We start from the raw sequence: 56,604 nt of genomic DNA, 5'->3' as shown, positions 1-56,604 counted from the left end.
TCATGGCGCTGCTCGGCCTGATCCCGACCGTCGCGGCAGTCAACCTTGCGTTGAAAAACCGCGTGCTGCGCTATCCGGACAGCGAGTACGTGTGGCTGCGCAATTTCGTCCGGCTCATGTCGGACCGGCGCTTCCTGAATGCGATCGAAGTGTCCGCCGTGTGGGAAATCGTCACGGTGGTCGGCGCGGTTGTCGTCGGCGTGCTGCTCGCGATCTACCTGTTCGAACAGATTCACGGCCGCGCGCGCAGCGTGATCACGCTGTTGCTGATCATGCCGGTGTTGCTGCCGCGCGTGTCGGCGGCGTTCATCTGGAAGTTCATGTATTCGCCGCTGAACGGCGTGTTGAGCTGGCTGCTCGGCACGGTCGGCATCGACAACACCGCGTTCCTGTCCGATCCGCACGCGGCGCTGTACGCGATCGCGCTCGTCGACGTGTGGCAGTGGGGCCTGTTCTTCGCGGTGGTTGTGCTGAAGCTGCTCGAAACGCTGCCGCCCGAACCGCTCGAAGCGGCGCGGCTCGATTACGCGTCGACGTGGCAGGTGTACGCGTACATCGCGCTGCCGATGCTGAAGGTGCCGATCATGAGTCTGGTGTTCATCAAGATGGTCGAGTCGCTGCGTTCGTTCGACCTGATCTACGTAATGACCAAAGGCGGTCCCGGCATCTCGACCGAAACCCTCGACATGTACGCATACGCACAGGGTATCGGCCTGTCGGGCAAGGTGTCGTACGCGTCGAGCATGGCGGTGCTGATGATGATTGCGACCACCGCGATCTTCACGCTGATCTGGAAGCGGGTGAACAAATGGGAAGACTGATTTCGCGCAGCGCGACGATGACGGTCGGCGTGGCGATCGCGATCGTCGCGGTGTTTCCGATCCTGTGGGCCGTGCTGAATTCGCTGAAGAACCTGCTCGACATCGTCACGCCGGTGCCGCGCTTCATTTTCACGCCGACGCTCGACAACTACCGTCAGGTGCTGTCGAGCCCCGAGGTGCTGATCGGGCTCGGCAACAGCGTCGCGATCGTCGGGACGTCAGTGTTGCTGGGTGCGCTGCTCGGCGTGCCGGCCGCGTACGTGATCGCGCGCTTTCACGTGCCGGGCAAACGCGACATCCAGTTCTTCCTGCTGTCGCTGCGTTTTCTGCCGCCGGTCGCGATTGCGATTCCGTTGATCGCGATCTGGGTGGACTTAGGTCTGTACGACACGAAGCTGTCGATGATCGTCACGTACCTGCTCGTCACGCTGTCGACGATCACGTGGCTGTCGATCCCCGTCTTCCAGCGGCTGCCGCGCGAAGTCGAGGAAGCCGCGACGCTCGACGGTTACGGTCCATACGAAGTGTTCTGGCGCATCGCGCTGCCGATCAGTTCGAGCACGCTAATTGGCGGCATCGTCTTCAGCTTCGTGCTGGTATGGAACGAACTGATGATCGCGCTCGCGCTGACGTCGTCGCGCAGCGCAACGTTGCCGGTCGTTGCATCCGCGTTCACGTCGCTCGGGCAGGAAGTGCCGTGGGGCGTGATCAACGCGTCGACGGTATTGCTTGCGCTGCCGCCGCTGATTTTCGTGGGCATTCTGAGTCGTCTGCTGAACTCGATGCTCAAAGGTAAATAAGGAGACTGTGTTGAAAGCCCTGGTACTGGAAGAAGCGCACCGACTCGCGCTGCGCGAAATCGATATTCCGCTCGACGTGGGTCCGCGCGACGTGAAAATCCGCATTCACACGGTCGGCGTGTGCGGTAGCGACGTGCATTACTACACGCATGGCCGCATCGGTCCGTTCAAGGTCGAGCAGCCGATGGTGCTCGGTCACGAAGCGTCGGGTACGGTCGTCGAAATCGGCAGCGACGTCACGCATCTGAGCGTCGGCGACCGCGTGTGCATGGAGCCCGGCGTGCCGCAGTTCGATTCGCCCGCGACGATGCGCGGCCTCTACAACCTCGATCCCGCCGTGCGCTTCTGGGCGACGCCGCCGATCCACGGCTGCCTCACGCCGTACGTCGTGCATCCGGCCGCGTTCACGTTCAGGCTGCCGGACAACGTGTCGTTCGCGGAAGGCGCGATCGTCGAGCCGTTGTCGATCGGCTTGCAGGCCGCGAAGAAAGCGGCGATGACGCCCGGCGATGTCGCCGTCGTGATCGGCGCCGGCACGATCGGCGCGATGACGGCGCTCGCCGCACTCGCGGGCGGCGCATCGCGTGTGATTCTCGCCGACGTGATCAAGGAAAAGCTCGCGCTGTTCGCGAATCATGCGGCGGTGACGACGGTGGATGTACGTGCGCAATCGCTCGTCGACGTGGTGCGCAATGCCACCGACGGCTGGGGCGCCGACGTCGTGTTCGAAGCGAGCGGCAACGGCAAGGTCTACGACACGCTGATCGATCTGCTGTGTCCGGGCGGCTGTGCGGTGCTGGTCGGCATGCCGGTCGATCCGGTGCCGCTCGACGTCGTCGCGTTGCAGGCGAAGGAAGCGCGCATCGAATCGGTGTTCCGCTACGCGAACATCTTTCCGCGTGCGCTCGCATTGATCAGCTCGGGCATGATCGACGTGAAGCCGTTCATCTCGCGCAAGTTCGCGTTCGCCGACGGCGTGCGCGCGTTCGAAGAGGCGGCGGCGGGCCATCCGCACGACGTCAAGATCCAGATCGAAATGGACTGACCATGGCACAGATCGTCTGCAAGGGACTCACGAAGCGCTACGACAGCGGACCGCCGGTACTGCATCCGCTCGACCTCGAGATCCGCGACGGCGAGTTCGTCGTGCTGCTCGGACCGTCGGGTTGCGGTAAGTCGACGATGCTGCGGATGATCGCCGGGCTGGAGGACATCACCGGCGGCGAGCTGTCGATCGGCGACACCGTGGTCAATGAACGGCCCGCCCGCGAGCGCAACGTCGCGATGGTGTTCCAGAACTACGCGCTCTATCCTCACATGACCGTGTACGACAACATCGCGTTCGGGCTGCGCCGGCTGAAGGTGCCCGCAGCGGAGATCGATCGCCGCGTGCGCGAGGTCGCCGCTGCGCTGAGTCTCGACGCGATGCTCGATCGCAAGCCGCGCGCGATGTCGGGCGGTCAGCAGCAGCGCGCCGCCATTGCGCGCGCGATGATCAAGACGCCTGCCGTGTTTCTGTTCGACGAGCCGCTGTCGAATCTCGATGCGAAGCTGCGCGCGCAATTGCGCGGCGACATCAAGCGGCTGCATCAGCGGTTGAAGACGACGACGGTGTACGTCACGCACGACCAGCTCGAAGCGATGACGCTCGCCGATCGCGTGATCCTGATGCGCGGCGGACACATCGAGCAGGCCGGCTCGCCTGCCGATCTTTATCGCTGCCCGCATACTGTGTTCGCAGCAGGCTTTATCGGCACGCCGGCGATGAATTTTCTCGATGCGACAGTGGGCGTGGATGGCGGTACGCGTTACGTGCAGTGCGGTGAATCCCGCTGGCCGCTCGCCTCACGGCGTTTTGCCGCAGCGGACGTGAAACTGCACGAAGGCCAGGCCGTGAAGCTCGCGATCCGGCCGAATTATCTGAAGCTCGTGGCGGCCAGTGAAAGCCCAACCGCACTGCAGATCGCCGGCCGCGTCGAACTCGTCGAATTGCTCGGCGCCGAAGCGCTCGTCACGTTCGATTTCGCGGGTGAACATCTCGCCGCTCTGGTGCCCGCGAACGCGGTGCCGTCGCCCGGCGACATGGTAACGTTCCGGTTCGATGCCGATGACCTGCACGTGTTCGACACGCAGAGCGGCCGCAACGTGACGTTGCCCGACGCACCGCCCGAGACCGCGCGTCGAGTGGATGCGAGCGCGACACCGCAATGGTCGGTGTCGCACCCCTGAGCGCCGTCGTGCGCGGCGAAGGAGCAAGGCGATGAATCCCGATCTGGAAGTCGTGCACACGCGACGCGACGAAACCTTTCGCGCTTGGACTCACGGCTATCCGCACGACGTCGCGAAGTGGCACTTCCACCCGGAGTACGAGATCCACGTGATCCGCTCGTCGACGGGCAAGTTTTTTGTCGGCGATTACATCGGACAATTCCATCCGGGCAATCTCGTCATCACCGGACCGAACCTGCCGCACAACTGGATCAGCGAGATCGGTCCGGGCGAGCACGTGCCGTCGCGCGACATGGTGCTGCAGTTCTCGCGCGATGCCGTGCAGCAGATGGTCGCTGCGTTCACCGAACTGCAACCGGTGCTGACGATGATCGACGATGCATCGCGCGGGCTGCAGTTTCCGGATCGCGTGGGTCTGTCGGTCGCGCCGCTGATGTCCGAACTCGCCGACGCGCACGGCTGCCGCCGCGTCGAACTGCTGATGGCGCTGTTCGACCGGCTCGCGTCGTGTTCCGAACGGCAGGTGCTTGCAGGGCCGTCGTATCACATCGATGCGCAGCGCTACATGTCGTCGACGATCAACCAGGTGCTGTCGTACATCCAGCAGAACCTGCCCGGCACGCTGCGCGAAAGCGACGTCGCGGATCTGGTCGGCATGAGCGTCAGCACGTTCACGCGATTTTTCCGGCGTCATACGGGCTCGACGTTCGTGCAGTACCTGAATCGGCTGCGACTCAATGAAGCATGCGAGCTGCTGATGTGCTCGACGCTGCCGGTGACGGAGATCTGCTATCGCGTCGGGTTCAACAACCTGTCGAACTTCAACCGGCAGTTTCGCGCGATGAAGGAAATGCCGCCGTCGAAATTCCGCTCGCTGCATCAGCTCAATGAACAGATGATCGCCGCCTGACACGCGCCGCACGTCGGGCCCACTCCTCCACTTTCCGATCCAGATACCGCCGTGACCTTTCTTGGAATCGACCTCGGCACGTCCGAAGTCAAAGCCGTCCTGACCGGCGACGACGCCGCCATTCTCGCGACCGCCGGTGCGCCGCTCACCGTCGATCATCCGCATCCGCACTGGTCCGAGCAGAGCCCGCAGGCGTGGTGGCACGCCACTCTGGATGCGATCGCCGCCGTGCGTGCCGCGCATCCGTCGGGCTTCGCCGCGCTGCGCGGTATCGGCCTGTCGGGGCAGATGCACGGCGCGACGCTGCTCGACCGCAGCGACCAGGTGCTGCGTCCCGCGATCCTGTGGAACGACACGCGTGCGTTCGCCGAATGCGTCGAACTCGAAGCGCTCGTGCCCGAATCGCGCGAGATCACCGGCAATCTCGCGATGCCCGGCTTCACCGCGCCGAAGCTGCTGTGGCTCGCGAAATACGAGGCTTCCGTGTTTCGCGCGGTCAACAAGGTGCTGCTGCCGAAGGACTACGTCGCATGGCGGCTGACCGGCGAATTCACGTCCGACATGTCGGATGCGTCGGGCACGCTGTGGCTCGACGTCGCAAAGCGCGACTGGTCGGATCGAATGCTCGCCGCGACCGGACTGTCGCGCGAGCAGATGCCGCGACTCGTCGAAGGCAGCGCGCCGGCGGCACAGTTGCGCGATGGGCTGCGTCGCGAGTGGGGCATCGCCGGACCAGTGACGCTGTGCGGCGGTGCCGGCGACAACGCGGCGAGCGCGATCGGCATGGGTGTCGTCGATGCGGGTAGCGCGTTTCTGTCGCTGGGCACGTCGGGCGTGCTGTTCTCCGGCACCGATCGCTTCGCGCCGAATCCCGCGCAGGGCGTTCACGCGTTCTGCCATTGCCTGCCTGAGCGCTGGCATCAGATGAGCGTGATCCTGTCGGCGGCGGCGAGCCTCGGCTGGCTGTCGCAGGTCGCGCACACCGCCGTCGCGACGCTGCCCGATCTCGCCGCACAGGCCGACCCTGCCGCTGCACCGATTTTTCTGCCCTATCTGAACGGCGAGCGCACGCCGCACAACGATGCGAACGCGCGTGGCGTGTTCTGGGGTTTGACGGCCGCGCACGGCACCGCCGATCTCGCGTACAGCGTGATGGAAGGCGTCGCGTTCGCGATGGCCGACGGCTACGTGGCGCTGCAGGGCGCGGGCACGACGCTCGAGCACGCGTCGTTCATCGGCGGTGGTTCTCGCAGTCCGTTCTGGGCGCAACTCTGCGCGACTGCGATGGGTGTGACGATGCGTCGTCACCGGAGCAGCGATGTCGGCGGTGCGCTCGGCGCCGCGCGGCTCGCCCAGCTTGCAGCGACGAACGATGCGATCGCCGACGTTTGCACGGCACCGCCGGTGATCGAATCGCGCGAACCGGATCCCGCGATGCAGCCGGTGCTTGCGGAACGGCTGGCGCGTTACCGGCGGTTGTACACCGCGTTGAAGCCGGAGTTCGCGGCAGCGGGTTAAAAACCGAACAGCAGTTCGAGCCACGTCGCGGCCCATCGCTGTCGTATGATCGCAGGCAGTACTACGCTCATGCCCGCGAGGTTCGGATGGTTCGCAAGACGCTCATCGCCGCCGTGCTCGCATCTGCGGCGATTGCCGTATCGCTGCTTGCGACCACCTCGACCACGGCGACTGCCGCACAGCCGACGGTGGTCGGCGTGCCGATCGAGCGCACGCCGGTGCCCGCGGTCGAAAGCGGACGCTTCACCGTGACCACGCCGCGCGGCAGTGGCGAGATGCCGATCGAAACGTCGCTCGACTGGTCGATGCCGCAGCCCGACATCACGCGTGCGGTGATCGTGATTCACGGCTGGTCGCGCCGCGACATGCGTTCGGCCCGCAACGCTGCGCGCCGCGCCGGTGACGCAGCCGCGCACACGCTGATCGTCACGCCGCAGTTCCTGATTCCCACCGATATCACCGCGCACGCGCTGCCCGGCAACGTGCTGCGCTGGACCCTCAACGACTGGTCCGACGGACACGACGCAGAAGGCCCCGCGCCACTCAGTTCATTCGACGTCCTCGACGCGATCTTCGCGCGGCTCGCGGACCGTCAGCGTTTTCCGCAGCTACGCGAGGTGGTGCTCGCCGGACATTCGGCGGGCGCGCAGATGGTGCAACGCTATGTCGCGCTCGGCCGAGGCGCCGCGCTACTCGACCGCGAACGCATACACGTGCGCTTCGTCATCGCGAATCCGTCGTCGTATCTGTATTTCGACCGGCGCCGGCCGTCCGCGAACGGCACGTTCGCTGTCGATAAGGACGCGTCGTGTCCGCGCGTCGATCAGTGGAAGTATGGTTTGAGCGGCCCGTTGCCGCGGTACGCCGGCACGTCCGTCAATACGCTGCGGGTCGAGCGGCGCTATCTGGCTAGCGACATCGTCTATCTGCTCGGCACCGCCGACAACGATCCGGCGCATCCCGAACTCGACCGCTCGTGCGCCGCGCGAGCACAAGGCGCGACGCGCTATGCGCGCGGGCTCGCGTACTTCGGCTATCTGCACATGCTCGATCGGCGTGTCGGTCAGCGGTTGCTGGAAGTCGACGGAGTCGGGCACCACAGTTCGGAGATGTTTTCCTCGCCGCCAGGGCTCGCTGCGCTGTTCGGATTTGTCGATGAGGCTCAACCGGCTGCGAAGCGACTCTCGATCCATCCCTAGCGGTCGACGATCTTGCTCAGATTGCGCCGCACCCGCTGAAGCAGCGCGATCAACTGCTTCGCTTCGTCGTCGGTGAAGCCGTCCAGGCCTTCGGCCGAGACCTTGTCGCCGACCTTCCTCGCCTTGTCCAGTGAGCGCTCTGCTTTGCGCGTCATCCGCACGTGCCGCGCGCGGCGGTCGTCGGGATTCGCGTTGCGTTCGATCCAGCCGCCCTCTTCCATCCGGTCGAGTAGTCGTCCCGCCGAAATCGGCGCGATGTCGAGCAGCCCCGCCAGCTGCGCCTGATTTATCACCTCGCCGGACTGCGCCAGGTACGCGAGCACGCGGCATTGCGCGCGCGTGAGATCGAGCGTCGAGCGTGCGAGACCGTCGAAGCGCTGGCCGCACAGCCGGCCGACGTCGGAGATCAAGAAGCCGAAGCGTTCTTCGAAGAGGGGTTCCATGCGCGGATTATACGAAACCCTTTCGATCCGCGACGCGGTCCATCAGCGCGTGCGACATCGCGATTCTCCCTGGTTACCGGGCATGCTTCAGAACCATATAATAAGCATGCTTACTATTAGAGACCAACCGCCCCAATGCCCCACGATTCGCCGCCGGGGAACGCCGCCGCCGCGCCGCTCAACCGGCCGATGATCACGATCTCGATCATGCTCGCGACGCTGATCCAGACGCTCGACAGCACGATCGCGAACGTCGCGCTGCCGCACATGCAGGGCACGCTGTCCGCGTCGCAGGACGAGATCACGTGGGTGCTCACGTCGTACATCGTCGCGGCCGCGATCGCGACGCCGCTGACCGGCTGGCTGTCGGACCGGCTCAGCGTGAAGCGGCTGCTCGCGCTGTCGATTGCAGGCTTCACGATTGCGTCGGCGTTGTGCGGGTTGTCGGAGACGCTGACGCAGATCGTCGCGTCGCGGCTGCTGCAGGGGATTTTCGGTGCGTCGCTGGTGCCGTTGTCGCAGTCGATCCTGCTCGACATCAATCCGCGCGAGAAGCAGGGCCAGGCGATGGCCGTGTGGGGAATGGGCGTGATGGTCGGGCCGATCCTCGGACCGACGCTCGGCGGCTGGCTCACCGACAGCTACAACTGGCGCTGGGTGTTCTTCATCAACGTGCCGATCGGCGCGTTCGCGCTGTTCGGCGTGCTCACGTTCCTGCCTTCGCGCGCGCCGCGTCCCGACGCAAAATTCGATGTGTTCGGCTTCGTCACGCTGAGTCTCGCGATCGGCGCGCTGCAGGCGCTGCTCGATCGCGGCGAACAGCTCGACTGGTTCGGTTCGCACGAGATCGTCATCGAGGCGCTGATCGCGTCGATCAGTTTCGCGTTCTTTCTCGCGCACACGGCGACCGCGGGCAAGCGTTCGTTCTTCAAATACGAGTTGCTGAAGGACCCGAACTTCACAACCGGCGTGTTCTTCATCTTCGTCGTCGGTGCGGTGTTGTATGCGACGCGCGCGCTGTTGCCGCCGATGCTGCAGACACTGATGGGCTATCCGGTCGCAACGACCGGCCTCGTCACCGCACCGAGCGGTGCCGGAACGATGATCGCGATGCTGCTCGCGGGGCGCTTGCTGAAACACATCGACGCGCGGCTGATGCTGTTCGCGGGTTTCGTGATTTCCGCGTTCGCGCTATGGCAGATGATGCAATACACGATCGTGCTGTCCGAGTCGGACATCGTGTGGCCCGGCGTGATTCAGGGCTTCGGACTTGGGCTGATCTTCGTGCCGCTGAGCGCGCTGACGTTCTCGACGCTCACGCCGGAACTGCGCGCGGACGGCACCGCGACGTACAGCCTGATGCGCAATATTGGCAGCAGTATCGGCATTTCGATCGTACAAACGCTGATGACGCGCGGCACGCAGATCGCGCATTCGGATCTCGCTGCGTACGTGACGCCGTTCAATCCGGCGATGCGTCCGTGGCTCGACGGTGGATCGCTCGCCGACATCGCGATACTCGACCGGTCGATCACGCAGCAGGCGTCGATGATCGCGTATCTGAACGACTTCAAGCTGATGTTCGTCGCGACACTGCTGGTGATTCCGCTGCTGTTGCTGATCCGTCCGGCGAAGCATGCACCGGACGAATCGATTGCGCATGCGGCGATGGAGTAATTCCGCCGCGATACGTCTATGCGTCTACGCTTCTGCGAGAGAAAGCTCGCGTACGGCCGCGTGCCGCTCGGAGAAGCGTTCCATGAATGAAGCCAGCACGCGAGCCTCGTGCTCGGTCAGCGCGTTGTACAGCGATGCGCGCACACCGCCGATCGACCGGTGACCGTCCAGCCCATGCAAACCCGCCGCCTGCGCCTCACGCAGAAATTGCGCGGTGAGTTCCGGCGTCCGGCAGGTGAACGCAACGTTCATCGACGAACGCGACTCACGCTCCGCATGCGCGACGTAAATGCCTGAGTCGGCATCGATCACACGATAGAGCAGATCCGCCTTGCGCCGGTTCACCGCATCGAGGTTCTCCAGATTGCCGAATGTCTCGCGAATCCAGCGCGTGACCAGCAGCACGATGTAGAGCGAGAACACCGGCGGCGTGTTGTAGATCGACCGCGCGGCGATGTGGGTCCGGTAATCGAGAATGCTGGCCAGCCCGGTTTGCGCGCGTTCGACCATGTCATCGCGCAGGATCGCAATCGTCACGCCGGCCGGTCCGAGGTTTTTCTGCGCGTGCGCGTAGATCATCGCGTAGCGGGACACGTCGATGGGCCGCGACATGAAATCGGACGACATGTCGCAGAACACGGGGATATCGCCGGCGAACAGACCGTCATGCGTCTGCAAGCCTTCGACCGTTTCGTTCGACACATAATGCAGGTAGCTGCTGCGCGGATCGATGTCGAGTTCCGACGCCTTCGGCATCCGGCGAAAGCCCATCGATTCACCATCCCACACAATCCGCATCTGCGCGCCGACGCCCGAGTCCGACACGCTCTTGCGACTCCAGTACCCCGACGACACATACGACGGCGGCTGTTCGCCGATGCCGCCGAAGTTCATCGCGAGCATCGCGAACTGCAACGTGCTGCCGCCTTGCAGAAACAGCACATGATAGTTGTCGGGCACCTTGAGCAGCTGACGGATATTCGCTTCGGCTTCGTCGAGCGCTGCGCGGAACCAGTCGGAGCGGTGGTTGATGCCAAGAATGGACAGGCCCACTTCCGGGACTTCATGGATCGCCTGTTGCGCCTGCATGAGGACGGGCAGCGGAAGCGCGCCGGGTCCGCCGGAGAAGTTGTACTGAAGGTCCATTTGCGCCTCGTCTGGAAAGTTTTCAGTGGCCGGCTTCAAGCGAAACCGGTAGTGCACACACTGCCGATAACGAAGAGTGAACCCGGCACAGTCCGGCGCGACGCGCGGCACGAAGATGCGTGGCGGCACGCGAACAGGAAAGCGTCGCGTAAGCAACGCGGAATTCGGGACGCGCCTTCGCATTCTTGCGGGTGTGTCGGACCTTCCCTGCCTACCCTGTGTCCAGTGATCGCATTCTCGATCAATCACCGTTGCGGCGATCCGCCGTCATGCCGCCCTTCAAAACCTGACTCCGCGCATCATGACCCTCGACACTCTGCTGCTACAGGCCGCTACACACTCCCAGAACGGGCAGCTCGATCTCGTGGAACCGCTGTTGCGGCAGGTGCTCGCCGGTGAGCCGCGACACGAAATCGCGTGCCTCGAACTTGCGCGGATACAGATTCTCGGCGGCCGTTACGACGAAGCGGTCGATGTGCTCGATCCGCTTGCGAGCACACCGCATGCGAGTGCCGAAGTGCATCGAAGGCTTGCTCTGGCGCACTCGTTCGCGGGCCGGGCCAACGATGCGCTCGTGCATTACCGGCATGCGCTTGTGCTCCAACCGAATGATGGTCAACTGCTGCACAGCATCGCCAATCTCGAGCAGATGCTGGGGCTCGACGACGAGGCCGCAGCAACCTATCGCCGCGCAGTCGAAGCGAAGCCTTTATGGACGATGCCCGCCGCGGTATCGCCGCCGGCATTCCGCGTGTTGTGGATGTTCGCGCCGGGCGCGGGCAACACGCCGCCCGATTATTTCGTGAGCCGCGCGCCGTTCGAAAGCAGCATCTTCACCGTGCTGAAGGACATCGAGTACGACATCGATCTGCTGCGCGGGCATGCGGACGTGATCGTCAACCTGGTCTCCGATGTCGATCAAAGCCGCGCAATTCTGGGTACGGTGGAGACGCTGACCGAGCGTATCGGTCGGCCGGTGATCAATCACCCGCGACTGATCGACGGCACGGACCGCGCGTCGATTTCGACGCGTCTTGCGGGCACCCCGGGTTGCGTCGTTCCGCACACGCGCGCATTGCCCGCAGCGGATCTGCTGCAAACACTCGACGATGGCCGGATCAAAGTTCCGCTGCTGGTTCGACGTGCAGGAACTCACGGCGGCGAAGACTTCGAGAAGATCGACGATCGCGATCAGCTCGTTGCGTTCCTGAGCGATCTGGGCGACGCGCATTGCTACGTCACGCCGTTCGTCGACTACCGGTCCGAAGACGGTTTTTTCCGCAAGTACCGGTTTATCTTCGTCGGCGATGACGTTCTGCCGTACCACCTCGCGATCGACGACAAGTGGAAGATCCATCACGTGACGACACCGATGGCGGACTGCCCGTGGATGCAGGACGAAGAACGGGCCTTCCTCGACGACCCATGGCGCGTGTTCGGCACACAGCAGCTGTCCGCGTTGCGCGCGATCCGCGACGCGATCGGTCTCGACTACTTCGGGATCGACTGCGCGCTGACGCCGTCAGGCGAAGTCGTCGTGTTCGAGGTCAACGCGACGATGCTGGTGCATGGCAAGAACGAGAGTTTTCCGTACAAGGACGAAGCCGTCGGCCGGATCAGGCAGCGGTTCCATGCGTTGCTCGAACGGACGGTGCAGCGGGCGCTGAGCGCCGCGTAACCTGCGCGCTCACGCTTCGATACTTACCCTTCGATCCGCCCGCGCGTCACGCCAAGCAGCGCGGCCATCGCGCGGCGCGCGCCGTCCGCGTCACGATCGCGGATCGCTTCGAACACCGCCGAGTGTTCCGCCAGCGACGCATTGAACACGTCCGCGCGTTTCGCGTTCAATCGCAACTGCGCTTCGAGCGTGCGCTCGATCAACGTGCCGAGCGGCACGAGCAGTTCGTTGCTGCACGCGGCCAGCACGCTCAGGTGAAAGCGCAGATCCGCGCGCACCCATTCGTCGACGTTGCGTGCGGCGACCATCGCCGAATGCGCGGCATCGAGTGAAGCGAACGTCGCATCCGCATGCGATGCGGCGGCGAGCGCGGCCGCATACGGCTCGATCATCTCGCGCATCTCCTGCAGCTTCAGCGCGAACGCGACCGGCGGCGCGACCTTCGAATACCACTCGAGCAGATCCGCATCGAGCAGATTCCACGCGGCGCGCGGCCGCACGCGCGTGCCGACCCGCGGACGCGACTCGATCAGCCCTTTCGACGTCAGCGTCCGCAGCGCTTCGCGCAACACCGTGCGACTCACGCCGAACGCGTCCATCAGTTCGGCTTCGCGCGGCAGGATCGATTCGGGCGCGTAGTCGCCGCGCAGGATGGCAGTCGCGAGATCGTGTGCGACGCGGCCGTGCAGATCGTGCTGAATGGCGGTTCTCCGTGACGCCTCGCGGCGCGGTCAATGGAAGGCAGACGAAAGGACGATACCCGAACGGGCCCGATTATCGATGATCCTGTGATTATTCCAGCGGTGCCCGGGCGGTAATTTCCCGAATAGTACTATTAATAGTACCAAGCGCCGATTTTGTGTAGTATCTGATTTCTCGAGGTTCGTCGAAACCGAATCCGAACCTGAACCGAACCCCGCAAGGCCGCCACACAAGGAGATGCCGCCATGAAAATCACCCGGATCGAAACCTTCATCGTTCCGCCGCGCTGGTGCTTCGTGAAGATCGAAACCGACGAAGGCATCGTGGGCTGGGGCGAACCGGTCGTCGAAGGCCGTGCGCATACGGTCGCGACCGCCGTCGACGAGCTGTCCGACTATCTGATCGGCAAGGACCCGCTGCTGATCGAAGACCATTGGCAGGTGATGTACCGCGCCGGCTTCTATCGCGGCGGTCCGATTTCGATGAGCGCGATCGCCGGTGTCGACCAGGCGTTATGGGACATCAAGGGCAAGCATCACGGCGTGCCGGTGCATGCGCTGCTCGGCGGCCAGGTGCGCGATCGCATCAAGGTGTATTCGTGGATCGGCGGCGACCGTCCGAGCGATGTCGCGAATAACGCGCGCGCCGTGGTCGAGCGCGGCTTCCAGGCGGTGAAGATGAACGGCTCGGAAGAGCTGCAGATCATCGACACCTTCGACAAGGTCCAGGGCGTCATCAACAACGTCGCGGCAGTGCGCGAAGCGGTCGGGCCGAACGTCGGTATCGGCGTGGACTTCCACGGCCGCGTGCACAAGCCGATGGCGAAGGTGCTCGCGAAGGAACTCGACCCGTACAAGCTGATGTTCATCGAAGAGCCGGTGCTGTCGGAGAACGTCGAGGCGCTGCGCGACATCGTCAACCAGACCAGCACGCCGATCGCGCTCGGCGAGCGTCTTTACTCGCGCTGGGACTTCAAGCACATCCTCGCGGGCGGTTACGTCGACATCATCCAGCCGGACGCGTCGCACGCGGGCGGTATCACCGAGTGCCGCAAGATCGCGTCGATGGCCGAAGCGTACGACGTCGCGGTCGCGCTGCACTGCCCGCTCGGGCCGATCGCGCTCGCAACCTGCCTGCAGATCGACGCGGTCAGCTACAACGCGTTCATCCAGGAACAGAGCCTCGGCATTCACTACAACCAGGGCAACGACCTGCTCGACTACATCAAGAATCCCGAGGTCTTCAAGTACGAAGATGGCATGGTGACGATTCCGCAAGGCCCGGGCCTCGGCATTGAAGTCAACGAGGAGAAGGTTCGCGAGATGGCGAAGGTCGGGCATCGCTGGCGCAATCCGGTGTGGCGTCATGCGGACGGTAGCGTTGCGGAGTGGTGAGCGGGTTTCACCTCATGCTGTGAGACGGCGTGCCACGCGTGTTGAGAACGCGTCGGCACGTCGGGCATGTCACGTGCGGCACGGCACGCACCTCGCGCCGTCGCCGCATGCAGAGAACAAGGAGAACGCTTCCGGTGGAGACAACCCCTATCCGCGCTGACGCTGACGTGCAACCGCGTGCGACCGGCAAGCGGCATCAACTGCTCGCGATGCTGTTCGTCACCGTCGTCATCACGTATCTGGACCGCAGCAACCTGTCGATCGCCGCGACGGCGATCGGCCGCGAACTGCAGTTGTCGCCGGCTCAGCTAGGACTCGTGTTCTCCGCGTTCGGCTGGTCGTATGCGCTGCTGCAGATTCCGGGCGGCATGCTCGTCGATCGCACGCGTCCCCGGCTGATGATGGCGGCGATCGTCGGGCTGTGGTCGCTCGCGACGATCCTGCAAGGATTCGCCAGCGCGTTCGCCGTGCTGCTGTCGCTGCGCGTGCTGCTCGGCGTGCTCGAAGCGCCTGCGTATCCGACGCTGAACCGCATCGTCACCACGTGGTTTCCCGATAGCGAGCGGGCACGCGCGATCGCGATCTACACGTCGGGTCAGTACGTCGGCCTCGCGTTCCTGACGCCGGCACTCGTCCTCACGCAGGAACACTTCGGCTGGCACGGCGTGTTCGTGCTGACGGGCGGCGTGGGCGTGCTGTGGGCGTTCGTCTGGTATGCGCTCTATCGCGAGCCAGGTGCGGCGCGCGGTGTCAACCAGCAGGAACTCGACACGATCCGCGCGGGCGGCGGGCTCGTCGATCTGAGTGAGCCGGGCGGCTCGCTTCGTCAGGAACGCCGCCGCTATACCGCCGCCGACTGGCGCGCGGTGCTCGGCAACCGTCGACTGTGGGGCGTGTATGTCGGCCAGATCGCCGTGACGTCGACGCTGTGGTTTTTTCTCACGTGGTTCCCGACCTACCTCGTCAAATACCGCCACATGGATTTCCTGAAGGCGGGCTTCATGGCGTCGGTGCCGTTTCTCGCGGCGTTCGTCGGGATTCTGTCGTCGGGTCTGCTGTCCGACTGGATGATCCGGCGCGGCGCATCGGCGACGGTCGCGCGCAAGGTGCCGATCGTCGCGGGGCTGCTGCTGTCGACCGCGATCGTCGGCGCGAACTTCGTGAGCACGCCGGCGATGGTGATCGTCTTCATGGCGATCGCGTTTTTCGGCAGCGGGTTTTCGTCGATCACGTGGGTGCTCGTGTCGTCGATGGCGAAGAAGGAACTGCTCGGCCTCACCGGCGGCATGTTCAACCTGATGGGCAACCTGTCGTCGATCTGCGTGCCGATCGTGATCGGCCTGCTCGTGAAAGGCGACGACTTCGCGCCGGCGCTCGTCTTCATGAGCGCGGTCGGGCTGGTGGGCGCGCTGTCGTATCTGTTCGTCGTCGGACGGATCGAGCGGATCGAATAGCTGCGTCTTTGCGCGCTTCGGCGCGTGTTACGGGCAGCGTTCCGGAGCCGCTTCGAGTTACGTAACGTCGACGGCTGGAAAGGTCTTTGCGGCGTTTGTCCGCCCTCTTCTGCTTGCCGTAAAGCCTTGTCCCACAAGGCTTTTCTTTCGGCAACGCCACTCCGCCTTCACGCTTGGCCCACTCCTTGCTCAACTGTCCTCGAACAGTCATAAATATTCGAGAGGCAGGCAATGGGCGAATTTCTTCCCGACTATCTGATCCGCGAACAGGCGGCAGTCGGCACCCTGGTGGTGTTCGCGGTGCTGCGCGTGATCGCTGCGATCGTCGCTTACGAGCGCGGCTGGCGTATCGCGTTCGTCGACAAGTGCTTCATCGGCGCGGTCGCGCTCTACTGTCTGCCGCAGCTCTTCGACGTGCTGACCCATCTGTACGGCGCGCGCGTCGCGGCCGCGGAACTGGAAGGCAAGATCGTCGGCGGCGCGCTCGCGCTGTTCGCCGCGCCGATCGTCGGCCACAAGCTCGGCTACGAGTAGTTCAGTAGCCGCCCGCGATCTCCGACGGATCTCACGCTCATGAACCACGCCACTTTCGACTTCGCTTACCGCGCCGGCGACGTGCTCACGCTGAAATCGGGCGGCCGCCCGATGACCGCCACGTGGGTCGGCCCCGTGCTGTTCGCGCCGGGCACCTGGCTGATCTGCCAGTGGTTCGACGACGACGGCGAACTGCAACAGGAGATGTTTCCGGGCGCAACGCTGGAACGGGTGCACGACGCACTCGTCGCATAACGGGTAGTACCGGGGGCCGGCTCCCCGCCGGGCGACCGTGTGTTTGCGCCGCATGGCTTGCGCTGTGCGGCGTATTTTTGTGCGTGGGGTTGGGTACGCGCCGGGTAGCAGCGCGTCGCGCGTTGCCACCCAAACGTGAACAATGCCTCACCCGCCCAGTGCCGCAAACGCCGGCACGCTGTGCGCCAGCGCAGCAGCCGCGACGAACACACCGATCATCGCGAACGCCTCGAAGTACACGAGATTGACGAACGTGTGCGCGTCCATCGTCGATGCGGTACGGCGCAGACGCGGCAACGCCGACAGACGGTTCAGCGCGCCGAACAGCAGCGCCAGCGCAACCAGTACGAGCTTCAGGATCAACACGTGACCCCACGTGCTGTGCGCGATCGCGTCGAGCGAACCGCCCGAGCCGCGCACAGCGTTGAACGCGCCGGTTGCGATCACGAACACGAATGCCACCAGCGCGGTGCCCGACAGTTGCGTCGCCGTGCGGATCAGCACGCCGCGCGCAGTCGATGCGCCGAGCGCCGGCAAGACCGAGAGTCCGGCCGCCAGCACGAGTCCGCCCCACAGGCCGGTCGCGAGAATGTGCAGCGTCTGCACGCCGATCGCCGGCGACACAACGCCCGCATCGGCCGCGTGACCCAGCGATGCCTTGCCGGCCGCGATCGCGATCGCGGCGAGCCCCAGCACCGCGTTGCGCAACGTGCCGCCCTGCGCGAGCGAGGTCAGCAGCAGCACGACCGCGCCGGCGAACGCGACGCTCCAGCCATGACCGACGTGCGTTTGCGCAAGCACGGTCGGCACGGCGTCGAGCCCGTCGGACAACGCGCTGCCGCTCATCGACGCGCCCTGATACCAGAGCCAGCCGAGATCCGCGAGCACCAGCACGCTGGCTGCGGCCACCATCGAACGTTGTGCGCGCTGCGCAGCCGGACGCGCCGGCGACGCTGGCGTGCGTGCCGCGTCCGCGAGCCACGCGGCGAGAAAAGCCGAACCGAGTGCAAACGCAAACGCGACATTCATGAGCGCGGCCATCGCGACCTGCCCGATCCACAGACCATCCACGCTCATTTGACGGTGAACGCGTAGTCGCCCTGCGTGCGATGGCCGTCGGTGGCCACGGCATTCCAGTGCACCGTGTAGCGGCCCGCCGCAAGTGCAGTCGTGAGCGGCGCGTGCATCGTCTTGCGGTCGTTCGCATCGACCGCCGACGGACCGGCGCCGACCGGCTTGCCGGCCGCATCGTCGACGACGATCTTGCTGAACGCGGGCTCGAGCGGCTCGCTGAAGTGGATCGTCACCTGGGTCGGTGCGGCGACTTCGGTGTCCGGCGCGGGTTCGCGCGACACGGGCAATGCGTGCGCAAAAGCAGTCGACGCGACGGCGAGCGCTGCGGCGCCGGTTGCGAGCGCCCGCACGAACGGGCGAAACGAAGCGAAGGTAGACATGGGGAATCCGGGGAGAACGAAGTTGAAGAGCAGATTAAAAGCAGTCTGAAAGGCGAAACGAAGGAGCGTGCAGGCATCGAGGAACCGGGCGCGAAAGCCCCACTCAACCGCTGCCGGGAATCATCGAGTGTACGCTTCGATGGCTGCGCGGCGCATCGGTTCACTCATCGTGCGCGGGCCGCCGTGGCGCGACGCAGAACGCGGGCCCGGCTCATGTGCGCGAGGTTCTTCGCGTCTCGCGCATCGCGCGATTCACCGCAGCACTGTCCGGCCCGGCGCACGCCCTTCCGCGCGACGCAAAAGTCTCTGCGTCAAACTGTCGCATAGACGCTTGATGACCAAACCGCGTCGGCCTGGGCAAATAGTCACCATCACTCATCGATGATAGAATGCTGCGTCGCCGCAGCGCCGGCTACCTTTTCTCACCGAGCCGCTCGAAGTTCGGTCAGGTCCCCGTTAATGATGGAGTTACGCGTGTCTTCAAGACGCATTTTCCGCCCGCTGCTCGCCCTTCTGTTGATCGGCAGCGCAGGCGTCTATAGCGCTGCGAATGCGCAGACCCAACCCAAGGCCCCCGATACGATGGAAGCGCGCGTGCAAGGCTGCACCGCTTGCCACGGTGTGCATGGGCAGGGGACGGACAACGATTACTTCCCGCGTCTCGCGGGCAAGCCGGCCGACTATCTGTACAACCAGCTGCAGAATTTCCGCGAAGGCCGCCGCAAGTACCCGCCGATGAACTACCTCGTCACGTACCTCTCTGACGACTACCTGCATCAGATCGCGACGTACTTCTCGCAGCAGCGTCCGCCGTACCCGGCGCCGGCCAAGCCGACCGCACCGGCATCGGTCGTCGCGCGCGGTCGCGAGATCGTGCTGAACGGCGACGCGTCGCGGCAGATCCCCGCGTGCGCCGCGTGTCACGGCAAGGCGCTGACCGGTATGCAACCAGCCATTCCGGGCCTCGTCGGTCTGCACGCCGACTACATCAGCGCGCAGCTCGGCGCATGGCGTTCGGGCTCGCGTCACGCAATCGCCCCTGACTGCATGCACGAAATCGCCACGCGCCTCACCGACGACGACGTGAACGCCGTCGCCACGTGGCTGTCGTCGCAGTCGGCGCCGCAAAACCCCGTGCCGGCACCGGCCCGCTCGATGAAGACTCCGCTTGCCTGCGGCAGCGAACCGCAATAAGGCACCGGGAGAGATACTCAAATGAAACGCAAGTCCCTGTTCGCCCTTTCGGCTGTCATCGTTGTTGCAGCCGCCGCGCTCGTCCCCGTCCTGTGGTCGGGTGGCGACAACCTGCACAACGGCTCGGCCGTCGCAGCCACGCCCGCCGACCAGGCCGCGCTGATCAAGAAGGGCGAGTACCTCGCCCGCGCCGGCGACTGTATCGCCTGCCACACGGTTCGCGGCGGCAAGGAATTCGCCGGCGGCCTGCCGATGGCCACGCCGTTCGGCACGATGTTCACGCCGAACATCACGCCTGACGACCAGGACGGCATCGGCAAGTGGAGCCAGGACGACTTCTACCGCGCGATGCACACGGGCCGTTCGAAGGACGGCAGCCTGCTCTATCCGGGCTTCCCGTTCACGAGCTACACGAAGGTCACGCGCGCCGATTCGGACGCGATCTACGCGTACCTGCGTTCGGTTCCGCCGGTGTCGGTGCCGAGCCGTCCGCATGAACTCAAGTTCCCGTTCAACAACCGCAACCTGCTGATCGGCTGGCGTACGCTGTTCTTCCGTGAAGGCGAGTACAAGCCGGATCCGACGAAGTCGGTCGAGTGGAATCGCGGCGCGTATCTGGTCGACGGTCTCGGTCACTGCGCGATGTGCCACACGTCGATCAACCTGATGGGCGGTCCGGTCAATTCGGCAGCGTTTGCCGGCGGCCTGATCCCGCTGCAGAACTGGTACGCACCGTCGCTGACGTCGAACAAGGAAGCCGGCCTCGGCGACTGGGACCTGAAGGACATCTCCGATCTGCTGAAGACCGGCGTGTCGGAACGCGGCGCGGTGTTCGGCCCGATGGCCGAAGTCGTGCACAACAGCTTGCAGTATCTGTCGGACGACGACATCCGTGCGATGGCGACGTATCTGAAGACGATCCCGCAGAAGAGCGAAGCGCCTGAGACCATGCAGTTGCAGACGTCGCCGCAGTTCGGCAACGAGCTGTCGCAGCAAGGCAAGAAGATCTATCTGGACAACTGCGCGAAGTGTCACTCGGCGAACGGTCTCGGCATGCCGCCGAACTTCCCGCCGCTCGCGAACAATCCGTCGATCCAGATGCCGTCGGCTGTGAACCCGATCCGCATGGTACTGAACGGCGGTTACCCGCCGAGCACGGGTGGCAATCCGAAGCCGTACGGGATGCCGCCGTTCGCGCAGTCGCTGTCGAATCAGGAAGTTGCAGCCGTCGTCACGTACATCCGTCAGACGTGGGGCAACCACGGCACGGCGGTGTCGCCGCAGCAGGTGAGCGACCTGCGTTCGGCGCCGCTCGACTAAAAGGCGTTTGACGCTACCGGGGCGCGGCCTGCGACCATCGCGGCCGCGCCCTTCGTTTTTTTGCAGGGCTGCGGCAGTAATGATCGACGCAGCACAACAAGGAGCCTGAGCGTGCATGCTGGAGAGCGTCTGAACAGTATTACCCACCTCGTCGGCGCGGTGCTGTCGGTGGTGGGACTGGCGACGCTCGTCACGATGGGCGCGCTCGACGGCGACGCGTACAAGGTCGTCAGCTTCGCGGTATACGGCGCGATGCTGCTGACGCTGTACGCGATCTCGACGCTCTATCACAGCGTGCGCAACCCGCGCCTGAAAGCGGTTCTCCAGAAGTGCGACCACTCGGCGATCTACCTGCTGATCGCCGGCAGCTATACGCCGTTCACGCTCGTCACGTTGCGCGGACCGTGGGGCTGGTCGCTGTTCGGCGTCAGCTGGGGGCTTGCTGCTCTCGGCATCGTGCAGGAACTCACGCTCGGCCGCCGCACCCGCAGCGTGTCGATGGTGTTGTACGTGTTGATGGGATGGCTCGCGCTCGTCGCCGTCCGCCCGCTGGTCGAAGCGTTGCCGGCCGCGGGAACCGCATGGCTCGTCGCCGGCGGCGTCATCTACAGTGCCGGTATCTACTTCTTCATCAACGATGAGCGCATCCGGCACGGCCATGGCATCTGGCACCTGTTCGTGCTGGCCGGCAGCCTGTGTCAATTCGTCAGCGTCGCGCGCTATGTCGCGTGATGCCCACCGCGGCGAATGCAACTTAACGCCAGTCGACGTGTCTGCATAGCGCGTCGATGCATCCGGTACACGAACCCGCGTACCGCCGATTTTCCCGCGACCGGCCCCACAGCCGAAGCCCTGCGTCTCCGTCAGTCGGAACGTGGAACGCACTTCCCGGCCACGTCGATGCCGGTCGCCCAATTGCATTGCAAAGAGTCCCTATGTCTTTCGATTCCCTCGGCTTGTCCGAACCGCTGGTCCGTGCCGTAAACGAGCTCGGCTACACCACCCCTACCCCGATCCAGCTGCAGGCGATCCCGGCCGTTCTGAACGGCGGCGATCTGCTCGCCGGCGCGCAGACCGGCACCGGCAAGACCGCCGGCTTCACGCTGCCGATCCTCCAGCGCCTCACGATGATGCCCGCGCACTCGTCGGGCAAGCGCGTCGTGCGCGCACTGATCCTCACGCCTACGCGCGAACTCGCCGCGCAGGTCGAAGAAAGCGTGCGGGCATACGGCAAGTATCTGAAGCTGAAGTCGACGGTGATGTTCGGCGGTGTCGGCATCAATCCGCAGATCGGTGCGCTGCGCAGCGGCGTCGATATTGTCGTCGCAACGCCGGGCCGTCTGCTCGATCACATGCAGCAGAAAACCATCGATCTGTCGCAGCTCGAAATCCTCGTGCTCGATGAAGCCGACCGCATGCTCGACATGGGCTTCATTCACGACATCAAGCGCGTGCTCGCGAAGCTGCCGCCGAAGCGGCAGAACCTGCTGTTCTCGGCCACGTTCTCGGACGAGATCAAGACGCTCGCCGACAATCTGCTCAACTCGCCGGCGCTGATCGAAGTCGCGCGTCGCAACACAACCGCCGAACTGGTCGCGCAGAAAATCCATCCGGTCGATCGCGACAAGAAGCGCGAGCTGCTCACGCATCTGATCAAGCAGCACAACTGGTTTCAGGTGCTCGTGTTCACGCGGACCAAGCACGGCGCGAACCGTCTCGCCGAACAGCTGACGAAGGACGGCATCAGCGCGCTCGCGATCCACGGCAACAAGAGCCAGTCGGCGCGCACGCGCGCGCTGTCCGAGTTCAAGGACGCGACACTGCAGGTGCTGGTCGCGACCGACATCGCGGCGCGCGGCATCGACATCGATCAACTGCCGCACGTCGTGAACTACGATTTGCCGAACGTTCCCGAAGACTACGTGCACCGGATCGGCCGCACGGGTCGCGCGGGTGCGACGGGCGAAGCGATCTCGCTCGTCTGCGTCGACGAACTGCAGTTGCTGAAGGACATCGAGAAGCTGATCAAGCGCTCGGTGCCGCAGGAAGTGATCGCGGGCTTCGAGCCGGATCCGAACGCGAAGCCGGAACCGATCCTGCGTCGCGGTCAGGGTGGCGGCGGTGGGCGTGACGCACGTCCGCCGCGTCAGGGTGCGCCGAAGCGTGAGGGTGCTGCGAAGTCGTCGAAGCCTTCGAAGCCGTCGAAGCCGGCATCGCAAGGTGGTCAGCGGCCGGCCGCCGGCGCGCAGCAACCGAAGTCGCATGCGGGTGCCAAGCCTGCTCATGCGCCGAAAGCACCGTCGCAAAATCGCGGCGCACACGATGCAGCCGGCGCTACTCACGCGCCGCGCAAGCCAGCCAAACCGGCGGCGGGCGGCAATCCCGGTGCGCTGCTCGGCGGCCGTTCGCACGGCAACGCGCCGGCTGGGCCGCGTGGTGCTACGCGCAGCGGACAGCGCGGACGCTAACGGTTACGGTTACGGTTGTGGCGGGTGCGACGCATACGCCCCCGTCTAAAAGCGCACACGCCGCCGCACACTACGCGCGGCCGGCGGCGCGCTTCAACTCATCGATCTGCGTCTGCCAGCGTGCAAGCACCGTATCGCGATCGACACCGAGTTCGAACGTGATGCCGCTCGTCAGATGCGCGTAGCCGACGCGCTGCAGTTCACCCCGTTCGAGCGTTCCCGCGAAACACGCGAGCGTCGATCCGTTCGTGGCGGGCAACGGCATCATCCGTAGCCGAAGCTGATAGAAGGCGTCGTCGAGCACGAAGCTCAGCGCCGCGCGACCACCCGCGTCGCCGTGTTCGGCAAACCTGCGCGCCGCACGCGACTGCGGCCACAACGCGACATACAGTGTGCGCGCATCGTCCGCATACAGCTCACCCAGCCCGAGCAGCGAAGTCCGGATGTCGCCGTTCGCATCGACGAACATCAGCGATGCGGTGAAACCCATCTTCTCCGTCAGCGACGTACCGTCGAACAGCGTACGCAGCGACGGCGGCCATGCATCGAAGGTCTGCTGGTCGAGCGCGTGCTTGCGGTCGGCGGCATCGGACATCGTCGGTTCCTTTCGTTCACAGGATCGTGCGTAAAACAGAATGGCCCGCGTTGCGGGCCATTCGTCGTTATGCGACATGCCGGCCTGCTTCGTGTCGGCATGCATGCACATTCACGCTCAGCGGAAGAACACGTGCTGCGTGATCTTCGCCAGCGGATAGTGAACACCGGGCTGAATCTTCGCGGGCAGATCGAGCGGCTTCAGCAGCATCTTCACGCACATGTCCGCGGACAGATTGCGACGCACGAGCGCATTGACCCGCGCGGCACGTTCGCGGTTATACGCGGAGTCGTTCACGCGCTCCGGATAGCGGATCGCAAACACGTGACGCAGCGCGATCTCCGAGTCCTCGTTCTTGATCTCCATCACCCGGCGCATCAACGCACCGAGCACGGCGAAGCGACCGTTGCCCTCGATCTTGTTGTACTTCTTGAAGTACTTGAAAAAGTGCTTGTAGTGACGGACTTCGTCGGTGCGGATGTTGTCGGTGATTTCTTTCAGCACCGGCTCGTCCGAGCACTCGCCGATCGCGCGATAAAGCGTCGCCGTCCCCGTCTCGACGACGCAGCGTGCGACCATCTCAAGCGCACGCGATTTTTCGAAGCCCTCGACCGAGCAGGTCTTCGAATACTCTTCGAAGAAGTTGCGGAATGCGGTGTCCCAATCGAACTCGGGCCACACGTAAGCGATGTAGGTTTTCAGCGCGCGGCCATGCTGGAGTTCTTCCGGCTCCCACTCGCTGTTGAGCCATGCCGACACTTCGGGGTCGTCGTTAAAGAACGTGCTGAGATTGGTCGTGTAGAGATCCGAACCGCTTTCGATGAACGATGCCGCACAGAGCAGCAGCAGCAGGTCCTCGTTCGCGACTGCCCGCTGACGGTTGATGCGGGTCAGGTCGATATCTTCGATACGCCAGGGCATTACGTGTATGGGTCTGGTTTGCATTGTCTGGTGCTCCCAAAGCTATATCGACTCATGGAGCATGCCTAAACGCCTCGTTTCGCCTGGCCGCCCACCGTGTCAGATACAGCGCCTTGAAATCGGTAACCCGTGTGTATCTTGCATCTTAGACGGTGTTACGCAAATGTGCTTATCACTCAGCACAGACCGTGCCGCCCCCCGGCAGTTCCAGGCAGCCCTTGCTGAAATATTTCGGCGCAAGACATCAGGCGAACGATCCATAAAAAACAGGCGGCCCGATCACGGGCCGCCTGTGGATTCTACTGGTATCGCGCGCGCTGCGCGCAAGCCTTGCGTATCGGGATCAGGGCCGGCGACGCATGCGCCACCCGACGACTGCAAGCGACACGCCAGACAGCACCGCCGCCGTCAGCACGTAATAGCTCGGCGCGAGCTTGTCGCCGGTTAAATGGATGAAAGTCTCTACTATGGTCGGCGCGAAGCCACCGAAGATCGTGACGCCGATGCTGTAAGCGATCGAAAGGCCGGTCGAGCGCACTCGCGTCGGGAAGATTTCGGACATCAGCGCGGGCATCGGTCCCGAGTACGCGGCCTTGAAGATGCCGGCCATGCCTTGCAGCAGCAACAGCCAGCCGATGGTCGGATGACGTTCCAGCAACGCAAACATCGGATAGATCAGCACGCCCATCAGCACCGACGTCGTCAGCATGATGCGGATCCGGCCGATGCGGTCGGACAGCGCGCCCATCACCGGCGACAGCAGGAACTGCAGCCCGCCGTTCAACACGACGACACCGAACGACGCAGCCGCGGCCATGTGCAATTGCTTGACCGCATACATCGGCATGTAGAGCTGCAGCACGTACACGCCAACCGTCGATTGCGCGACGATGCCGATCGCCAGAATCAGGTTCACCCACTGATTGCTGAACGACACGCCCTTCTGCTCGACCTCGCCGTCAGCCTTCGCGGCATTCGCACGCTCGCGCTGCGCCGCGACGAACTCGGGTGTCTCGTCGAGATGCGAGCGGATGTAGTAGCCGACGGGCCCGACCAGCAGACCGAACACAAACGGCACGCGCCAGCCCCAGCTCGTCAGCGATTCGGCCGGCAGCCACGCGGTCAGCAGCGAACCGAATGCCGCCGCAGTGATCGCCGCGAGACCCTGGCTCGCGAACTGCCAGCTCGCGTAATAGCCGCGTCGCGACGTGCTGTGCTCGACCATGAACGCGGTCGCGCTGCCGAATTCGCCGCCTACTGCAAAGCCCTGCACGAGCCGCGCGAGCAGCACGAGTATCGGTGCCGCGATGCCGATTACCGCATACGACGGCATCACCGCCATGGTGAACGTGCCGACCATCATCAATGCGATCGCGAGCGTGAGCGCGGCCTTGCGGCCCTTGCGGTCGCCATAGATGCCGAGCACCACCGCGCCGAACGGACGCATCAGGAACGAGATGCTGAAGGTGGCGATCGCGAGGATCGTCGACAGCCATTCGTCGTGGGTCGGGAAGAACTGCTTCGCGATGATCGACGCGAAATAGCCGTAGACGAGGAAGTCGAACCATTCGAGCGCATTGCCGACGGACGACGAAAACACGATGCGCCGGACCATGCTGCGCGACAGCGGCGCAGCAGCAGGGTAAGCGTCGGCCGATGCGGACGGCGGCGTGGAAAAGGTCATGCGAGGTCTCCTCCCTGCTTCGAAACGAGCGGGGTTAATGCAAATACGCGGATACGAAGTTGTGCGATGCGAGTTCGATCGCAGGCGCACCGGATGGCCCGAGCGCGCGACGCTGCAAATGCGTCGCGCGGCTGGACAACCGGTGCGGCGAAATCAGAACCCTGCGGCGAGCCCGTCGCGACGGCTATCGCTCGCGGCGACATAGCCGCGTTCCGGCTCGTTGCGGTCGAGCTTCCAGATGTACTGGCCGGAGCCGAAGTCCATGTACGGATCGTCGACGGATTTGATCGTGTGACCGAGCCCCTCGAGTGCGCGTGCGGTGTTGGCATCGAGCGTCGATTCGACATCGATCGTGAAGTCGCGGTTGACCTTCCAGCGCGGCGCATCGCATGCCGCCTGCGGCTGCTGACCGTAGTCGAGCATCCGCACGATCGATTGCAGATGCCCCTGCGGCTGCATGTCGCCGCCCATCACGCCGAAGCTCATTACCGCTTCCTGGCGACCGTCGACCTGCTGCGTGAGGAACGCCGGAATGATCGTGTGGAACGGCCGCTTGCCGCCCTCGACCACATTCGGCGACTTCGGATCCATCGAGAAACCGCAGCCGCGGTTCTGCAACGAGATGCCGCTGTCCGGCACCACGATGCCGGAGCCGAAGCCCATATAGTTCGACTGGATGAAGCTCACCATCATGCCGCGCTCGTCGGCCACGGACATGTAGATCGTCCCGCCCGCCGGCGGCATGCCGAAGTCGAAATGCGTCGCGCGCTTCGGATCGATCAGCTTCGCGCGCGACTTCAGGTACGCGTCGTCGAGCATCTGCTCGGGTGTCACATCCATCGAGCGCGGATCGGCAACATAGCGATAGACGTCGGCGAACGCGAGCTTCATCGCTTCGATCTGCAGATGCTGCGACTCGATGTTGTCGACAGTCAGCGCGCTCACGTCGAACTGATCGAGGATGCCGAGCGCGATCAGCGCGGCAATCCCCTGACCGTTCGGCGGAATCTCATGGACGGTGTAGCCGCGATAATCCTTGCCGATCGGCTCGACCCAGTCGGCGCGATAGTTGCGCAGATCGTCGAGCGTCAACGCGCCGCCGCCCTCGCGCGCGAACGCGGCGATTTGTTCAGCGATTTCGCCTTCGTAGTAGGCGCGCGGTCCCTGTTCGGCGATCCGGCGCAGCGTCTTCGCGTGGCCGGGAAAGCGCACCAGTTCGCTGACTTCCGGCGCTCGGCCGCGCGGCATGAACGTCTGCGCGAAGCCGGGCTGATCCTTCAACTCGGGCACGGCCGCCGCCCACTTGTACGCGACGATGCTCGCGACCGCGTGACCGCGCTCGGCGATCTCGATGGCCGGCTCCATCAAATCCGCGAACGGCAGCGAACCGAACTTGCTGTGCAACGCTTCCCAGCCGGCGATCACGCCGGGCACCGTCACCGCGTCCCAGCCGCGTTTCGGCTGGATCGCGAGGCCGTTCTCCTCGCCGTATTTGCGCTTGAAGTAGTCGACGTTCCACGCGGCCGGCGATACGCCCGACGCGTTCAGCCCGTGCAGCTTCGCGCCGTCCCACACCAGCGCGAACGCGTCGCCACCGAGACCGCACGACACCGGCTCGACGACGGTAATCGCCGCGGCCGCCGCGATCGCCGCATCGACGGCATTGCCGCCCTTCCACAGCATGCGGAGTCCCGCCTGTGCCGCAAGCGGATGCGAGGTCGAAACGATGTTGCGCGCGAACACGGGGAGACGCGGAGTCGGATACGGGTTTTGCCAGTTGAAGGACGTCATGTCGAATGCTCTCGAAAAGCGGATGGCGGCGCGAGGCGCTGCTGGATGGAGCCGAAGCGGGGGGAAATCGGTGAATTGGGTGAATTCGGTGAATTCGGTGAATTCGGTGAATCCAGAATTGCAGCGCGAACTGTAGCCAAAAACAAATTCATTTATCAAATGAATAAATGAGCTGGCAGTCTGAATAAGTCGCGAATGGGGCGCACGACGTCGCGCAAGTCGGCAAACAACCCAAGCGAAGGTCTTACAATACCCGCACTTCGCTCAACCCCGCTTCGTACGCAGCGACACCTGGAACGTCATGACCCGAGACCCTCGCCTGACCCTCAACGCGCGTCAACAGGAACTGCTCGAGTGGGTGCAACGCGACGGCTTCGTCACCGTGGAAGATCTCGCGGCCCATTTCGACGTGACGCCGCAGACCATCCGGCGCGACGTGAACTGGCTCGCGGACATGAATCTGCTGCGCCGCTATCACGGCGGCGCGAGCCTGCCGACCAGCTCGGAGAACGTGTCGTACACCGCGCGACAGCGGATGTTCCACGAAGAGAAGCGCCGCATCGCGACGCTGGTGGCCACTCACATTCCCGATCAGGCATCCCTCTTCATCAACCTCGGCACGACGACCGAAGAAATCGCGCGCGCGTTGAACCGGCATCGCGGGCTGCGCGTGATCACCAACAATCTGAATGTCGCCAGCATGATGAGCGGCTATCCGGATTGCGAGGTACTGGTGACGGGCGGAATCGTGCGGCCGTGGGACAAGGGCATCGTCGGCGAGCTGGCGATCGACTTCATCCGCCAGTTCAAGGTCGATTTCGCGATCATCGGGACGTCGAGCATCGAACCCGACGGCACGCTGCGCGACTTCGACACGCGCGAAGTGCGCGTGGCCGAAGCGATCATCGAGCATGCACGCACCGCGTTCCTCGCCGCCGATCACTCGAAATTCGGCCGCCCGGCGCTCGTCCGGCAGGGCCACCTGAACCAGATCGACGCGCTTTTCACCGATGCCGCCCCGCCCGCCGAGATGGACGAGACACTCACAGCCGCCGGCATCCAGGTCTACATCGCCGAATAAGGCGAACGGCCGCACGCATGCTGCGCCGCACGCAAAACTTCGAGTGAAATCAAGGATTTGACGGGAGACGCGGACCGCCTCTCAAGCGGGTAATTGTCAAACGGAAAATTTTACGGGGAGGGTTTGTCGTTCGCCGCGCGGTTGACTACACTCCAGTTCCCCGACGCGCGTCCGCCCCGTTGCGTCGTCGTACACGCTTTTCCTTGCGCATGGCCTGCCCCTGAAAAAACCGCACCGGTCCGCCGACCGGCTGTCTGGCAATCGGGGCCCGGCTAACATGGAGAAAACGATGCTGAGTCCGCATGAATTCGCCACGTTGTTGCTAGTGAAGGACGCCCCCAACCAGGTCGATATGGAACGGGAAGAACTCGACGCGCTGCTGGAACGGCAGCTCGTCCAGCTCGAAAAACTCGCCTCCGGCATGCGCCAGTTGCGCATCACCGAAATCGGCGACACCGCATTGCGGGCCATCAAACGGCTCTCATAAGGCTATCGTCAGGCGCCTCGAACATCACACAGTTTCCTGCGCGGTCGGCCGGTAGCCGACACACAGGATGGCGGGCGCATGTGCGTCGCGTCGATCATGAAAACGGCCGGAGAGGCATGTGCCTCTCCGGCCGTTTCGTTTTCGTTTATGCGCTCGCGTTCAGGTCAGCCGCTGCGCAACGTCGAATCGACGGCCGCTCGCCAGCTCAATGCCTTCACCCGCTGATCGAGAAAGAACGCGACCCAGCGGTTGCGCGTCGCCGGATCGCCGGTCGCGCCGAGCGTCGTGTACTGCTGCGCGAGCGTCGTCTGGAACGAACAGAAACCCTCTTTCGACAACCCGCCGTGGCGGCTCGCCACGTACGCATCGAATAGCGTCGAGTAGACCGGCTGCGCGTCGCTACCGTAATCGACGTTCTGCGCACCGCACATCTGCTGAAGCGCCGACAGCGACGGTGCGCCCCATCCGCCTGCAAGATCCGACGGCGTTCCCACACAACCCGCGACGAGCGTCGCGGCACCGATCATCAATACTGCACGCTGCGCTGCACCCCGCATTGCACCCATAGCTCACCTCGAAAAGACCGTTGCCGTGAGTATCGTCCGTGGCTGCGGATTGCGCCAGCCAGCCGGATGGTCGATCCACAACCGAACTTTACTTTTTCGAATTTGTTCATTAGAGTTCGAAAACGAACACTATCAGTTCGATAGGTTTTCTTTCATGGTCGCAGAGGAGACATCTGGTGACGCAAGGCTCGAGGTATGACCTGCTCGTCGTGGGCGGCGGAATCAACGGCGCGGGCATCGCGCGCGACGCCGCGGGCCGTGGCCTGTCGGTGCTGCTCTGCGAACAGGACGATCTCGCCGCGCACACGTCGTCGTCCAGCACCAAGCTGATCCACGGCGGCCTGCGCTACCTCGAGTACCGCGAATTCGGGCTCGTGCGCAAGGCGCTGCAGGAACGCGAGACGCTGCTGCGCGCGGCGCCGCACATCATGTGGCCGCTGCGCTTCGTGATGCCACACATGCCCGATCTGCGTCCCGCGTGGCTGATCCGCGCCGGCCTCTTCCTCTACGATCACCTCGCCCGTCGCGAACTGCTGCCGGGCTCGCGCGGCATCGACATGCGCAAGCATCCGGCCGGCAAACCGCTCGTTGACACGATCAAGCGCGGCTTCGTCTATTCCGACGGCTGGGTCGACGATGCACGCCTCGTCGTGCTGAACGCACTCGATGCACGCGAACACGGCGCAACCGTTCTGACACGCACGAAGCTGATCGGCGCGGTGCGGGCCGGCGGCGAGTGGCATGCAAAGCTGCAGCAACCGGGCGGCGTGACGCTCGACGTGCGCGCGGGCGCCATCGCGAACGCTGCGGGACCGTGGGTCGGCGAACTGCTGCACGGTCCGCTCGGTCGCGACGCGAATCACAGCGTGCGGCTCGTGAAGGGCAGCCACATCATCGTGCCGCGCCTGTTCGAACACGACCACGCGTACATCTTCCAGAACCCGGACAAGCGGATCATCTTCGCGATCCCGTACGAACACGACTACACGCTGATCGGCACCACCGACATCGAGTATCACGGCGACCCCGCCCAGGTCGCGATCACGCCGGACGAAACGCAGTACCTGTGCGATTCGATCAACCGCTACTTCCGTCAACAGATCTCACCGCGCGACGTGCGCTGGACCTATTCGGGCGTGCGTCCGCTGCTCGAGGACGAGAACGCCGACAACCCGTCCGCCGTCACGCGCGATTACCGGCTGGAACTCGACGCGCCCGCCGGCGAAGCGCCGCTGCTGTCGGTGTTCGGCGGCAAGATCACGACGTTCCGCAAGCTCGCGGAAGAAGCCGTCGACGAACTCTCGCGCGTGCTGGAGCTCGACGCGCCGTCGTGGACTGCCGGCGCACCGCTGCCCGGCGGCGATATCGCCAACGCCGATTTCAACCGCTTCGTCGCGCAGTTCCAGCAGCAGTTTCCGTGGCTGCCGGCCACGCTCGCGCGCCGTTATGCACGCGCATACGGCACGCGTGCCGCCACGCTGATCGGCGGCGCGCGCTCCATCGCCGATCTCGGTACGGAATTCGCCCCGTCGCTGTATGAAGCGGAACTGCGCTATCTGCGCGACACCGAATGGGCGCGCAGCGCGAAGGACGTGCTGTGGCGCCGTTCGAAGCTTGGCCTGCATGTCGAGCCGGGCACGCTCGAACGGATTAGCAGCGAAATCGACGCGTGGTTCGCGCGCGAACCAGTCAGCCAGCACGCGTAATCGAAGTCCGGCGGCGCGCATCGTCGTGCCGCCACCCGCCGTTCGACGAACGGCAAGCACCCACTACGGCGGTTGCTGCATCACTACAACAACAAGCCGTTCCGGAGCGCCGGACGTCGTCCGGCGCGTCATCGAAACACATGGAGAAGAGACAATGCAGGATCAATACGTGCTCGCCCTCGACCAGGGTACTACCAGCTCCCGTGCGATGCTGTTCGATCGCCAGGGCAACATCGTGTCGGTCGCGCAGAAAGAGTTCCAGCAGATCTATCCGCGTCCGGGTTGGGTCGAACACGATCCGCAGGAAATCTGGTCGACCCAGGCCGGCGTCGCAGCCGAAGCCGTGACGCGGGCCGGGCTCAACGGCACGTCGATCGCCGCGATCGGCATCACGAACCAGCGCGAAACCACGATCGTGTGGGACCGCGAGACCGGGCAGCCGATCTACAACGCGATCGTGTGGCAGGACCGCCGCACCGCCGATTTCTGCGATCAGCTGAAAGCCGACGGACTCGAAGCGAAGGTGCGCGCGAAGACCGGCCTGCCGATCGATTCGTATTTCTCCGGCACCAAGATCCGCTGGATTCTCGACAACGTCGAAGGTGCGCGCGAAAAGGCGAAGCAAGGCAAGCTCGCGTTCGGCACCGTCGACAGCTGGCTCGTGTGGAATTTCACGAAGCACGGTCTGCACGTCACCGACGTCACCAACGCATCGCGCACGATGCTGTTCAACATCCATACGCTGCAATGGGACGACGAGCTGCTCGAAGCGCTCGATATTCCGCGCAGCATGCTGCCCGAAGTCCGTCCGTCGTCCGAGGTGTATGGACAGACCGTGACCACCGTGTTCGCATCGAAGATTCCGCTCGCGGGCATCGCCGGCGACCAGCACGCGGCGCTGTTCGGCCAGATGTGCACGCAGTCCGGCATGGTGAAGAACACCTACGGCACCGGCTGTTTCCTCGTGATGAACACCGGCGACAAGCCGATCGAATCGAAGAACAACCTCGTCACGACGATTGCGTGGCAGATCGGCGACCAGATCAACTACGCGCTCGAAGGCAGCATCTTCATCGCGGGTGCAGTCGTGCAATGGCTGCGCGACGGGCTCGGCATCATCAAGACCGCGGCCGAGATCGAAAAGCTCGCCGGCAGCGTGCCGCATAGCGACGGCGTCTACCTGGTGCCGGCATTCGCGGGACTCGGCGCACCGCACTGGAACGCGCGCGCGCGCGGCACCTTGTTTGGCGTCACACGCGGCACCGAGTCGGCACATATCGCACGCGCCGCGCTCGATTCGATCGCCTATCAGTCGCTCGACGTATTGAAGGCAATGGAAGCTGACTCCGGCATCCGCATCGGCGAACTGCGCGTCGACGGCGGCGCCTGCGCGAACAATCTGCTGATGCAGTTCCAGGCGGACATTCTCGGCGTCGACGCGGTGCGTCCGCAGATCAGCGAAACGACGGCCCTCGGTGCCGCCTATCTCGCGGGTCTCGCCGTCGGGTACTGGAAGGACGTCGAAGAGCTGAAAAGCCAGTGGAAGCTCGACCGGCGCTTCAACGCTCAGTTGGATCCGGAAGAGGTCAAGCGCAACGTGCACGGCTGGCAGCGCGCCGTGAATGCCGCGAAGGCCTGGGCCGACGCAAGTTGATGCGACGCGCACGTTCGCGTGCGCAGATCGGCCCGTTCACACAATACAGGAGCGTTTTTAATGTCCAGCATAACTAAACAAATTGCGAAGCGTCAGTTCGTCGGCGAACTGATTTCCGAGGCCATCGCCGTGTTCATCATCATCGCTTTCGGCGATTCGGTCGCATGCATGTACACGCTTTACGATCCCAGTCCCTATGTGAACGCCTATTGGGGCGTCTGCATGGCATGGGGGCTGGCGGTCACGCTAGCGATCTACGTGACCGGTTCGATCTCGGGCACGCATGCGAATCCGGCCGTCACGCTGGCACTCGCGCTGTTTCGCGGTTTCTCGTGGCGCAAGGTGGTGCCGTACTGGGTTGCGCAGGTGATCGGCGGCATCCTCGGCGCAATTCTCGTGTATGCGCTGTTCGGACCAGTGATCGACCACTTCAACGCGGTGCATCATCTGACGCGCGCGGACGGCGGCGCAGCCGGCGTGTTCTTCACGCATCCGGGTCTCGCAGTCACGCCGATGCACGCGTTCTCCGACGAAGTGATCCTGACCGCGCTGCTGCTGTTCGGCATCTTCGCGATCACCGAGCAGTTCAACGAAATGGCGCCCAAGGCGAATGTCGGCGCGCTGATGATCGGCTTCCTCGTCGCGACACTCGGTGCGTCGATGGGCTATCTCGAAGCGTGGGCGATGAATCCGGCTCGCGATTTCGGGCCGCGTTTGTTTGCTTACTTCGCTGGTTGGGGTTCGTCGGCACTGCCGTCGCCGGACAATTTCTGGTGGATTCCGGTGGTCGCACCGTTGATTGGCGGTGTGATCGGTGGCGGTGCGTACCAGTTGCTGATCCATCCGTTCCTGCCGGCTCGCGTGCGGTCGCTCGAGGGCGAAACGATCAAGGAACACGCGGAGCAGATGTAGGTTGGGCGACGGACTCGTGCGGTGCGCGGGTTCGTCAACGTCATGACAGGTCGGGCGGTTATCCTGCGGGCCGCAGGATAACCGCTAATGAAACACCCAACGAAACCACACCGATGCCCGGCGGCACAGCGCGCCCGCACCACCCGACCCCACCCACAAAGCACGTATCATGGCGTCTTTATGCGTCGTGCGGATAATCCGCGCGCCTCTTCTGTCTCCGCATGATCGACCACCTCATTTGTGACTGCGACGGCGTACTCGTCGACAGCGAAGTCATCGCCGACCGCGTGATGTTCGACACGCTCACGGCGCTGTTCCCCGGCCTCGATTTCGAGCCTGTCGTCAAAACGGCATTCGGCCAGCAGACTTCGCGCTTCCTCGCGGGCGTCGAAGCGTCGTTCGACATCAAGCTGCCCGCCGACTTTCTCGTCACCGTCGAGCGCAACGTCGAAATCGGGCTCGCCGCTTCGCTGAGCCCCATCAACGGCGTACGCGACGCGCTGCAGCGCGTGACACTGCCCGCCGCGGTCGTATCGAACAGCCGGATGACGCGCGTGGTCGCGTCGGTGCGACGCGCGGGATTGAGTGAAATCTTCGGACCGCGTGTGTTCAGCGCCGAGCAGGTCGCCCGGCCGAAGCCCTACCCCGACGTCTATCTGTTCGCCGCGCAGCAACTGGGTATCGAGCCGGGCCGCTGCGTGGTCGTAGAAGACAGCATTGCCGGATTGAACGCGGCACGCGCGGCCGGCATGAAGACGATCGCGTTCGTCGGCGCGAGTCACATCCCGTCGGGTTACGCGGACGTGCTGCGCAAGATGGGCATGACCCGCATTATCGAACGGATGGATGAACTGCCCGCGCTCGTCGAAGCCGGCGTACGCGGGGAATTCGGCGACGTGCAGTCGTAGTCAGCCAACCGTCACCTCATCGAGCCGTATCCGACGGCACATCCCAGCGCGGCGGCGTCTCCGCATTCAGCGTCACGCGAAACGCACGCGCTTCGGTATCGCCGGGATTGCGCAGGCTGTACGGCTGATCGGCGTCGAAGACGATCGCATCGCCGGTTGCGAGCAGTTGCCGCTGATCGTGCACGCTCACTTCGAGCGTGCCTTCGCTGACCACCAGATTCACCGTCGTCCCCGGTGCGCGACGCGTGCCGGGCTCCGTGTGCAGCGGCGCGATGCGCAGCTCGTGGAATTCGGCGGCGGCCGGCTCGGCATCCGGATACAGCGAGCGAGCCGAATAGCGGCCGTCCGAACTGACGACGCGCGCCGCACGATCCGCGGGAAGATGCTCGAAACCGTTCAGCGCATGCCGGCGCAGAAACGCGGACACCGACACCTTCAATGCAGCGGCGACCTTGCATAGCACCTTGATCGACGGCACGCTGCGCGCCGATTCGATCTGCGCGAGCATCGCGCGCGACACGCCGGACGCGCGGGCCAGCGCATCGAGCGACAGTTGCCGCTCCGCACGCAATCGCGCGAGATTGATACCGACGAGATGCTCGAGCGCATCGAACGATTCTGCCGTACGCAGAGTGTCGTGAGCGGCGCCGTCGCCGGCATGATGGGCATCGAGCGCGCGATGCGCGCCGGTCAAGGCGGCATCAGCCGCGGGATCGCGAACGAGCGCAAGCGGGGAATGCATGATTGCCTCCAGGAGCGCCGCCGGAAGGCGGGCAAGCGTTAGTGGAGGCAAGACTAGCATCGTGTTTCGTTACGTCTAACGAAGTTATCTTCACACTGTTATCAGCATCGCAGAGGGCGATTCTGAGAATGCTTGTGCCGATTTTTCATAACGCGGCGTGCGCTACGCGGAACGTCGCCCGCGTTGCGTGAAACCTCACGCGTGGCGCACGAAACGCCACGCTCACCACGCAAACCGTCAAGCCCGCTGCGCCACCGCCGCCGCCGGCGCATCCATCCGGAAAGCAATCCACGTCAGCAGCAACGCAGCAACGGTAACCGCCGCAGCCACCCAAGGCAACGCATCGAGCCCATAACCCTGCCCGATCGCCAGCCCACCAAGCCACGCACCGCCCGCATTGCCGACGTTAAACGCACCGATGTTTAGCGTCGACGCGAGATTCGGCGCAGCAGCCGCCTTCTCGACCACACGCATCTGCAACGGCGGCACCGTCGCGAACGCCGCGATGCCCCACACGAAAATCGTCACCGCCGCAGCGATCTGCGAATGGCTGGTGCGCGCGAAGATCGCCATCACGACCGCAAGTGCGATCAGGATGCCCATCAGCGAAGGCATCAGCGCGCGGTCCGCGAGTTTGCCGCCGACCGTATTGCCGATCGTCAGGCCGATGCCGAACAGCACGAGGATCAGCGTCACACCGCGCGGCGAGAAGCCGCTCACCTGTTCGAGGATCGGCGCTATGTACGTGAACACGACGAACACGCCGCCGAAGCCGAGCACCGTCATTAGCAGTGCAATCCAGACCCGCACGTCCTTCAGCACGCGCACTTCGTGACCAAGGCCGACGGGACCGCTATCGTGCCGGTTCGGTACAAGCGCCGTAACGCCCGCGAGCGACGCAACGCCGAGCGCGGCCACGATCCAGAATGCCATCCGCCAGCCGAATTCCTGCCCGATGAACGTACCGAACGGCACGCCGAGCACGTTCGCGAGCGTGAGGCCGGTGAACATCAGCGCGATCGCACTCGCGCGCTTTTCCTGCGGCACGAGCGACGCGGCCACCACCGCGCCGATGCCGAAGAACGACCCGTGCGCGAACGACGTGACGACGCGCGCGACCATCAGCAGCGAATAGTTCGACGCGATCGCGCACAGCACGTTGCCGACGATGAACACGCCCATCAGCAACTGCAACGCGAACTTGCGCGGCATCTTGCTGGTGATCGCCGCGAGCAGCGGCGCACCGACCGCGACACCGAGCGCATAGCCGCTGACAAGCAGCCCCGCCGACGGCAACGACACCGCAAGATCGCGCGCAACGTCGGGGAGCAGACCCATGATGACGAATTCGGTCGTGCCGATGGCAAACGCGCTGATCGCGAGCGCGATTAAAGGAATGGGCATGGAAGCTCTCCGTTTTTTCAGTGATGCGTGTGGCGCCGGGCCGTCACGAATTCGATGACGACGCCGGGCGCGAGCGCGACGAACAGTTGCAATTCATCTGCCTGCGGCACTTCCGCGACCTGGTAGACCGTCTGCGCGGCAGCGAGCCGTGCAATCAGCGCCTGCCATTCGTCGGGGCCGTCGATCCGGAATGCGACGTGATCGATACGCGGCGCCGGGCGTCCAGCAGCAGAGCCTGCACCCGGCACCGTCGCGTCGACCAGATGAATCACCGGCCGCTCGCCTGCGTACAGCCAGTACCCGTCGATCCCGAACGGCGGACGCGCCCCCACAACGAGCCCGACGACGTCGACGAAAAACCGTCGAGCGTGTTCGAGATCGGGAGTGACGACGGTCGCATGGTCAAGATGCATGGCGCTGGTATCGCAGAAGGGCAGAAGGACGTCTGGATGCGCGCATTGTCGCCGCGGCGCGTCAATTGGAGAATTGGCGTAGCATTTGAATCATTTTCAAATTCTTTGGAATAATCGATGGACAATCTCGGCGACATTCGCCTGTTCGTCGAGGCGGCGAAGCTGGGTGGTCTATCGGCGGCGGGCCGCAAGCTCGGGCTCACGCCGGCCGCCGCCAGTGCGCGGCTCGCAAAACTCGAAACGCAGCTGAAGACACGGCTTTTCGAGCGGACCACGCGCCAGCTACGCCTCACCGACGAAGGCCGCCTCTACCTGAACTGCTGCCAGCAGGCGCTGCAGGCGCTCGACGACGCCGAAGCCGCACTGCAGGCCGGCCAGAACGTCGTGCGCGGCAAGGTGCGCATCTCGGCGACGTCCGATTTCGGCCGCAACCTGCTGATGCACTGGCTCGACGAATTCAACCTGCTCTATCCGGAAGTCACGTTCGCGCTGTCGCTGTCCGATTCGCTGTCGAATCTCGTGCAGGAAGACATCGACCTCGCGATCCGCTTCGGCGTGCCGCAGGACAGTTCGCTCGTCGCGAAGCGGCTCGCGCCGAACCGGCGCGTGGTCTGCGCGTCGCCGGAATACATTGCGCGCTATGGCGAGCCGAAAGACCCTGCCGACCTCGCGCGCTTTCGCTGCATCGTGCTGACCACGTCGTCGGGACCGGTCACCGAATGGCGCTTCACGCGCGGCGACGAAGTGCAGCATTACACCGTCCCACTTGAGCTCGCGCGCGAAACCAACGACGGCGCAATCGCGCGCGAATGGGCGTTGCGCGGCTACGGGATCGTGGTCAAGTCGATGTGGGACGTCGAGGCGGACCTGCGCGCCGACGGGCTGCGCGTGCTGCTGCCGGACTGGCGCTATCCGGACGCGCCGCTGCACGCGCTGTATCACCGCAACCGCTTCATGGCGCCGCGCGTGCGCGTGCTGCTCGACTTCCTCGCCGAGCGTTTCGCGCAGGTCGCAGGCGAGCTGGACGCGCTGCTCGGCCCCGAACCGGGCGCCTTGAAGTAACCCCGAGGCCATGAACCAGCCGCGTCGAGCGGCTATAATGGCGGATTCACGCGAGCCTTACCCCGCAGCCCTGTCTGCGGGGTTTCAAGCCCCTCTTTCACCCGTTTTTTAAATTGCAGACGCCCCCAGGTTAACCACTGCGAACGGCGAATCTCGATGACCAAGAAAGTTTATGTAAAGACCTTCGGCTGCCAGATGAACGAGTACGACTCCGACAAGATGGTCGACGTACTCGGCGCCGCTGAAGGCCTCGTCAAGACCGACTCCCCGGAAGACGCGGACGTCATTCTGTTCAACACCTGCTCGGTGCGCGAAAAGGCGCAGGAAAAGGTCTTCTCCGATCTCGGCCGCGTGCGCGAGCTGAAGGAAGCGAACCCGAATCTGCTGATCGGCGTCGGCGGTTGCGTCGCGAGCCAGGAAGGCGCGGCGATCGTCGCGCGCGCGCCGTACGTCGACCTCGTGTTCGGTCCGCAAACCCTGCACCGTCTGCCGCAGATGATCGACCAGCGCCGCGCGAGCGGCCGTCCGCAGGTCGACATTTCATTTCCCGAGATCGAGAAGTTCGACCATCTGCCGCCCGCGCGCGTCGATGGTCCAAGCGCGTTCGTGTCGATCATGGAAGGCTGCAGCAAGTACTGCAGCTACTGCGTCGTGCCGTACACGCGCGGCGAAGAAGTATCGCGCCCGCTCGACGACGTGCTGACCGAAATCGCCGGTCTCGCCGACCAGGGCGTGCGCGAAGTCACGCTGCTCGGCCAGAACGTGAACGCCTATCGCGGCGCGGTCACGCAACACTCGCCCGAGATCGCCGATTTCGCGACGCTGATCGAATACGTCGCAGAAGTGCCCGGCATCGAGCGCATCCGCTACACGACGTCGCATCCGAAGGAATTCACGCAGCGTTTGATCGACACGTACGCGAAGGTGCCGAAGCTCGTGAACCACCTGCATCTGCCGGTGCAGCACGGCTCCGATCGCATCCTGATGGCGATGAAGCGCGGCTACACGGTGCTCGAGTACAAGTCGGTGATTCGCCGGCTGCGCGCGATCCGTCCGGACCTGTCGCTGTCCACCGACATGATCGTCGGCTTCCCCGGCGAGACCGAAGAAGACTTCGACAAGATGATGGCGCTCGTGCACGACATGCGCTACGACACGAGCTTCTCGTTCATCTACAGCCCGCGTCCCGGCACGCCGGCCGCGAACCTGCACGACGACACGCCGCGCGAAGTGAAGCTCAAACGTCTGCAACATCTGCAGGCCACCATCGAGGAAAACGTCGCGCGCATCAGCGAAGCGATGGTCGGCAAGATCGAGCGGATTCTGGTCGAGCGCCCGGCGCGCAAGGACCCGAACGAACTCGCGGGCCGTACTGAAAATAACCGTGTGGTGAATTTCCCGGCGCCGGTCGCATCGCATGCGCGATTGATCGGTCAGATGGTCGACGTGAAAATCGTCCTCGCGTACCCGCATTCGCTGCGCGGCGAACTCGTGCTGCTGCACGACGCCGCGCCTGCAAATACACACTAGGCACCCACCAGGCACAGGAGCGATCATCGCCTCGAAGACCACCCAGTCGCATCTGGAGTTCACCGCTCCGCGCGACGACAACGCACGGCTCGCCAATCTCTGCGGACCGCTCGACGAAAACCTGCGGCAGATCGAGCAGGCGCTCGATGTGACGATCCAGCGTCGCGGCCACCGGATGACGATTCGCGGCCGCGGCGCAAAAGTCGCGCTGACCGCACTCGAAGACTTCTACAGCAACGCGCACAAACCGCTGTCCCTCGACGACATCCAGCTCGCCCTGGTCGAAGCGCGCCACTCGACAAGCCACAGTCCCGCCCATCGCAAGGCCGCCGCACGCAACGGCGTCGACGGCGATACACGCGACACCCGCGATCCGCGTTTCTCCGGCGACCCTGATCATCCGTTCGACGAACCGGCGCGCAGCGGCGACGATGCGGACGGCGACGAACTCGGTCCGAAGCTCTACACGCGACGCGCGGATCTGCGCGGCCGCACGCCCGTGCAGCGCGAATACCTGAAGCAGATCGTCGCGCACGACGTGACGTTCGGCGTCGGTCCGGCAGGCACGGGCAAGACGTACCTCGCGGTCGCCTGCGCGGTCGACGCGCTCGAACGTGACCAGGTGAAGCGCATCGTGCTGACGCGTCCGGCTGTCGAAGCCGGCGAACGCCTCGGCTTCCTGCCCGGCGATCTCGCGCAGAAGGTCGATCCGTACCTGCGACCACTGTACGACGCGCTGTACGACCTGCTCGGCTTCGACAAGACCGCGAAGATGTTCGAGCGGCAGATGATCGAAATCGCACCGCTCGCGTACATGCGCGGCCGCACGCTGAATCACGCGTTCATCATCCTCGACGAGGCGCAGAACACCACGCCCGAACAGATGAAGATGTTCCTCACGCGGATAGGCTTCGGCTCGAAGGCGGTCGTCACCGGCGACACCACGCAGATCGATTTGCCGCGCGGCCACAAGAGCGGGCTCATCGAGGCGCAGCAGGTGCTGTCGGATGTACGCGGCATCGCGCTCACGCGCTTCACGAGCGCGGACGTGGTGCGGCATCCGCTGGTCGCGCGGATCGTCGAGGCTTACGATGCGCATTCGAACAAAGACGGCGCGCCGGACGCGCGCTGAGCCCTCGCGCCCCCAATGACCCGCGCGCCGAAACTCACGCTGAATCTGCAGTTCCCTGCCGCAAAATCGTTTCCGGCGCACAAGCAGATCCTGCCGCGCGCGACCGTCGCCACCTGGTTGAAGGCCGCGCTGTTCGCGGACGCGGAGCTGACCGTGCGGTTCGTCGATGCGGACGAAGGCCGCACGCTGAACCGCACGTATCGCGGCAAGGATTACGCGACGAATGTGCTCACCTTCGCGTACGCGGAGTCGGAAGACGATCCGGTGACGGGCGATCTGATCCTGTGCTGTCCGGTGGTCGAACGCGAAGCCGCCGAGCAGAAGAAGCCGCTCGCCGCGCACTATGCACATCTGATCGTGCACGGCGCGCTGCATGCGCAGGGCTACGATCACGAGGCCGAAGACGAAGCGCAGGAAATGGAAGCGATCGAAACCGACATCCTCGCGCAGCTCGGCTTTCCGGATCCTTACCGTTGATGCCGATGCCCGCACCGACACCGATGCCCGATCGCGATCCGCGTTAATCTGCACCGGTTCCGTCATCTTCCGTTATCGAACGCCCGCGCCGTGAACGCCCGCACTCCTCGACCTGCCGCCCCGATTGCTCCAGACCAGCCCGCTGGTCCGTGCTATCCGCCGTCGCTCGGCGTGTCGCGGCTGCTGACGGACGAGGAGTTGCACGCGTCGCTCGAACACACGCTGTGCGACTGGGATCGCACGACTGACCTGTGGCTCTTCGGCTATGGCTCGCTGATCTGGAATCCCGGCCTGCCAACCGCCGAAGCGATGCGCTCGCGCGTGCACGGCTACCATCGCGGGCTGTATCTGTGGTCGCGTGTGAATCGCGGCACGCCCGAGCAACCGGGCCTCGTGCTCGCGCTCGATCGCGGCGGCTCGTGCAGCGGCATCGCGTTCCGGCTCGCCGCACAAGGCGCGATGCCGCATCTGGAAGCGCTGTGGCGCCGCGAAATGGCGATGGGCTCGTACCGGCCGGCGTGGCTGCCGTGCGTACTCGCCGACGGCCGGCGCATCGCGGCGCTCGCATTCGTGATGCGTCGCGACGTCGCGACCTACACCGGCAAGCTGACCGACGACGTCGTGCGGGCCGTGTTCGGCTGCGCACACGGCCGTTATGGCACGACACTCGATTACGTGAGCCGCACCGTCGCGGCGCTGCGCGAAAGCGGCATGCCGGACCGGTCGCTCGAAGCGCTGCTCGAGCGCTGCCGGTAGACGCATCCAGACACATCGCGGGCACAGCAGACCGCCAAGCCAGGTGTTTTTCTCCGCTGCACGTTTTCACGTCGATCAGTTAGGATGGACGTAACCGCCGCCGCCCCCGGTCGCCGCTACCGCCCGCACAGCCGGTACACGGTGCCGCCATATGGGCGATGTTATCCTTAGTGCTCTGAAACAGCGCGCCCAGTCTGGCCGGGCGCCCCACCATGAACGACACCTATCCCAGTCGACGCTCTACCGACAAACCCCAGGAAAAGCGCTCGCTGCTCGAGCGACTGACCGACTTCATCTCGCCCGAACCCGACTCTCGCGGCGAACTCCTCGAAATCCTGCAGGATGCGCATGAGCGCAACCTGATCGACGCAGACTCGCTGTCGATGATCGAGGGGGTATTCCAGGTTTCCGAACTGTGCGCACGCGACATCATGATTCCGCGCGCGCAGATGGACGCGATCAACATCGCCGAAACCCCGGACGAATTCATTCCCTACGTGCTCGACAAGGCGCACTCGCGCTACCCCGTGTACGAAGGCAATCGCGACAACGTGATCGGCGTGCTGCTCGCGAAAGACCTGCTGCGCTACTACGCCGAAGAAGAATTCGATGTACGCGGCATGCTGCGCCCCGCCGTGTTCATCCCCGAATCGAAGCGCCTGAACGTGCTGCTGCATGACTTCCGCGTGAACCACAATCACATCGCGATCGTCGTCGATGAATATGGCGGCGTGGCAGGCCTCATCACGATCGAGGACGTGCTCGAACAGATCGTCGGCGACATCGAGGACGAATACGATTTCGACGAAGAAAGCGGCAACATCATCGCATCGCCGGACGGCCGTTTCCGCGTGCGTGCGCTGACCGAGATCGAGCAGTTCAACGAAGCGTTCGGCACGCACTATTCGGACGAGGAAGTCGACACGATCGGCGGTCTCGTCACGCATCACTTCGGCCGGGTGCCGCATCGCGGCGAGAAGGTCCGGCTCGACGATCTGATCTTCGAAATCCTGCGCGGCGATGCACGCCAGATTCACGTGCTGCTGGTGCGCCACGATCCGATGGCGGGCCAGCGCGAACGCGACGCGCAACACGTACAGACCTGAGCGCGCCGCCGCGCTTTCAAGTTTTTAAAAACAAGCCCTTCTCACCTCCCGCCGACCGCGCAACGATGGCCGACCCGATCTCTTCCCGTCTGCGCTCCGCCGCAACGCCCGACGCGGCAACCGCCGCGCGCACGCGCCGCGTGCTGCCCCGCTGGCACTATCTCGCGGCATTTGTCGCGGGCGCCGCGAATACGCTGTCGTTCGCACCGACGCCGCATGGCGGCTGGCTCGAACTCGTGCTGTTCGCGTTCCTGTTCGCGTGGCTCACGCGCACGACCGGCTGGCGAAGTGCCGCGCTGACCGGCGGCGCGTTCGGCTTCGGCAACTTCGTGACCGGCGTATGGTGGCTGTACGTCAGCATGCATGTGTACGGCGGCATGTCCGCACTGCTCGCGGGCGCCGCCGTCGCGCTGTTCTCGCTATATCTGGCGGTCTATCCGGCGTTCGCGGCGGGCATCTGGTCGTTCTGCGCGGGGCATGCACGCAACGGCGCACTCGACGATCGACCGTTCTCGCCGACATGGCACGGCGCGTTCGCTTTCGCGAGCGCGTGGGCGCTCGGCGAGTGGCTGCGCGGCACGGTGTTCACCGGTTTTCCGTGGCTCGCGAGCGGTTATGCGCAGGTCGATGGGCCGCTTAGTGGCTTTGCGCCGATTGCGGGCGTGTATGGCGTCGGCTGGGTGCTCGCGCTCGTCGCTGCGCTGATCGTGCAGGCGTGGGTGCGCGCACGCGAGTCGCGTGTCGGTGCTGCGTCAGCAGGCAATGCAAAGTCCCGCGCGATCGTGCCCGGCGGCGTCGCCGTCGCGCTGATCGCAGCAGGTCTGCTGCTGCGCTTCGTCGCATGGACGACACCTGCGAACGCGCCGCTCACCGTGCGTCTCCTGCAAGGCAACGTGAAGCAGGAGATGAAGTACGACAAGGCGACGATCCTCACCGAGATCGACGAATACCAGCAACTGATCACCGCAAAACCCGCCGACCTCGTCGTCACACCGGAAACCGCGATTCCTGTCTTCGCGCAGGAACTGCCCGAGCGCTTCGGCCTTGCGGTGCGCAACTTCGCCGACTCGACGAAGACATCGATCCTGTTCGGCGCATTCGGCAGCACCGTGACGAAGGACGGCCGTCTCACCGATTTCACGAACAGCCTGTTCGGCGTGACGCCGGGCTCGAGCGAGATCTACCGCTACGACAAACATCACCTCGTGCCGTTCGGCGAATTCGTGCCGTACGGCTTCCACTGGTTCGTGCAGATGATGAACATACCGCTCGGCGATCTCGCGCGCGGCGCGCCGGTGCAAAAGCCGTTCTTCGTCCACAACCAGGCGATTGCGGTCAACGTCTGCTACGAGGACATCTTCGGCGAGGAGATCGCGCGCTCGATCCGCGAAAACACGACGCAGGCCGGCGTGCTGATCAACTCGACGAACCTCGGCTGGTTCGGCGACACGATCGCGCTCGACCAGCATCTGCAGATCGCGCGGATGCGCTCGCTGGAAACCGGCCGCCCGATGCTACGTGCGACGAACACCGGCACGACCGCTGCAATCGACGCGCACGGCAATATCACCGGCCGGCTCAAGCCGTTCACGATCGGCACGCTGGAGACAACCGTCCAGGGGATGTCCGGCAACACGCCGTACGTGACGAGCGGCAACAACACGGTGCTCGCCGTGTCGCTGCTGCTGCTCGCCTTCGGTTTCGCGTTCGGTCCGGGGCGCAGGAATGGCAAAGGCAGTCGCAAACGCGACGCCTGATTCACGCCAGGCCGCACGAAAGTCTCAAGCCACCGTCAATCCGGTAAAATTCAACGTTTTAGCACCTGGGCCGCGCAACCGGCCGGTTGCCGCTGGCTTGAGGCCACGCGGCTACCGCGCTGCGTGCCGCGACCTGCCTGAAAGGCACTTCATGCTCACGTTTCAGCAAATCATCCTGACGCTGCAATCCTATTGGGACAAACAGGGCTGCGCGCTCCTGCAACCGATCGACATGGAAGTCGGCGCGGGTACGTCCCACGTCCACACGTTCCTGCGCGCGATCGGCCCCGAGCCGTGGCGCGCCGCGTACGTGCAACCGTCGCGTCGTCCGAAGGATGGCCGCTACGGCGAAAACCCGAACCGCCTGCAGCACTACTACCAGTACCAGGTCGTACTCAAGCCGGCACCGGAAAACATCCTCGACCTGTACCTCGGCTCGCTCGAAGCACTCGGCTTCGATCTGAAGCAGAACGACGTGCGCTTCGTCGAGGACGACTGGGAAAATCCGACGCTCGGCGCGTGGGGCCTCGGCTGGGAAGTCTGGCTGAACGGCATGGAAGTGACGCAGTTCACGTACTTCCAGGAAGTCGGCGGGCTGCAGTGCAAGCCGGTGCTCGGCGAGATCACCTACGGGCTCGAACGTCTCGCGATGTATCTGCAGAAGGTCGAGAACGTGTACGACCTCACGTGGACCGAGTGGGAAGAGCAAGGGCCGAACGGTCCGGAAATGCGTCGTCTGTCGTATGGCGACGTGTATCACCAGAACGAAGTCGAGCAGTCCACGTACAACTTCGAACACGCGAACGTCGATCTGCTGTTCGCGGCCTTCGGCAACTACGAAGCCGAAGCGAAGCGGATGATCGATACGCAGCTCGCGCTGCCCGCGTACGAACTCGTGCTGAAAGCCGGCCACACGTTCAACCTGCTCGACGCGCGCGGCGCGATTTCCGTGACCGAGCGGGCCGCGTACATCGGCCGCATTCGCGCGCTGTCGCGTCTCGTTGCGCAGGCGTACTACGACTCGCGCGAGAAGCTCGGCTTCCCGATGCTCGGCAATCCGGTGCACGGCGTGCCCGGCCTCACCACCGACGAACAGGACGCCGCGATGCCCGCATGGGCGCCGCCGCTGAAGGTCGAACGCAAGATCGACCCGGACTGACGAGACCTCGAAAAAATGACTCAAGCCCAACACGCCACCCTGCTCGTCGAACTGTTGACCGAAGAGCTGCCGCCGAAAGCACTCGCACTGCTCGGCGACGAATTCGCCAAAGGCATCGCGCAGCGCCTCGCCGCGCGCGATCTGATCGAAGGCACACCGTCGTTCGACAGCTACGCCACGCCGCGCCGCCTCGCGGTGACGATCCGTAACGTGCGCGCCGTCGCGCCCGAAAAACACGTGCGCGAAAAAGTGCTGCCGGTGTCGGTGGCACTCGATGCCGACGGCAAGCCCACTGCCCCGCTCGCGAAAAAACTCGCGGCGCTCGGCTTCCCCGATTTCTCGGTGAGCGATCTCGAACGCGCATCGGACGGCAAGGCCGACGCGTTTTTCCTGCGCTACGCGGCGCCGGGCGCAACGCTCGCCGACGGCCTGCAGGCCGCGCTCGACGAAACGCTGGCGAAGCTGCCGATCCCCAAGCCCATGACGTACCAGCGCCCGGACGGCACCGACATCAAGTTCGTGCGTCCCGCACAACGGCTCACCGTGCTGCACGGCGAACACGTCGTGCCGGTCAGCGCGCTCGGCATCGACGCAGCGGATACGACGCTCGGCCATCGCTTCCTGTCCGAAGGATTCGTCGCGATCCAGCACGCGGATTCGTACGCACAGACGCTGCTCGAGAAAGGCCGTGTCGTCGCGAGCTTCAACGATCGCAAGGAAACCATCCGTACGCAGCTGCTCGCGCACGCAGGCGACGATCAGGTCGTGATGCCCGACGCGCTGCTCGACGAAGTGACGGCGCTGGTCGAATGGCCTGTGGTGTACCCGTGCCGCTTCGAGGACGAATTCCTGCAGGTGCCGCAGGAATGCCTGATCCTCACGATGCAGACGAACCAGAAGTACTTCGCGCTCACCGACGCCGCCGGCAAGCTACGCTCGCGTTTCCTGATCGTGTCGAACATCGAGACGAAGACGCCGGGCGATATCGTCGAAGGCAACGAGCGCGTCGTGCGCCCGCGTCTCGCGGATGCGAAGTTCTTCTTCGAGCAGGACAAGAAGAAGCCGCTCGCCGATCGCGTGCCGCTGCTCGCGAATGTGGTTTATCACAACAAGCTGGGCTCGGCGCTGCAGCGTGTACAGCGTGTCGAAGCGCTGGCGGGTGAAATCGCCGCGCTGACGGGTGCCGACGTCGCGCTCGCGAAGCGCGCAGCCCACCTCGCCAAAGCCGACCTGCTCACCGACATGGTCGGCGAATTCCCCGAGCTGCAAGGCACGATGGGCACGTACTACGCACGCCACGACGGCGAGCCCGAGGAAGTCGCGCTCGCGTGTTCGGAACACTATCAGCCGCGCTTCTCCGGCGACGCGTTGCCAGCCACGTCGACGGGCACCGTCGTCGCGCTCGCCGACAAGCTCGAAACGCTCGTCGGTATCTGGGGCATCGGCCTGCAGCCGACCGGCGAAAAAGATCCGTTCGCGCTGCGCCGTCACGCGCTCGGCGTGCTGCGTATTCTGGTCGAGAAGCAGTTGCCGGTCGATCTCGTCGCGCTGCTGCGTGCCGCGCACGCGCAGTTCGCGTCGGTGCCCGCGGTCGCCGATGCGACCGTCGCGATCTACGAATTCTGTCTCGATCGTCTGCGCGGTCTGCTGCGCGAACGCGGTTATGCGGCCGGTGAAATCGATGCGGTGCTCGCGCTGAATCCGACGCGTCTCGACGACGTCGTCGCGCGGCTCGACGCAGTGCGCGAATTCGCGTTGCTCGCCGAAGCCGCGTCGCTCGCCGCTGCGAACAAGCGCATCTCGAACATCCTGAAGAAGTCGGACGGCTCGACGTCCGCCGGCGTGCAGAGCGCACTCTTCGTCGAAGCCGCCGAGAAAGCGCTATACGCGCAGCTCGAACAGGTCGCGCCGCGCGTGCAGTCGCAGCTCGCGCAACGCCAGTACACCGGCGCGCTGTCCGCGCTCGCCGCGCTGCGCGAACCGGTCGACGCGTTCTTCAACGACGTGATGGTCAACGCGGAAGACCCGGCACTGCGCGCGAACCGGCTCGCACTGCTCGGCGCGCTGCATCAGCAGATGAACTGCGTCGCCGACATTTCGCGGCTCGCCGCCTGAGCGCCCGCCATGCCGACCTTTCCGCGAAAAATCGTCGTGCTCGACCGGGACGGCGTGATCAACGCCGACTCGGATGCGTTCATCAAGTCGCCCGATGAATGGGTCGCGCTGCCCGGCAGTCTCGAAGCGATCGCGCGGCTGAATCAGGCCGGCTATCGCGTCGCGGTTGCGACGAACCAGTCGGGCATCGGCCGGGGTCTGTTCGACATGGCCGCGCTCAACGCGATGCACATGAAGATGCACCGGGCGGCCGCTGCAGTCGGCGGCCGGATCGATGCGGTGTTCTTCTGTCCGCACACCGCGCAGGATCACTGCGAATGCCGCAAGCCGAAGCCCGGCATGCTGAAGATGATCGCCGAGCGCTTCGAGCTGGATCCGTCGCACACGCCGTCGGTCGGCGATGCGCTGCGCGATCTGCAGGCGTCGGCGGCGATCGGCCTCCAGCCGCATCTCGTGCTGACCGGCAAGGGCCGCAAGACGCTCGCGGCCGGCGGTCTGCCCGAGGGCACGAAGGTGCACGAAGACCTGCGCGCATTCGCGCTCGACTTCCTTGCCGAAGAACATGAGTAACCCCAGTGACGCGGCAGCCACCGCGCGTCACGCTCACTGAGTCATCACGACGATGCGCTTTATCCGTTCGCTGCTGCTGCTGATCTTCCTCTGCGTCTACACGGTGCCGTACGCGACCATGTGCTTCATCTCGTTTCCGTTCATGCGCGCCGACAGACGCTACTGGATGATCACGGGCTGGTGCCGCTCGATACTCTTCGCGGCACGCTGGTTGAACAACATCCGCTACCGGATCGAAGGCCTGGAGAATCTGCCTGATGGTCCCGCCGTGCTGCTGTCGAAGCATCAGTCCGCGTGGGAGACGCTCGCGTTCCCCGCACTGATGCCGCGGCCGCTGTGCTACGTGTTCAAGCGCGAACTGCTGTACGTGCCGTTCTTCGGCTGGACGCTCGGGCTGCTGAAGATGGTTCACATCGACCGGAAGGCGGGCAAGAACGCATTCGATTCGGTCGCGCGGCAAGGCAAGGCGCGAATGGAAGAAGGCGCGTGGGTCATCATGTTTCCGGAAGGCACGCGCACGCCGACCGGCAAGCAGGGCAAGTACAAGACCGGCGGTTCGCGCTTCGCGATCGCGACCGGCGCGCCGGTCGTACCGATCGCGCACAATGCGGGACGCGTGTGGCCTCGCAACTCGTTCATAAAATATCCGGGTATAGTCACGGTGTCGATCGGCAAGCCGATGGACACCACGGGGCTCACGCCCGACGAAGTTAACACGCGCGTCGAAAAGTGGATCGAAGCTGAAATGCGTCGTATCGATCCCGAAGCGTACCGCGCTGCGGACAACACGTCCGCCGCCGCCCAAATCTGACGCGCCACGCCCTGCCCGGGCGTTTTTGCGCGAAACCGGATCCGATGCAGAAGTCCCCCTCGCCGCAGCCCGCTGCGGCGCTCGATAGCCGGCAACTCGATCTGCCGCTCTTCGACGAGCCCGGCATCGCGCCGCCGTCCGCGCCGCAAAAACCCGCCGTGCCGCGCGCACCCGACGGCTCGAAGCTGCGTCGTCTGACGCTCGGCAACCAGACGCTCTACTACGCACTGAAACGCTCGTCGCGCCGCTCGATCGGTTTTGCAATCGACGGCACGGGCCTCGCGATCACTGCACCACGCTGGGTCACGATTGCGGATATCGAAACCGCGATCGTCGAGAAGCAGCGCTGGATTTTTGCGAAGCTGACCGAGTGGCAAACGCGCGTCGAGCAGCGTGCGCTGCCGCGCGTCGACTGGAAGGACGGTGCCGAAGTGCCGTATCTCGGGCATCCGGTGCGCGTCGCGCTCGGCGCGGCGAATCTCGCATTCGATCCACTATCGGCGACACTCGGATTGCCGCTGTCCACGCAGGCGGAACAGCAGCAGATCAAGGACCGTGTGCAGGGCTGGCTGCAGGGTGAAGCGAAACGCCTGTTCGGCGAGCGCCTCGCGATCTACGCGGACAAGCTCGGCGTTCACTATCGCGCGTATGCGCTTTCATCGGCGGCGACGCGTTGGGGTAGTTGCTCGAGCGACGGCAAGATCCGCCTGAACTGGCGGCTCATCCACTTCCCGCTGTCGATCATCGATTACGTCGTCGCGCACGAACTCGCGCATCTGCGCGAGATGAATCACAGTCCGCGCTTCTGGCAGACTGTGGAATCGATTTTTCCGGAATTCCGCGAAGCGCGGCAGACGTTGAAGCATCACCCGCCGGAATTGCTGCCGACGTTGTGAATGTGTTGTGCGCGGTGTACTGCTACGCCGTCACGAACGTTTCATGCAGACGACGCCAGCGCACGTTACCCGCCGCGTCGATATCGAACACCGCAGTCGACCGACGCACGTTGGTCGCTGCTTCGCTCGACTGATGCTCGGTGAAACCGAGCACCGCCCCGCCCTGCCACGTCGCGATCACCGCGATATCCTCGATGACGATCCTGCAGCCGCGCCGCGCACCGTAGGCCTGCGCGAACAGCTGCGTCAACGTCGCGCGATCGAGCGCCGCGCCTCCCGTCGTCACCAGCGTGAAGTCGGGCGCGAAGCGCGCCATGATCGCGTCGAGTGAATCCGGCGCAGCAGAGCCGTCGAACCACGCGGCAATCTCGACGTGAATCGATTCAAGCTCTGCGATGCACGGCGCCGCGTCGTCAGTCGCGTGCTGCGCTGTCATGTTTCTTCTGGATGAATTCGATCTTGTAGCCGTCAGGATCGGTGACGAATGCGATCACGGTGGTGCCGTGTTTCATCGGGCCCGCTTCGCGGATCACGCTGCCGCCCTGCGCCTTGATCTTCGCGCAGGCCGCGTACGCATCGTCGACTTCGACGGCGAGGTGGCCGAAGCCGCTGCCCAGGTCGTACGTTTCCGTGTCCCAGTTGTGCGTGAGTTCGAGCACCGTGCCATTGCGCTCGTCCTCGTAACCGACGAAGGCGAGCGTGAACTTGCCTTCCGGATAGTCGTGACGGCGCAGCAGTTTCATTCCGAGCAGTTCGGTGTAGAACTGGATCGAGCGGTCGAGGTTACCGACGCGAAGCATCGTGTGAAGCAGTCTCATGGGAGTTCCTTATTGCGGGACATCGAGCCCATAAATGTACCGAAAAACGCGTGCGGTCGCTCGCGGGCGAGCTAACCCGGCCGTGATAAAACGCAGCGCGCGTTCAGTTCAGAACAGATGCCGGATACCGCCCATGACGCCGAGTTGCGAGCCCTTCTGCGCGAGGCCGACGCCGTTCACGCCTTGCAACTGCGCGCCGATCAGATCGCCGCGATACAGCGAGTAATCGGTTTCGACGTAGACGTCGGTGCGTTTGGACAGGGCGTAGTCCGCGACCAGTTGATACTGCCAGGCCGAGCCGTCCTGCGCGTGCGTCTTGCCGTCCTGCAGCGTGCGCCACACGTTCGCGGCGAAATGCCATGCAGCGCCGACCTGCTGCGTGATGCCGCCGAGTATCATCCGGCGCCGCGAAAAGTCCGTGTATTTCAGCGCCGCGAGCACGGGCGCCGTGAACGGACCGTTTGCGAAATTGCTGAAGCCCGCGTCGTTCTGGTTGACGATGTAGCCGATCGCGAAACGCGTCTTCTGCCACGTGTACGAGCCGCCGACGCTCCATGCTTTCGCGGAGGCGCCGTTCACCGAGTCCTTCGAGTTCTGGTACGCGCCGCCCAGCGTGACCGGTATGTCCTTCGGTGTCCATGCGGCCGCGGCGCCGACCTGCGTGCCGTTCGACGGACTCCCCGCGACGCCGCCGAACGCGTAGCCCAACGCGAACATCACGTCGTGAACACGCGCCTGATACTGCACCTGGTTGCTGGTCCAGATCCCGCCGGACATCGTCACTTCGGGCTGGAAACTGAAGTCGTACGGAATCCACGGATTGCTGCCGTAGCCGCCGACCGTGATGCCTTCGATCATCACGTTGAACTGACGACCGAAGATCAGCTTACCGTACGAATTCGACTGCACACCTACTTGCGCTTCGTTGAAGAACGGCAGCGTCGGATCGCTTTGTCCGTTGTTGATGGTGATGCGGTTTTCGAGCTTGAAGAACGTCGACCATCCGTCGCCGAGATCCTCGACGCCCTTCAATCCCCAACGGCTTTGCGACATCCCGCCGGTGCCGAGCCCGACCGACGAATCGCCGGCGCGGTTCGCGTGGGTCATGTAGCGGATGCTTTCGTCGGCGATGCCGTAGAGCGTGACGCTCGATTGCGCGTGTGCGCCGTGACAGACCAGTGCGGCCGGCAACACGGCGTAACCCCAGCTGCGGAGCTTCTTCATACCTTCTCCTGTTCGTGATTGACGTCTTGATCGGATAGGGTCTTGCTCTCTCAGACATTGATCGTCGCGCGTGCGGTCCGTGTGCCGCGCTGTCGTGTCGCGTACCGGCCGGCGCGGTGTGGTGTAGCGCCGCCGGTCGACGGACGGATTATCGCGTGTCGTACATCGTGCGTCACGTGAATATAAAAAACGTCACGGTGTGCAGAACATCGTTCTTCGCGCACCGCGAAGCCGTGCAGTCATTGCCTGAGCAGACATGGCGCGCTGCACCGAAGCACCTGACGCGGTTGGGGTCATCGCGACGGCGGCAAAGCGGGTTTGCTATCGTACGGCCAGGCTGGGGCCTTCATGGAGACGATGCGTACGAGACACCCTAGCTTGCGGTTGTATCGCGCCACTATCGTCCTGTACGCCCACTACACCCCTACGATGACAACCATTTTTCCCGACAAGGTCACGCGATGAGCACCGCCACGCCGGCCACGCGCCGCGCTCCCGATGGCTTCGCGATCACGCTGATGATCGTGCTGTGCGCGATCTGGGGACTGCAGCAGGTCGCGATCAAGAGCGCGAACGTCGCAATCCCGCCGGTGTTCCAGGCAGGCCTGCGTTCCACCATCGCGACGCTGCTGGTATGGGGCTGGGCCCGCGCGCGCGGCACGCCGTTGTTCGACCGGGACGGCACGCTCGGCGCGGGGCTGCTCGCCGGCGTGCTGTTCGCTACCGAGTTCGTGTGCATCTTCATCGGGCTGTCGCTGACGAGCGCCACGCGGATGGCCGTGTTCCTCTACACCGCGCCGTGCTTCACTGCGCTGGGGCTGCATCTGTTCGTCGCCGGCGAGCGGATGCGGCGCATGCAGTGGGTCGGCATTGCGATCGCGTTCGCGGGCATCGCGCTCGCATTCGCCGACGGCTTCGTACGGCCTGCGAATCACGGTCACGGTTCGACGCTCGCGGGCGTCGCAGGCGATGCGCTCGGTGTGCTGGGCGGTATCGCGTGGGCCGCGACGACGGTGGTGATTCGCGGGACACGGCTCGCACACACGAGCGCGAGCAAGACGCTGCTGTATCAGCTCGCGGTGTCGGCGGTCGTGCTGCTGGGTCTTGCGGCGATGCTCGGCGAAACGCATGTCGATACGGTGACGCCGCTCGCGCTCGCGAGTCTCGCGTACCAGGCGGTGGTCGTCGCGTTCGTCAGCTATCTGGTGTGGTTCTGGCTGCTGACGCGCTATATCGCATCGAGGCTGTCGGTGTTCTCGTTTCTCACGCCGCTGTTCGGCGTCACGTTCGGCGTGCTGCTGCTCGGCGAATCGTTCAGCGGACGCTTTCTCGCAGCGGCGGTGCTGGTGCTGGTGGGGATCGGGTTCGTCAATGCGCCTGCGCGGCGGGTGAAGCGCAGCGACGCTTAAGCACTACGGTATTCAGCGCTCGGCGGCAGCCATCACCGTCTGCGCGAGCGTCACATACTCTGCGACCGGCACGTCTTCAGCACGCCGCGCGAGATCGAATCCGAGCGCGTCGAAATCCACCGAATCGCGATACGCCGCCAGCGTATTGCGCAGCATCTTGCGACGCTGCGAGAACGCAGCAGTGACCACTTCACCGAGCACACCGACGTCGACGGGCGCGAGCTCGTGCGGCTCGTACGGAATCATCCGCACGATCGCCGAATCGACCTTCGGCGGCGGCTGGAACGATTCGGGCGGCACGTCGAGCTGCTTGTCGATCACATAGCGATACTGCAGCATCACCGACAACCGGCTGAACGCCTTGCTGCCCGGCTCCGCGACCATCCGTTCGACCACTTCGTTCTGCAGCATGAAGTGCTGGTCGATCACGCACGATGCGAACGTAGTGAGGTGAAACAGCAGCGGGCTCGAGATGTTGTACGGCAGATTGCCGACGATACGCAGCGTCGGCTTCGTCGCGTTCGGGTCGGCCAGCGCGGCGAAGTCGAAGGCGAGCGCATCGCCCGCATGCAGTTCGAGCAGCGGACCGAACTGCTTCTGCAGCCGGCCGATCAGATCGCGATCCAGTTCGACCGCGTGCAGCGGCGCATCAGGTGTGGCGAGGCGTTCGATCAGCGGGCCTGTTAATGCACCGAGGCCCGGTCCGATCTCGACCATGCGTTCGCCGCGCTGCGGCCGGATCAGATCGACGATCGAATCGATCACGCCCGTATCGACCAGAAAGTTCTGCCCGAAACGCTTGCGCGCGAAATGGCCTTGGTGCTGTCGGCTGGTGGACATCGAAGAAACGCCAGAAAAAGAAAAGGTCAGACTGTAAATCAGGATGCGCGGCGATGGCGCGCCATCGAAACGGCGGTATCGATCGCGGCGATCAGGCTGCCCGCATCGGCGCGGCCGGTGCCGGCGAGATCGAGCGCGGTGCCGTGATCGACCGACGTGCGGATGATCGGCAGACCGAGCGTCACGTTGATGCCTTCGCCGAACGTCGCATACTTGAGTACCGGCAGGCCCTGGTCATGGAACATCGCGAGCACGCAGTCGGCGTCTCTCAGATAACGCGGCTGGAACAGCGTGTCGGCCGGATACGGGCCGCGTGCATCGATGCCTTCGTCTTTTGCGCGTTTGAGCGCCGGCGCGATCACGTCGATTTCCTCGTGGCCCAGGTAGCCGTTCTCGCCCGCGTGCGGGTTCAGGCCGGTCACGAGGATGCGCGGTGCGGATACGCCGAGATGCCGGCGCAGATCGCCGTCGACGATGCGCAGCGTGCCGAGCAGACCGTCGATCGTGAGCGCGGCGGAGACGTCCTTCAACGGCAGATGCGTCGTCGCGAGCGCGACGCGCAGCGGCGGCTCGCTGGTGCCCGCGAGCATCATCACGACCTGCGGCGTATGCGTGCGCTCCGCGAGATATTCGGTGTGGCCGGTGAAGGGCACGCCTGCATCGTTGATCGTGCTTTTTTGCAGCGGTGCAGTGACGATCGCGTCGAACGTGCCGGCAAGCGCACCGTCGATCGCGATGTCGAGCAGCTTGAGTACGTAAAGACCGTTGGCCGCATCGAGCTTGCCCGCCTGCGACGGCACGGCGAGCGGCCAGTGCGCGACACACACATGCGCGGCCGGCAGTGCGGCCAGGTCGACGCGCACGGCCTGCGCGCGCTGCGCG

The 56,604-nt window shown here is 64.5% G+C and carries 54 protein-coding genes (2 of these 54 only partly in view); 36 read left to right on the top strand and 18 right to left on the bottom strand.

What is annotated here, in order from left to right:
• From E1748_RS12105 to E1748_RS12075, 7 genes are all read left to right on the top strand, one after another.
• Positions 1-821: the 3' portion of a carbohydrate ABC transporter permease gene (locus tag E1748_RS12105; protein WP_133647486.1), read on the top strand. 58 nt of this gene lie to the left of the window's left edge; only the last 821 of its 879 coding nucleotides appear in the window; the start codon falls outside the window, past its left edge; its stop codon occupies positions 819-821.
• Positions 809-1,621 carry a carbohydrate ABC transporter permease gene (locus tag E1748_RS12100; RefSeq protein WP_133647485.1) on the top strand — a complete coding sequence of 271 codons (813 nt, stop codon included), beginning with the start codon at positions 809-811 and terminating at the stop codon, positions 1,619-1,621. Before E1748_RS12105 ends, E1748_RS12100 begins: the two co-directional genes overlap by 13 nt.
• Positions 1,622-1,631: 10 nt before the next feature.
• Positions 1,632-2,666, top strand: coding sequence for an NAD(P)-dependent alcohol dehydrogenase (locus E1748_RS12095; protein ID WP_133647484.1), 1,035 nt, complete (start codon positions 1,632-1,634; stop codon positions 2,664-2,666).
• A gap of 2 nt (positions 2,667-2,668) precedes the next feature.
• Positions 2,669-3,850: a sn-glycerol-3-phosphate ABC transporter ATP-binding protein UgpC gene (locus E1748_RS12090; RefSeq protein WP_133647483.1), complete on the top strand. Its 1,182-nt coding sequence runs from the start codon at positions 2,669-2,671 to the stop codon at positions 3,848-3,850.
• Between the two features lie 31 nt (positions 3,851-3,881).
• Positions 3,882-4,760: an AraC family transcriptional regulator gene (locus E1748_RS12085; protein WP_133647482.1), complete on the top strand. Its 879-nt coding sequence runs from the start codon at positions 3,882-3,884 to the stop codon at positions 4,758-4,760.
• A 51-nt stretch (positions 4,761-4,811) separates the two neighbouring features.
• The gene (xylB, locus tag E1748_RS12080; protein WP_133647481.1) at positions 4,812-6,278 is read left to right on the top strand and encodes a xylulokinase; all 1,467 of its coding nucleotides are present in this window, start codon (positions 4,812-4,814) and stop codon (positions 6,276-6,278) included.
• Positions 6,279-6,364: 86 nt separating this feature from the next.
• Positions 6,365-7,477: an alpha/beta hydrolase gene (locus E1748_RS12075; protein WP_133647480.1), complete on the top strand. Its 1,113-nt coding sequence runs from the start codon at positions 6,365-6,367 to the stop codon at positions 7,475-7,477.
• Here the strand turns inward: E1748_RS12075 and E1748_RS12070 are convergent.
• Positions 7,474-7,920 carry a MarR family winged helix-turn-helix transcriptional regulator gene (locus tag E1748_RS12070; RefSeq protein WP_133647479.1) on the bottom strand — a complete coding sequence of 149 codons (447 nt, stop codon included), beginning with the start codon at positions 7,918-7,920 and terminating at the stop codon, positions 7,474-7,476. The two genes, E1748_RS12075 and E1748_RS12070, sit on opposite strands and share 4 nt — an antisense overlap.
• Positions 7,921-8,055: 135 nt before the next feature.
• Here E1748_RS12070 and E1748_RS12065 point away from each other — a divergent pair, with 135 nt between their 5' ends.
• The gene (locus E1748_RS12065; protein ID WP_205965244.1) at positions 8,056-9,597 is read left to right on the top strand and encodes a DHA2 family efflux MFS transporter permease subunit; all 1,542 of its coding nucleotides are present in this window, start codon (positions 8,056-8,058) and stop codon (positions 9,595-9,597) included.
• A 24-nt stretch (positions 9,598-9,621) separates the two neighbouring features.
• Here E1748_RS12065 and serC read toward each other — a convergent pair whose 3' ends face one another.
• Complete coding sequence (gene serC / locus E1748_RS12060; RefSeq protein WP_133647478.1) at positions 9,622-10,743, bottom strand: 3-phosphoserine/phosphohydroxythreonine transaminase; 1,122 nt, start codon at positions 10,741-10,743, stop codon at positions 9,622-9,624.
• Between the two features lie 301 nt (positions 10,744-11,044).
• On the opposite strand from serC, the gene E1748_RS12055 reads away from it, so the two are divergent.
• On the top strand, positions 11,045-12,421 hold the full coding sequence (locus tag E1748_RS12055) for a tetratricopeptide repeat protein (protein WP_133647477.1): 1,377 nt from the start codon (positions 11,045-11,047) through the stop codon (positions 12,419-12,421).
• A gap of 23 nt (positions 12,422-12,444) precedes the next feature.
• Here the strand turns inward: E1748_RS12055 and E1748_RS12050 are convergent, their stop codons facing one another.
• The gene (locus E1748_RS12050; RefSeq protein ID WP_133647476.1) at positions 12,445-13,122 is read right to left on the bottom strand and encodes a FadR/GntR family transcriptional regulator; all 678 of its coding nucleotides are present in this window, start codon (positions 13,120-13,122) and stop codon (positions 12,445-12,447) included.
• Positions 13,123-13,368: 246 nt separating this feature from the next.
• Here E1748_RS12050 and dgoD point away from each other — a divergent pair, with 246 nt between their 5' ends.
• The 4 genes from dgoD (at position 13,369) to E1748_RS12030 (ending at position 16,760) form a co-directional block, all read left to right on the top strand.
• Complete coding sequence (dgoD, locus tag E1748_RS12045) at positions 13,369-14,517, top strand: galactonate dehydratase (RefSeq protein ID WP_133647475.1); 1,149 nt, start codon at positions 13,369-13,371, stop codon at positions 14,515-14,517.
• A gap of 107 nt (positions 14,518-14,624) precedes the next feature.
• The gene (locus tag E1748_RS12040) at positions 14,625-15,971 is read left to right on the top strand and encodes an MFS transporter (RefSeq protein WP_133647474.1); all 1,347 of its coding nucleotides are present in this window, start codon (positions 14,625-14,627) and stop codon (positions 15,969-15,971) included.
• Between the two features lie 231 nt (positions 15,972-16,202).
• Positions 16,203-16,505 carry a hypothetical protein gene (locus E1748_RS12035; protein WP_133647473.1) on the top strand — a complete coding sequence of 101 codons (303 nt, stop codon included), beginning with the start codon at positions 16,203-16,205 and terminating at the stop codon, positions 16,503-16,505.
• A gap of 39 nt (positions 16,506-16,544) precedes the next feature.
• Positions 16,545-16,760, top strand: a complete 216-nt coding sequence (locus E1748_RS12030) for a YodC family protein (protein WP_133647472.1) — start codon at positions 16,545-16,547, stop codon at positions 16,758-16,760.
• 147 nt (positions 16,761-16,907) lie between these two features.
• Here the strand turns inward: E1748_RS12030 and E1748_RS12025 are convergent, their stop codons facing one another.
• Both E1748_RS12025 and copC read right to left on the bottom strand, forming a co-directional pair.
• Positions 16,908-17,837: a CopD family protein gene (locus E1748_RS12025; protein ID WP_133647471.1), complete on the bottom strand. Its 930-nt coding sequence runs from the start codon at positions 17,835-17,837 to the stop codon at positions 16,908-16,910.
• The gene (copC, locus tag E1748_RS12020) at positions 17,834-18,214 is read right to left on the bottom strand and encodes a copper homeostasis periplasmic binding protein CopC (RefSeq protein ID WP_133647470.1); all 381 of its coding nucleotides are present in this window, start codon (positions 18,212-18,214) and stop codon (positions 17,834-17,836) included. The genes E1748_RS12025 and copC overlap by 4 nt, the downstream gene beginning before the upstream one ends.
• Before the next feature lie 462 nt (positions 18,215-18,676).
• Between copC and E1748_RS12015 the strand changes: the two genes are divergently transcribed.
• From E1748_RS12015 to E1748_RS12000, 4 genes are all read left to right on the top strand, one after another.
• Positions 18,677-19,408 (top strand): c-type cytochrome, encoded by a 732-nt coding sequence (locus E1748_RS12015; RefSeq protein WP_133649328.1) that lies wholly within the window; start codon positions 18,677-18,679, stop codon positions 19,406-19,408.
• Positions 19,409-19,429: 21 nt separating this feature from the next.
• Positions 19,430-20,728: a c-type cytochrome gene (locus E1748_RS12010; RefSeq protein WP_133647469.1), complete on the top strand. Its 1,299-nt coding sequence runs from the start codon at positions 19,430-19,432 to the stop codon at positions 20,726-20,728.
• 111 nt (positions 20,729-20,839) lie between these two features.
• Entirely contained in the window at positions 20,840-21,460 is a 621-nt protein-coding gene (gene trhA, locus E1748_RS12005; RefSeq protein WP_133647468.1) for a PAQR family membrane homeostasis protein TrhA, read from the top strand.
• 203 nt (positions 21,461-21,663) lie between these two features.
• Complete coding sequence (locus E1748_RS12000) at positions 21,664-23,196, top strand: DEAD/DEAH box helicase (RefSeq protein WP_133647467.1); 1,533 nt, start codon at positions 21,664-21,666, stop codon at positions 23,194-23,196.
• 70 nt (positions 23,197-23,266) lie between these two features.
• Here the strand turns inward: E1748_RS12000 and E1748_RS11995 are convergent, their stop codons facing one another.
• From E1748_RS11995 to ggt, 4 genes are all read right to left on the bottom strand, one after another.
• Positions 23,267-23,791: a hypothetical protein gene (locus E1748_RS11995; RefSeq protein WP_133647466.1), complete on the bottom strand. Its 525-nt coding sequence runs from the start codon at positions 23,789-23,791 to the stop codon at positions 23,267-23,269.
• A gap of 117 nt (positions 23,792-23,908) precedes the next feature.
• Entirely contained in the window at positions 23,909-24,736 is an 828-nt protein-coding gene (locus tag E1748_RS11990; protein ID WP_420819318.1) for a ferritin-like domain-containing protein, read from the bottom strand.
• A 319-nt stretch (positions 24,737-25,055) separates the two neighbouring features.
• Positions 25,056-26,396 (bottom strand): MFS transporter, encoded by a 1,341-nt coding sequence (locus E1748_RS11985; protein ID WP_133647464.1) that lies wholly within the window; start codon positions 26,394-26,396, stop codon positions 25,056-25,058.
• 153 nt (positions 26,397-26,549) lie between these two features.
• Positions 26,550-28,187, bottom strand: coding sequence for a gamma-glutamyltransferase (ggt, locus tag E1748_RS11980; RefSeq protein ID WP_133647463.1), 1,638 nt, complete (start codon positions 28,185-28,187; stop codon positions 26,550-26,552).
• Between the two features lie 301 nt (positions 28,188-28,488).
• Between ggt and E1748_RS11975 the strand changes: the two genes are divergently transcribed.
• Positions 28,489-29,268, top strand: coding sequence for a DeoR/GlpR family DNA-binding transcription regulator (locus E1748_RS11975; RefSeq protein WP_133647462.1), 780 nt, complete (start codon positions 28,489-28,491; stop codon positions 29,266-29,268).
• A 289-nt stretch (positions 29,269-29,557) separates the two neighbouring features.
• Positions 29,558-29,755 (top strand): hypothetical protein, encoded by a 198-nt coding sequence (locus E1748_RS11970; protein WP_166653555.1) that lies wholly within the window; start codon positions 29,558-29,560, stop codon positions 29,753-29,755.
• Between the two features lie 164 nt (positions 29,756-29,919).
• Here E1748_RS11970 and E1748_RS11965 read toward each other — a convergent pair whose 3' ends face one another.
• Positions 29,920-30,282, bottom strand: a complete 363-nt coding sequence (locus E1748_RS11965) for a hypothetical protein (RefSeq protein ID WP_133649327.1) — start codon at positions 30,280-30,282, stop codon at positions 29,920-29,922.
• A 215-nt stretch (positions 30,283-30,497) separates the two neighbouring features.
• Between E1748_RS11965 and glpD the strand changes: the two genes are divergently transcribed.
• From glpD to E1748_RS11945, 4 genes are all read left to right on the top strand, one after another.
• Positions 30,498-32,027, top strand: coding sequence for a glycerol-3-phosphate dehydrogenase (gene glpD / locus E1748_RS11960; RefSeq protein WP_133647460.1), 1,530 nt, complete (start codon positions 30,498-30,500; stop codon positions 32,025-32,027).
• 154 nt (positions 32,028-32,181) lie between these two features.
• Positions 32,182-33,681, top strand: coding sequence for a glycerol kinase GlpK (gene glpK / locus E1748_RS11955; RefSeq protein WP_133647459.1), 1,500 nt, complete (start codon positions 32,182-32,184; stop codon positions 33,679-33,681).
• Positions 33,682-33,741: 60 nt separating this feature from the next.
• On the top strand, positions 33,742-34,593 hold the full coding sequence (locus tag E1748_RS11950; RefSeq protein WP_133647458.1) for an MIP/aquaporin family protein: 852 nt from the start codon (positions 33,742-33,744) through the stop codon (positions 34,591-34,593).
• Between the two features lie 221 nt (positions 34,594-34,814).
• On the top strand, positions 34,815-35,501 hold the full coding sequence (locus E1748_RS11945; protein ID WP_133647457.1) for an HAD family hydrolase: 687 nt from the start codon (positions 34,815-34,817) through the stop codon (positions 35,499-35,501).
• Positions 35,502-35,517: 16 nt separating this feature from the next.
• Here the strand turns inward: E1748_RS11945 and E1748_RS11940 are convergent, their stop codons facing one another.
• From E1748_RS11940 to E1748_RS11930, 3 genes are all read right to left on the bottom strand, one after another.
• Positions 35,518-36,243, bottom strand: a complete 726-nt coding sequence (locus E1748_RS11940; RefSeq protein WP_133647456.1) for a helix-turn-helix domain-containing protein — start codon at positions 36,241-36,243, stop codon at positions 35,518-35,520.
• A gap of 237 nt (positions 36,244-36,480) precedes the next feature.
• Positions 36,481-37,647 (bottom strand): MFS transporter, encoded by a 1,167-nt coding sequence (locus E1748_RS11935; protein ID WP_133647455.1) that lies wholly within the window; start codon positions 37,645-37,647, stop codon positions 36,481-36,483.
• Positions 37,648-37,664: 17 nt separating this feature from the next.
• Positions 37,665-38,060, bottom strand: a complete 396-nt coding sequence (locus tag E1748_RS11930) for a VOC family protein (protein ID WP_133647454.1) — start codon at positions 38,058-38,060, stop codon at positions 37,665-37,667.
• A gap of 117 nt (positions 38,061-38,177) precedes the next feature.
• On the opposite strand from E1748_RS11930, the gene E1748_RS11925 reads away from it, so the two are divergent.
• From E1748_RS11925 to E1748_RS11870, 12 genes are all read left to right on the top strand, one after another.
• Positions 38,178-39,122 carry a LysR family transcriptional regulator gene (locus tag E1748_RS11925; protein WP_133647453.1) on the top strand — a complete coding sequence of 315 codons (945 nt, stop codon included), beginning with the start codon at positions 38,178-38,180 and terminating at the stop codon, positions 39,120-39,122.
• Positions 39,123-39,278: 156 nt separating this feature from the next.
• A complete protein-coding gene (gene miaB / locus E1748_RS11920) occupies positions 39,279-40,652 on the top strand; it encodes a tRNA (N6-isopentenyl adenosine(37)-C2)-methylthiotransferase MiaB (RefSeq protein WP_133647452.1) in 1,374 nt (457 codons plus the stop codon).
• A 25-nt stretch (positions 40,653-40,677) separates the two neighbouring features.
• Positions 40,678-41,784, top strand: coding sequence for a PhoH family protein (locus E1748_RS11915; RefSeq protein ID WP_133647451.1), 1,107 nt, complete (start codon positions 40,678-40,680; stop codon positions 41,782-41,784).
• 15 nt (positions 41,785-41,799) lie between these two features.
• The gene (ybeY, locus tag E1748_RS11910) at positions 41,800-42,261 is read left to right on the top strand and encodes an rRNA maturation RNase YbeY (RefSeq protein ID WP_133647450.1); all 462 of its coding nucleotides are present in this window, start codon (positions 41,800-41,802) and stop codon (positions 42,259-42,261) included.
• A gap of 90 nt (positions 42,262-42,351) precedes the next feature.
• Positions 42,352-43,017 (top strand): gamma-glutamylcyclotransferase, encoded by a 666-nt coding sequence (locus tag E1748_RS11905; protein ID WP_240766565.1) that lies wholly within the window; start codon positions 42,352-42,354, stop codon positions 43,015-43,017.
• 212 nt (positions 43,018-43,229) lie between these two features.
• Positions 43,230-44,123, top strand: a complete 894-nt coding sequence (locus E1748_RS11900) for an HlyC/CorC family transporter (RefSeq protein WP_133647449.1) — start codon at positions 43,230-43,232, stop codon at positions 44,121-44,123.
• 65 nt (positions 44,124-44,188) lie between these two features.
• Positions 44,189-45,880: an apolipoprotein N-acyltransferase gene (gene lnt / locus E1748_RS11895; RefSeq protein ID WP_133647448.1), complete on the top strand. Its 1,692-nt coding sequence runs from the start codon at positions 44,189-44,191 to the stop codon at positions 45,878-45,880.
• 151 nt (positions 45,881-46,031) lie between these two features.
• Complete coding sequence (gene glyQ / locus E1748_RS11890) at positions 46,032-47,039, top strand: glycine--tRNA ligase subunit alpha (RefSeq protein ID WP_133647447.1); 1,008 nt, start codon at positions 46,032-46,034, stop codon at positions 47,037-47,039.
• Between the two features lie 15 nt (positions 47,040-47,054).
• Positions 47,055-49,154 (top strand): glycine--tRNA ligase subunit beta, encoded by a 2,100-nt coding sequence (gene glyS / locus E1748_RS11885; RefSeq protein ID WP_133647446.1) that lies wholly within the window; start codon positions 47,055-47,057, stop codon positions 49,152-49,154.
• A gap of 9 nt (positions 49,155-49,163) precedes the next feature.
• The gene (gene gmhB / locus E1748_RS11880) at positions 49,164-49,724 is read left to right on the top strand and encodes a D-glycero-beta-D-manno-heptose 1,7-bisphosphate 7-phosphatase (RefSeq protein ID WP_133647445.1); all 561 of its coding nucleotides are present in this window, start codon (positions 49,164-49,166) and stop codon (positions 49,722-49,724) included.
• A gap of 52 nt (positions 49,725-49,776) precedes the next feature.
• Positions 49,777-50,535: a lysophospholipid acyltransferase family protein gene (locus E1748_RS11875; RefSeq protein ID WP_133647444.1), complete on the top strand. Its 759-nt coding sequence runs from the start codon at positions 49,777-49,779 to the stop codon at positions 50,533-50,535.
• Positions 50,536-50,579: 44 nt separating this feature from the next.
• Positions 50,580-51,431 carry a M48 family metallopeptidase gene (locus tag E1748_RS11870; RefSeq protein WP_133647443.1) on the top strand — a complete coding sequence of 284 codons (852 nt, stop codon included), beginning with the start codon at positions 50,580-50,582 and terminating at the stop codon, positions 51,429-51,431.
• A 22-nt stretch (positions 51,432-51,453) separates the two neighbouring features.
• Here E1748_RS11870 and E1748_RS11865 read toward each other — a convergent pair whose 3' ends face one another.
• The 3 genes from E1748_RS11865 to E1748_RS11855 all read right to left on the bottom strand — a co-directional run bounded on the left by E1748_RS11865 (position 51,454) and on the right by E1748_RS11855 (position 53,473).
• On the bottom strand, positions 51,454-51,867 hold the full coding sequence (locus E1748_RS11865; RefSeq protein WP_133647442.1) for a hypothetical protein: 414 nt from the start codon (positions 51,865-51,867) through the stop codon (positions 51,454-51,456).
• Positions 51,845-52,249, bottom strand: coding sequence for a lactoylglutathione lyase (gloA, locus tag E1748_RS11860; protein ID WP_133647441.1), 405 nt, complete (start codon positions 52,247-52,249; stop codon positions 51,845-51,847). Before gloA ends, E1748_RS11865 begins: the two co-directional genes overlap by 23 nt.
• A gap of 108 nt (positions 52,250-52,357) precedes the next feature.
• Positions 52,358-53,473, bottom strand: coding sequence for a porin (locus E1748_RS11855; protein ID WP_133647440.1), 1,116 nt, complete (start codon positions 53,471-53,473; stop codon positions 52,358-52,360).
• A 461-nt stretch (positions 53,474-53,934) separates the two neighbouring features.
• Here E1748_RS11855 and E1748_RS11850 point away from each other — a divergent pair, with 461 nt between their 5' ends.
• Positions 53,935-54,882 carry a DMT family transporter gene (locus E1748_RS11850; RefSeq protein ID WP_133647439.1) on the top strand — a complete coding sequence of 316 codons (948 nt, stop codon included), beginning with the start codon at positions 53,935-53,937 and terminating at the stop codon, positions 54,880-54,882.
• Between the two features lie 12 nt (positions 54,883-54,894).
• On the opposite strand, the gene rsmA is transcribed toward E1748_RS11850, so the two are convergent.
• Both rsmA and pdxA read right to left on the bottom strand, forming a co-directional pair.
• On the bottom strand, positions 54,895-55,722 hold the full coding sequence (gene rsmA / locus E1748_RS11845; protein WP_133647438.1) for a 16S rRNA (adenine(1518)-N(6)/adenine(1519)-N(6))-dimethyltransferase RsmA: 828 nt from the start codon (positions 55,720-55,722) through the stop codon (positions 54,895-54,897).
• Positions 55,723-55,760: 38 nt separating this feature from the next.
• Positions 55,761-56,604 carry the 3' portion of a 4-hydroxythreonine-4-phosphate dehydrogenase PdxA gene (pdxA, locus tag E1748_RS11840; RefSeq protein ID WP_133647437.1) on the bottom strand. 149 nt of this gene lie beyond the right edge of the window, so the window shows 844 of its 993 coding nt (coding positions 150-993); its start codon lies off the right edge, out of view; it ends in the stop codon at positions 55,761-55,763.

This window comes from Paraburkholderia flava (genome assembly GCF_004359985.1).
GTDB lineage: Bacteria > Pseudomonadota > Gammaproteobacteria > Burkholderiales > Burkholderiaceae > Paraburkholderia > Paraburkholderia flava.
Note: the sequence above shows the minus strand (reverse complement) of the source record. Positions and strands in the feature narration are given on the sequence as shown.

Excerpts from the sequence above, each read along its gene's own strand:
- E1748_RS12100 (WP_133647485.1), top strand. The coding sequence starts at position 809 with ATGGGAAGACTGATTTCGCGCAGCGCGACGATGACGGTCGGCGTGGCG.
- E1748_RS12090 (WP_133647483.1), top strand. The coding sequence starts at position 2,669 with ATGGCACAGATCGTCTGCAAGGGACTCACGAAGCGCTACGACAGCGGA.
- E1748_RS12085 (WP_133647482.1), top strand. The coding sequence starts at position 3,882 with ATGAATCCCGATCTGGAAGTCGTGCACACGCGACGCGACGAAACCTTT.
- E1748_RS12075 (WP_133647480.1), top strand. The coding sequence starts at position 6,365 with ATGGTTCGCAAGACGCTCATCGCCGCCGTGCTCGCATCTGCGGCGATT.
- E1748_RS12070 (WP_133647479.1), bottom strand. The coding sequence starts at position 7,920 with ATGGAACCCCTCTTCGAAGAACGCTTCGGCTTCTTGATCTCCGACGTC.
- E1748_RS12065 (WP_205965244.1), top strand. The coding sequence starts at position 8,056 with ATGCCCCACGATTCGCCGCCGGGGAACGCCGCCGCCGCGCCGCTCAAC.
- serC (WP_133647478.1), bottom strand. The coding sequence starts at position 10,743 with ATGGACCTTCAGTACAACTTCTCCGGCGGACCCGGCGCGCTTCCGCTG.
- E1748_RS12055 (WP_133647477.1), top strand. The coding sequence starts at position 11,045 with ATGACCCTCGACACTCTGCTGCTACAGGCCGCTACACACTCCCAGAAC.
- dgoD (WP_133647475.1), top strand. The coding sequence starts at position 13,369 with ATGAAAATCACCCGGATCGAAACCTTCATCGTTCCGCCGCGCTGGTGC.
- E1748_RS12040 (WP_133647474.1), top strand. The coding sequence starts at position 14,625 with ATGCAGAGAACAAGGAGAACGCTTCCGGTGGAGACAACCCCTATCCGC.
- E1748_RS12035 (WP_133647473.1), top strand. The coding sequence starts at position 16,203 with ATGGGCGAATTTCTTCCCGACTATCTGATCCGCGAACAGGCGGCAGTC.
- E1748_RS12030 (WP_133647472.1), top strand. The coding sequence starts at position 16,545 with ATGAACCACGCCACTTTCGACTTCGCTTACCGCGCCGGCGACGTGCTC.
- E1748_RS12025 (WP_133647471.1), bottom strand. The coding sequence starts at position 17,837 with ATGAGCGTGGATGGTCTGTGGATCGGGCAGGTCGCGATGGCCGCGCTC.
- copC (WP_133647470.1), bottom strand. The coding sequence starts at position 18,214 with ATGTCTACCTTCGCTTCGTTTCGCCCGTTCGTGCGGGCGCTCGCAACC.
- E1748_RS12015 (WP_133649328.1), top strand. The coding sequence starts at position 18,677 with ATGGAGTTACGCGTGTCTTCAAGACGCATTTTCCGCCCGCTGCTCGCC.
- E1748_RS12010 (WP_133647469.1), top strand. The coding sequence starts at position 19,430 with ATGAAACGCAAGTCCCTGTTCGCCCTTTCGGCTGTCATCGTTGTTGCA.
- E1748_RS12000 (WP_133647467.1), top strand. The coding sequence starts at position 21,664 with ATGTCTTTCGATTCCCTCGGCTTGTCCGAACCGCTGGTCCGTGCCGTA.
- E1748_RS11995 (WP_133647466.1), bottom strand. The coding sequence starts at position 23,791 with ATGTCCGATGCCGCCGACCGCAAGCACGCGCTCGACCAGCAGACCTTC.
- E1748_RS11990 (WP_420819318.1), bottom strand. The coding sequence starts at position 24,736 with ATGCAAACCAGACCCATACACGTAATGCCCTGGCGTATCGAAGATATC.
- E1748_RS11985 (WP_133647464.1), bottom strand. The coding sequence starts at position 26,396 with ATGACCTTTTCCACGCCGCCGTCCGCATCGGCCGACGCTTACCCTGCT.
- ggt (WP_133647463.1), bottom strand. The coding sequence starts at position 28,187 with ATGACGTCCTTCAACTGGCAAAACCCGTATCCGACTCCGCGTCTCCCC.
- E1748_RS11975 (WP_133647462.1), top strand. The coding sequence starts at position 28,489 with ATGACCCGAGACCCTCGCCTGACCCTCAACGCGCGTCAACAGGAACTG.
- E1748_RS11970 (WP_166653555.1), top strand. The coding sequence starts at position 29,558 with ATGCTGAGTCCGCATGAATTCGCCACGTTGTTGCTAGTGAAGGACGCC.
- E1748_RS11965 (WP_133649327.1), bottom strand. The coding sequence starts at position 30,282 with ATGATCGGTGCCGCGACGCTCGTCGCGGGTTGTGTGGGAACGCCGTCG.
- glpK (WP_133647459.1), top strand. The coding sequence starts at position 32,182 with ATGCAGGATCAATACGTGCTCGCCCTCGACCAGGGTACTACCAGCTCC.
- E1748_RS11950 (WP_133647458.1), top strand. The coding sequence starts at position 33,742 with ATGTCCAGCATAACTAAACAAATTGCGAAGCGTCAGTTCGTCGGCGAA.
- E1748_RS11945 (WP_133647457.1), top strand. The coding sequence starts at position 34,815 with ATGATCGACCACCTCATTTGTGACTGCGACGGCGTACTCGTCGACAGC.
- E1748_RS11940 (WP_133647456.1), bottom strand. The coding sequence starts at position 36,243 with ATGCATTCCCCGCTTGCGCTCGTTCGCGATCCCGCGGCTGATGCCGCC.
- E1748_RS11935 (WP_133647455.1), bottom strand. The coding sequence starts at position 37,647 with ATGCCCATTCCTTTAATCGCGCTCGCGATCAGCGCGTTTGCCATCGGC.
- E1748_RS11930 (WP_133647454.1), bottom strand. The coding sequence starts at position 38,060 with ATGCATCTTGACCATGCGACCGTCGTCACTCCCGATCTCGAACACGCT.
- E1748_RS11925 (WP_133647453.1), top strand. The coding sequence starts at position 38,178 with ATGGACAATCTCGGCGACATTCGCCTGTTCGTCGAGGCGGCGAAGCTG.
- miaB (WP_133647452.1), top strand. The coding sequence starts at position 39,279 with ATGACCAAGAAAGTTTATGTAAAGACCTTCGGCTGCCAGATGAACGAG.
- ybeY (WP_133647450.1), top strand. The coding sequence starts at position 41,800 with ATGACCCGCGCGCCGAAACTCACGCTGAATCTGCAGTTCCCTGCCGCA.
- E1748_RS11900 (WP_133647449.1), top strand. The coding sequence starts at position 43,230 with ATGAACGACACCTATCCCAGTCGACGCTCTACCGACAAACCCCAGGAA.
- lnt (WP_133647448.1), top strand. The coding sequence starts at position 44,189 with ATGGCCGACCCGATCTCTTCCCGTCTGCGCTCCGCCGCAACGCCCGAC.
- glyQ (WP_133647447.1), top strand. The coding sequence starts at position 46,032 with ATGCTCACGTTTCAGCAAATCATCCTGACGCTGCAATCCTATTGGGAC.
- glyS (WP_133647446.1), top strand. The coding sequence starts at position 47,055 with ATGACTCAAGCCCAACACGCCACCCTGCTCGTCGAACTGTTGACCGAA.
- gmhB (WP_133647445.1), top strand. The coding sequence starts at position 49,164 with ATGCCGACCTTTCCGCGAAAAATCGTCGTGCTCGACCGGGACGGCGTG.
- E1748_RS11875 (WP_133647444.1), top strand. The coding sequence starts at position 49,777 with ATGCGCTTTATCCGTTCGCTGCTGCTGCTGATCTTCCTCTGCGTCTAC.
- E1748_RS11870 (WP_133647443.1), top strand. The coding sequence starts at position 50,580 with ATGCAGAAGTCCCCCTCGCCGCAGCCCGCTGCGGCGCTCGATAGCCGG.
- E1748_RS11865 (WP_133647442.1), bottom strand. The coding sequence starts at position 51,867 with ATGACAGCGCAGCACGCGACTGACGACGCGGCGCCGTGCATCGCAGAG.
- gloA (WP_133647441.1), bottom strand. The coding sequence starts at position 52,249 with ATGAGACTGCTTCACACGATGCTTCGCGTCGGTAACCTCGACCGCTCG.
- E1748_RS11855 (WP_133647440.1), bottom strand. The coding sequence starts at position 53,473 with ATGAAGAAGCTCCGCAGCTGGGGTTACGCCGTGTTGCCGGCCGCACTG.
- E1748_RS11850 (WP_133647439.1), top strand. The coding sequence starts at position 53,935 with ATGAGCACCGCCACGCCGGCCACGCGCCGCGCTCCCGATGGCTTCGCG.
- rsmA (WP_133647438.1), bottom strand. The coding sequence starts at position 55,722 with ATGTCCACCAGCCGACAGCACCAAGGCCATTTCGCGCGCAAGCGTTTC.